This is a genomic window from Mesorhizobium sp. M0808, from assembly GCF_040320025.1.
GTDB lineage: Bacteria > Pseudomonadota > Alphaproteobacteria > Rhizobiales > Rhizobiaceae > Mesorhizobium.
The window spans coordinates 455,180-512,137 of record NZ_JAMYOX010000002.1; the positions used below are offsets into that span (position 1 = coordinate 455,180).

At 62.1% G+C, this 56,958-nt stretch carries 50 protein-coding genes and 1 pseudogene (2 of these 51 only partly in view); 27 read left to right on the forward strand and 24 right to left on the reverse strand.

Annotated features, from left to right (window positions below; genetic code table 11):
• Together fabB and fabA are read right to left on the reverse strand one after the other, a co-directional pair.
• Window positions 1–807: the 5' portion of a beta-ketoacyl-ACP synthase I gene (gene fabB / locus NKI25_RS05180; protein WP_352826895.1), read on the reverse strand. It extends 414 nt beyond the left edge of the window; only the first 807 of its 1,221 coding nucleotides appear in the window; it begins with the start codon at window positions 805–807; the stop codon falls past the left edge of the window.
• 123 nt (window positions 808–930) lie between these two features.
• Window positions 931–1,449 (reverse strand): 3-hydroxyacyl-[acyl-carrier-protein] dehydratase FabA, encoded by a 519-nt coding sequence (fabA, locus tag NKI25_RS05185; protein ID WP_023676912.1) that lies wholly within the window; start codon window positions 1,447–1,449, stop codon window positions 931–933.
• Between the two features lie 240 nt (window positions 1,450–1,689).
• Between fabA and irrA the strand changes: the two genes are divergently transcribed.
• Window positions 1,690–2,121: an iron response transcriptional regulator IrrA gene (irrA, locus tag NKI25_RS05190; protein WP_023676913.1), complete on the forward strand. Its 432-nt coding sequence runs from the start codon at window positions 1,690–1,692 to the stop codon at window positions 2,119–2,121.
• 10 nt (window positions 2,122–2,131) lie between these two features.
• Window positions 2,132–2,491 carry a DUF4260 domain-containing protein gene (locus NKI25_RS05195; RefSeq protein WP_023676914.1) on the forward strand — a complete coding sequence of 120 codons (360 nt, stop codon included), beginning with the start codon at window positions 2,132–2,134 and terminating at the stop codon, window positions 2,489–2,491.
• A gap of 81 nt (window positions 2,492–2,572) precedes the next feature.
• On the opposite strand, the gene NKI25_RS05200 is transcribed toward NKI25_RS05195, so the two are convergent.
• Window positions 2,573–3,130, reverse strand: a complete 558-nt coding sequence (locus tag NKI25_RS05200; protein WP_023676915.1) for an SH3 domain-containing protein — start codon at window positions 3,128–3,130, stop codon at window positions 2,573–2,575.
• Between the two features lie 157 nt (window positions 3,131–3,287).
• Here NKI25_RS05200 and NKI25_RS05205 point away from each other — a divergent pair, with 157 nt between their 5' ends.
• Window positions 3,288–4,289: a 2-hydroxyacid dehydrogenase gene (locus tag NKI25_RS05205; RefSeq protein ID WP_352589090.1), complete on the forward strand. Its 1,002-nt coding sequence runs from the start codon at window positions 3,288–3,290 to the stop codon at window positions 4,287–4,289.
• A 64-nt stretch (window positions 4,290–4,353) separates the two neighbouring features.
• On the opposite strand, the gene NKI25_RS05210 is transcribed toward NKI25_RS05205, so the two are convergent.
• The 9 genes from NKI25_RS05210 to NKI25_RS05250 form a co-directional block, all read right to left on the reverse strand.
• Window positions 4,354–4,842, reverse strand: coding sequence for a GNAT family N-acetyltransferase (locus tag NKI25_RS05210; RefSeq protein ID WP_352589093.1), 489 nt, complete (start codon window positions 4,840–4,842; stop codon window positions 4,354–4,356).
• Entirely contained in the window at window positions 4,839–5,600 is a 762-nt protein-coding gene (locus NKI25_RS05215) for a molybdopterin-synthase adenylyltransferase MoeB (RefSeq protein ID WP_352635752.1), read from the reverse strand. The genes NKI25_RS05210 and NKI25_RS05215 overlap by 4 nt, the downstream gene beginning before the upstream one ends.
• Before the next feature lie 76 nt (window positions 5,601–5,676).
• Window positions 5,677–6,825, reverse strand: coding sequence for a DNA replication/repair protein RecF (gene recF, locus NKI25_RS05220; RefSeq protein WP_352576939.1), 1,149 nt, complete (start codon window positions 6,823–6,825; stop codon window positions 5,677–5,679).
• Between the two features lie 26 nt (window positions 6,826–6,851).
• Window positions 6,852–7,970, reverse strand: coding sequence for a DNA polymerase III subunit beta (gene dnaN / locus NKI25_RS05225; RefSeq protein WP_023676920.1), 1,119 nt, complete (start codon window positions 7,968–7,970; stop codon window positions 6,852–6,854).
• 199 nt (window positions 7,971–8,169) lie between these two features.
• The gene (gene dnaA / locus NKI25_RS05230; protein ID WP_023676921.1) at window positions 8,170–9,642 is read right to left on the reverse strand and encodes a chromosomal replication initiator protein DnaA; all 1,473 of its coding nucleotides are present in this window, start codon (window positions 9,640–9,642) and stop codon (window positions 8,170–8,172) included.
• A gap of 914 nt (window positions 9,643–10,556) precedes the next feature.
• Entirely contained in the window at window positions 10,557–10,823 is a 267-nt protein-coding gene (gene rpsT, locus NKI25_RS05235; protein WP_023676922.1) for a 30S ribosomal protein S20, read from the reverse strand.
• A 160-nt stretch (window positions 10,824–10,983) separates the two neighbouring features.
• Window positions 10,984–11,757, reverse strand: coding sequence for an enoyl-CoA hydratase (locus NKI25_RS05240; protein ID WP_023676923.1), 774 nt, complete (start codon window positions 11,755–11,757; stop codon window positions 10,984–10,986).
• Between the two features lie 24 nt (window positions 11,758–11,781).
• Window positions 11,782–12,672: a bifunctional DNA-formamidopyrimidine glycosylase/DNA-(apurinic or apyrimidinic site) lyase gene (gene mutM, locus NKI25_RS05245; RefSeq protein ID WP_352448614.1), complete on the reverse strand. Its 891-nt coding sequence runs from the start codon at window positions 12,670–12,672 to the stop codon at window positions 11,782–11,784.
• Window positions 12,665–13,906, reverse strand: coding sequence for a phosphopentomutase (locus tag NKI25_RS05250; RefSeq protein WP_352826897.1), 1,242 nt, complete (start codon window positions 13,904–13,906; stop codon window positions 12,665–12,667). The genes mutM and NKI25_RS05250 overlap by 8 nt, the downstream gene beginning before the upstream one ends.
• Before the next feature lie 159 nt (window positions 13,907–14,065).
• Here NKI25_RS05250 and NKI25_RS36435 point away from each other — a divergent pair.
• Window positions 14,066–14,194 (forward strand): annotated as a pseudogene (locus NKI25_RS36435) (phosphate/phosphite/phosphonate ABC transporter substrate-binding protein); the annotation flags it as partial.
• A gap of 102 nt (window positions 14,195–14,296) precedes the next feature.
• Here the strand turns inward: NKI25_RS36435 and NKI25_RS05255 are convergent.
• From NKI25_RS05255 to NKI25_RS05265, 3 genes are all read right to left on the reverse strand, one after another.
• Entirely contained in the window at window positions 14,297–14,917 is a 621-nt protein-coding gene (locus NKI25_RS05255; RefSeq protein ID WP_023676926.1) for a TadE/TadG family type IV pilus assembly protein, read from the reverse strand.
• A 30-nt stretch (window positions 14,918–14,947) separates the two neighbouring features.
• Window positions 14,948–15,508, reverse strand: a complete 561-nt coding sequence (locus NKI25_RS05260; protein ID WP_352455127.1) for a TadE/TadG family type IV pilus assembly protein — start codon at window positions 15,506–15,508, stop codon at window positions 14,948–14,950.
• Window positions 15,509–15,660: 152 nt separating this feature from the next.
• On the reverse strand, window positions 15,661–16,083 hold the full coding sequence (locus tag NKI25_RS05265) for a pilus assembly protein N-terminal domain-containing protein (RefSeq protein WP_352455128.1): 423 nt from the start codon (window positions 16,081–16,083) through the stop codon (window positions 15,661–15,663).
• Window positions 16,084–16,426: 343 nt separating this feature from the next.
• Here NKI25_RS05265 and NKI25_RS05270 point away from each other — a divergent pair, with 343 nt between their 5' ends.
• The 9 genes from NKI25_RS05270 to NKI25_RS05310 all read left to right on the forward strand — a co-directional run bounded on the left by NKI25_RS05270 (window position 16,427) and on the right by NKI25_RS05310 (window position 25,490).
• On the forward strand, window positions 16,427–16,597 hold the full coding sequence (locus tag NKI25_RS05270; RefSeq protein WP_023676929.1) for a Flp family type IVb pilin: 171 nt from the start codon (window positions 16,427–16,429) through the stop codon (window positions 16,595–16,597).
• A 148-nt stretch (window positions 16,598–16,745) separates the two neighbouring features.
• Window positions 16,746–17,264: an A24 family peptidase gene (locus NKI25_RS05275; RefSeq protein ID WP_023676930.1), complete on the forward strand. Its 519-nt coding sequence runs from the start codon at window positions 16,746–16,748 to the stop codon at window positions 17,262–17,264.
• A gap of 189 nt (window positions 17,265–17,453) precedes the next feature.
• Window positions 17,454–18,269 (forward strand): Flp pilus assembly protein CpaB, encoded by an 816-nt coding sequence (gene cpaB / locus NKI25_RS05280; RefSeq protein ID WP_023676931.1) that lies wholly within the window; start codon window positions 17,454–17,456, stop codon window positions 18,267–18,269.
• Window positions 18,266–19,795, forward strand: coding sequence for a type II and III secretion system protein family protein (locus NKI25_RS05285; protein WP_352589099.1), 1,530 nt, complete (start codon window positions 18,266–18,268; stop codon window positions 19,793–19,795). The genes cpaB and NKI25_RS05285 overlap by 4 nt, the downstream gene beginning before the upstream one ends.
• Before the next feature lie 14 nt (window positions 19,796–19,809).
• Window positions 19,810–20,544: a CpaD family pilus assembly protein gene (locus NKI25_RS05290; protein WP_352589101.1), complete on the forward strand. Its 735-nt coding sequence runs from the start codon at window positions 19,810–19,812 to the stop codon at window positions 20,542–20,544.
• 55 nt (window positions 20,545–20,599) lie between these two features.
• Window positions 20,600–21,883, forward strand: coding sequence for a CpaE/TadZ family protein (locus tag NKI25_RS05295; RefSeq protein WP_352621909.1), 1,284 nt, complete (start codon window positions 20,600–20,602; stop codon window positions 21,881–21,883).
• A gap of 29 nt (window positions 21,884–21,912) precedes the next feature.
• Window positions 21,913–23,421 (forward strand): TadA family conjugal transfer-associated ATPase, encoded by a 1,509-nt coding sequence (locus NKI25_RS05300; protein WP_352998221.1) that lies wholly within the window; start codon window positions 21,913–21,915, stop codon window positions 23,419–23,421.
• 29 nt (window positions 23,422–23,450) lie between these two features.
• Window positions 23,451–24,464, forward strand: a complete 1,014-nt coding sequence (locus NKI25_RS05305) for a type II secretion system F family protein (protein WP_023676935.1) — start codon at window positions 23,451–23,453, stop codon at window positions 24,462–24,464.
• 9 nt (window positions 24,465–24,473) lie between these two features.
• Entirely contained in the window at window positions 24,474–25,490 is a 1,017-nt protein-coding gene (locus tag NKI25_RS05310; protein WP_023676936.1) for a type II secretion system F family protein, read from the forward strand.
• A 116-nt stretch (window positions 25,491–25,606) separates the two neighbouring features.
• On the opposite strand, the gene NKI25_RS05315 is transcribed toward NKI25_RS05310, so the two are convergent.
• Window positions 25,607–26,428 carry a tetratricopeptide repeat protein gene (locus tag NKI25_RS05315; RefSeq protein WP_023676937.1) on the reverse strand — a complete coding sequence of 274 codons (822 nt, stop codon included), beginning with the start codon at window positions 26,426–26,428 and terminating at the stop codon, window positions 25,607–25,609.
• Window positions 26,429–26,550: 122 nt separating this feature from the next.
• Between NKI25_RS05315 and NKI25_RS05320 the strand changes: the two genes are divergently transcribed.
• The 5 genes from NKI25_RS05320 to pdeM all read left to right on the forward strand — a co-directional run bounded on the left by NKI25_RS05320 (window position 26,551) and on the right by pdeM (window position 32,512).
• Window positions 26,551–27,915, forward strand: coding sequence for a leucyl aminopeptidase family protein (locus NKI25_RS05320; RefSeq protein WP_023676938.1), 1,365 nt, complete (start codon window positions 26,551–26,553; stop codon window positions 27,913–27,915).
• Window positions 27,916–27,984: 69 nt separating this feature from the next.
• Complete coding sequence (locus NKI25_RS05325) at window positions 27,985–28,335, forward strand: MarR family winged helix-turn-helix transcriptional regulator (protein WP_023676939.1); 351 nt, start codon at window positions 27,985–27,987, stop codon at window positions 28,333–28,335.
• Window positions 28,298–29,209, forward strand: coding sequence for a C40 family peptidase (locus NKI25_RS05330; RefSeq protein WP_084641121.1), 912 nt, complete (start codon window positions 28,298–28,300; stop codon window positions 29,207–29,209). The genes NKI25_RS05325 and NKI25_RS05330 overlap by 38 nt, the downstream gene beginning before the upstream one ends.
• A 67-nt stretch (window positions 29,210–29,276) precedes the next feature.
• A complete protein-coding gene (locus NKI25_RS05335) occupies window positions 29,277–31,799 on the forward strand; it encodes a ligase-associated DNA damage response DEXH box helicase (protein ID WP_352998222.1) in 2,523 nt (840 codons plus the stop codon).
• A complete protein-coding gene (pdeM, locus tag NKI25_RS05340) occupies window positions 31,796–32,512 on the forward strand; it encodes a ligase-associated DNA damage response endonuclease PdeM (RefSeq protein ID WP_023676942.1) in 717 nt (238 codons plus the stop codon). The genes NKI25_RS05335 and pdeM overlap by 4 nt, the downstream gene beginning before the upstream one ends.
• A gap of 2 nt (window positions 32,513–32,514) precedes the next feature.
• Here the strand turns inward: pdeM and NKI25_RS05345 are convergent, their stop codons facing one another.
• The 3 genes from NKI25_RS05345 to NKI25_RS05355 are packed head-to-tail and all read right to left on the reverse strand — an operon-like array spanning window position 32,515 to window position 37,123.
• Window positions 32,515–33,450, reverse strand: coding sequence for a dimethyl sulfoxide reductase anchor subunit family protein (locus tag NKI25_RS05345; protein ID WP_023676943.1), 936 nt, complete (start codon window positions 33,448–33,450; stop codon window positions 32,515–32,517).
• A gap of 11 nt (window positions 33,451–33,461) precedes the next feature.
• Window positions 33,462–34,196 (reverse strand): 4Fe-4S dicluster domain-containing protein, encoded by a 735-nt coding sequence (locus tag NKI25_RS05350; protein ID WP_023676944.1) that lies wholly within the window; start codon window positions 34,194–34,196, stop codon window positions 33,462–33,464.
• A complete protein-coding gene (locus tag NKI25_RS05355; protein ID WP_352998223.1) occupies window positions 34,193–37,123 on the reverse strand; it encodes a molybdopterin oxidoreductase family protein in 2,931 nt (976 codons plus the stop codon). The genes NKI25_RS05350 and NKI25_RS05355 overlap by 4 nt, the downstream gene beginning before the upstream one ends.
• Before the next feature lie 279 nt (window positions 37,124–37,402).
• Between NKI25_RS05355 and NKI25_RS05360 the strand changes: the two genes are divergently transcribed.
• On the forward strand, window positions 37,403–38,305 hold the full coding sequence (locus tag NKI25_RS05360) for a LysR substrate-binding domain-containing protein (protein ID WP_023676946.1): 903 nt from the start codon (window positions 37,403–37,405) through the stop codon (window positions 38,303–38,305).
• Window positions 38,306–38,310: 5 nt separating this feature from the next.
• On the opposite strand, the gene NKI25_RS05365 is transcribed toward NKI25_RS05360, so the two are convergent.
• The 4 genes from NKI25_RS05365 to NKI25_RS05380 all read right to left on the reverse strand — a co-directional run bounded on the left by NKI25_RS05365 (window position 38,311) and on the right by NKI25_RS05380 (window position 45,443).
• A complete protein-coding gene (locus NKI25_RS05365) occupies window positions 38,311–39,567 on the reverse strand; it encodes an Hsp70 family protein (protein ID WP_352998224.1) in 1,257 nt (418 codons plus the stop codon).
• 108 nt (window positions 39,568–39,675) lie between these two features.
• A complete protein-coding gene (locus NKI25_RS05370; RefSeq protein WP_352589111.1) occupies window positions 39,676–40,467 on the reverse strand; it encodes a TIGR02186 family protein in 792 nt (263 codons plus the stop codon).
• Window positions 40,467–41,390 (reverse strand): sulfite exporter TauE/SafE family protein, encoded by a 924-nt coding sequence (locus NKI25_RS05375; RefSeq protein ID WP_023676949.1) that lies wholly within the window; start codon window positions 41,388–41,390, stop codon window positions 40,467–40,469. Before NKI25_RS05375 ends, NKI25_RS05370 begins: the two co-directional genes overlap by 1 nt.
• Window positions 41,391–41,582: 192 nt before the next feature.
• Entirely contained in the window at window positions 41,583–45,443 is a 3,861-nt protein-coding gene (locus tag NKI25_RS05380; protein WP_352646410.1) for a peptidoglycan-binding protein, read from the reverse strand.
• Window positions 45,444–45,995: 552 nt separating this feature from the next.
• Between NKI25_RS05380 and NKI25_RS05385 the strand changes: the two genes are divergently transcribed.
• The 7 genes from NKI25_RS05385 (at window position 45,996) to NKI25_RS05415 (ending at window position 54,949) form a co-directional block, all read left to right on the forward strand.
• A complete protein-coding gene (locus NKI25_RS05385) occupies window positions 45,996–46,457 on the forward strand; it encodes a MerR family transcriptional regulator (RefSeq protein WP_023677331.1) in 462 nt (153 codons plus the stop codon).
• Window positions 46,458–46,694: 237 nt separating this feature from the next.
• Window positions 46,695–48,491, forward strand: a complete 1,797-nt coding sequence (locus NKI25_RS05390) for an acyl-CoA dehydrogenase (RefSeq protein ID WP_352826905.1) — start codon at window positions 46,695–46,697, stop codon at window positions 48,489–48,491.
• A 238-nt stretch (window positions 48,492–48,729) separates the two neighbouring features.
• Complete coding sequence (locus NKI25_RS05395; RefSeq protein ID WP_352826906.1) at window positions 48,730–49,899, forward strand: acyl-CoA dehydrogenase family protein; 1,170 nt, start codon at window positions 48,730–48,732, stop codon at window positions 49,897–49,899.
• 31 nt (window positions 49,900–49,930) lie between these two features.
• A complete protein-coding gene (locus NKI25_RS05400; protein ID WP_352589120.1) occupies window positions 49,931–51,139 on the forward strand; it encodes an acetyl-CoA C-acetyltransferase in 1,209 nt (402 codons plus the stop codon).
• A gap of 12 nt (window positions 51,140–51,151) precedes the next feature.
• Complete coding sequence (locus NKI25_RS05405; RefSeq protein WP_352589123.1) at window positions 51,152–53,371, forward strand: 3-hydroxyacyl-CoA dehydrogenase NAD-binding domain-containing protein; 2,220 nt, start codon at window positions 51,152–51,154, stop codon at window positions 53,369–53,371.
• An 82-nt stretch (window positions 53,372–53,453) separates the two neighbouring features.
• A complete protein-coding gene (locus NKI25_RS05410) occupies window positions 53,454–54,098 on the forward strand; it encodes a S24 family peptidase (protein ID WP_352998225.1) in 645 nt (214 codons plus the stop codon).
• A gap of 11 nt (window positions 54,099–54,109) precedes the next feature.
• Window positions 54,110–54,949 (forward strand): thermonuclease family protein, encoded by an 840-nt coding sequence (locus tag NKI25_RS05415; protein ID WP_023677337.1) that lies wholly within the window; start codon window positions 54,110–54,112, stop codon window positions 54,947–54,949.
• Here NKI25_RS05415 and NKI25_RS05420 read toward each other — a convergent pair.
• Window positions 54,912–56,567, reverse strand: coding sequence for a lysine--tRNA ligase (locus tag NKI25_RS05420; RefSeq protein WP_352621875.1), 1,656 nt, complete (start codon window positions 56,565–56,567; stop codon window positions 54,912–54,914). The genes NKI25_RS05415 and NKI25_RS05420 overlap by 38 nt on opposite strands.
• A 246-nt stretch (window positions 56,568–56,813) precedes the next feature.
• Between NKI25_RS05420 and NKI25_RS05425 the strand changes: the two genes are divergently transcribed.
• On the forward strand, window positions 56,814–56,958 hold the 5' portion of the coding sequence (locus tag NKI25_RS05425) for a tellurite resistance TerB family protein (RefSeq protein ID WP_023677339.1). 266 nt of this gene lie beyond the right edge of the window; only the first 145 of its 411 coding nucleotides appear in the window; it begins with the start codon at window positions 56,814–56,816; the stop codon falls past the right edge of the window.

The following is a 56,958-nucleotide window of genomic DNA, read 5'->3' on the forward strand; positions in this document are numbered from 1 at the left end:
CACCATGTCGTAGCCGTCCGATGTCGCGCCATAGCCGACGATCTCGGCATAGATCTTGGCGCCGCGTGCCTTGGCATGCTCGAGCTCTTCAAGAATCAGCACGCCGGCGCCGCCGGCAATGACGAAACCGTCGCGATCGACGTCGTAGGCGCGTGAGGCGACCGATGCTCTGTCGTTGAACTTGGACGACATGGCGCCCATGGCATCGAAGAGATCCGACATCGTCCAGTCGAGATCCTCATGGCCGCCGGCGAAGACGATGTCCTGCTTGCCCCACTGGATCAGCTCGTAGCCATTGCCGATGCAATGCGCAGACGTCGAGCAGGCTGATGAGATCGAATAGTTGACGCCGTGGATCTTGAACCAGGTGGCAAGCGTCGCCGACGCGGTCGACGACATCGCTTTTGGCACCGCGAACGGTCCGATCCGCTTGGGGCTGCCGTTTTTGATCGTGGTCTCGGCCGCCTCGACGATTGCACGGGTCGACGGTCCGCCGGAGCCCATCACGATGCCGGTGCGCTCGTTGGTGATGTCGGCCTCGTCGAGGCCGGCGTCTGCGATCGCCTGGTCCATTGCGACATGGTTCCAGGCAGCACCCTGCGACAGGAAGCGCATGGCGCGACGGTCGATCATGCCCGATGGGTCCAGCGTCGGCGCACCCCACACCCGGCAACGGAAGCCATGCTCGGCGAAAGAGTCGGAGAAGCTGATGCCGGACCTGGCATCGTGCAGCGAGGTCTGCACCTCGTTGGCATTGTTGCCTATCGACGACACGATGCCGAGACCTGTGACTACGACCCGTCTCATTCGCAACTCCTTCCAGCGCGGACCCCGAACCTGAAATCAATTTCCGGAATGGAACCATGCGCAAAATTAAAAGTGCTACAGCGTTCATCAGACGTCCAAGACGTCGTACTGTAGGGTCTTCGTTCAGACGGCGGCCGATTGCTTGGACAGACCGACCTTCAGATCCGTTGCCGCGTATATGGGCTCGCCATCTGCCTTCAGCCAGCCATCGGCGATGCCAAGCACAAGCCGACCGCGCATCACTCGCTTGAAGTCGACGCCATACTCCACCTTCTTGACCGAAGGCGTGACCATGCCTTTGAACCTCACCTCACCGGTCGACAGCGCCATCCCCTTGCCGGGTTCACCGAGCCATCCGAGATAGAACCCCGTCAACTGCCACATGGCGTCCAGGCCTAGGCATCCTGGCATGATCGGATTACCGATGAAATGGCAGGCGAAAAACCACAAATCCGGCTTGATATCGAATTCCGCGCGGATGAAACCCTTGTCGAACGCACCGCCGGTCTCGCTGATCTCGGTGATGCGGTCGAACATCAGCATCGGCGGATAGGGCAGCTGCGCATTTCCCGGTCCGAACAGCTCGCCGCGGGCGCAGGCAAGCAATTCCTCGTAACCGTAGCTGGATTTCGAACCCGCCATCAATCTCGTCCCCGTGATCGTCCCGGGCGATAGGCGCCCTTGTCGGTGGTTTCCTAACACAATCTGTTTCAGGCCGGAAACCGGCGCTTGCGCTTAACCTGCCCGTCTGCCCGGGTCAATGCGCGCTATTGATCGCATTCGGTCGACAGAATATATGTCAGGACACGTCCAGTTTCGGCAGATGCTCAATTTCTGCCATTTTGGACCTGTCTGAGGCGGAACTGTGAGCGCGACGGATAGATGGATCTGGGTTGCCGGAAGGATAATGTCGCTGTGGACAAGCGGGTTCGCGAGGCCGGTCTGAGGCCGACACGCCAGCGCATCGCGCTGGCAGATCTGCTTTTCGCCAAGGGCGACCGCCATCTTTCGGCCGAGGAACTGCACGAGGAGGCGCTTGCCGCCGGCGTGCCGGTGTCTCTGGCCACCGTCTACAATGCTCTGCACCAGTTTACCCAGGCCGGTCTTCTCCGCATCCTTGCCGTCGAGGGATCGAAGACTTATTTCGACACCAACACCTCCGATCACCATCATTTCTATATCGAGGGCGAAAACAGGATCTTCGATATCGACAGCGGCCCGGTGACGGTTTCCAACCTGCCGGAACCGCCGGAGGGCATGGAGATCGCCAATGTCGATATCGTGGTGAGACTGCGTCCGAAACGCTGCGACTGACCGGCGCCTTATGAAATTCCTGGATTTGACGCTCCGGCTCGAATGGGTCGCCGTCGCGGTGGCGGCTCTTGTCTTCTATGCAATCGCCGGTGTTTCCTGGTGGCTGTTTGCCGTGCTCATTCTGGCGCCCGACCTGTCGATGCTGGGTTACATGGCCGGGCCGCGCGTCGGGGCCGTCGCCTACAACGCCTTGCACATACTGATCTTGCCCGTTCTGCTGGCGCTTGTCGGCAGCGTCTTTGACAATGCAATGGCGATAGCTGTCGCGCTGATCTGGATCGCCCACATCGCCATCGACCGCGCTCTGGGCTATGGTTTGAAGCTGTCAAGCAGTTTCCAGGATACCCATCTCGGCCGCATCGGCCGCTAAACCATCCCCGAACCGAAGATCAGCGAAACAAATGCCGGATCCGGTGCTTGCAGCGCTGGCCCGACCTCCGGTTCGGAAAAGTCAGTTCTTGACCTTTTCGCCGGGATAGGCACCCCAGACCAGCGACTGCGCGAGCCAGCCGGTATGGCCGTCGAAGGTCATTTCGCACCACTGGCCATCGCAGGACTTGATCGTGCCCATTACCCCCGGTTCGAGGATCGCGATGACGCCTGCATCTTTTGCCGGGTCGTCAAGGAGGTTGACGCGAGCGTCCTTGCCGCGCTGCCAGGGGGCGACGATCGCCGTGCGACGGCCCGAAAGCAGCGACTGATTGATCCAGCCTTCCGAGCCGTCGGCATCACGCACACGGCGCCACGTATCGAACTCCTGGATGATCTCCATCGGCAGGCCTGGCTTCATATACATCCAGTCGACGGAATAATTGACGCCCGGCCCAACGCGCGAGTTGACGCGGCCGGATTTCAGGCTGACGAAGCGCGGCAGCGGCAAGCCGCTTGGTCCGAGCGTGACGCTCTGGGCGGGTGCGGCGGCACTTTGCGCCATCACCAGTGGGCTATGGATGAGAGCGCCGAGGAATGCTGCACTGAGGGTCAGGCGGAGCGACGCGAAACCAGACACTTTCGTTCCTTTCGGCGCCCGCCAATCGGCCTTCGCGCCCATTTTTCTTTGTCTTCGGCGGAACCGCTTGTTACATGGATGACCGGTACCGCGATCGGCTCTCAGTTTCGCCGTTCTTGGTTAAAGAGGTCTCAACGAGATCGGGTTCGAGGAAACAATGGCAGGCAAAAAGAAGCCCCTCGTCGTCATCACGCGCAAGTTGCCCGACCTAGTCGAGACCCGCATGCGCGAGTTGTTCGACGCCCGCTTGAATGTGGAGGACAGGCCGATGACGCAGCCGGAACTGGTGGCGGCGGTCAAGGAGGCCGACGTGCTGGTGCCGACTGTGACCGACAATATCGACGCGGCGCTGATTGCCCAGGCCGGCGACAACCTCAAGCTGATCGCCAACTTCGGCAATGGCGTCGACAAGATCGACGTTGCGGCAGCGGCCAAGAAAGGCATCACCGTCACCAACACGCCGAACGTGCTGACCGAAGATACGGCCGACATGACCATGGCGCTGCTGCTGGCCGTACCGCGACGGCTGGCCGAAGGCGCCAACGTGCTGACCGGCGACAAGAAATGGGCGGGATGGTCGCCGACCTGGATGCTCGGCCGTCGCATCTGGGGCAAACGGCTCGGCATTGTCGGCATGGGTCGCATCGGCACTGCCGTCGCCAGGCGCGCCAAGGCGTTTGGCCTCTCGATCCACTACCACAACCGCCACCGCGTGCTGCCGGCAATCGAGGACGAGTTGGAAGCCACGTATTGGGAAAGCCTCGACCAGATGCTTGCCCGTATGGACATTATCTCGGTCAATTGCCCATCGACACCGGCAACTTTCCATCTGCTTTCGGCACGGCGGCTGGCGCTTCTGCAACCGTCCGCTTACATAGTCAACACCGCGCGCGGAGATATCATCGATGAGGAATCGCTGATCAAGCTCATCCATGACGGCAAGATCGCCGGCGCCGGCCTCGACGTCTACGAGCACGAGCCGGCGCTGAACAGCAAGCTGCTGAAGCTTGCCCACAAAGGCAAGGTCGTGCTGTTGCCGCATATGGGTTCGGCGACGCTCGAAGGCCGTATCGACATGGGCGAGAAGGTGATCATCAATATCCGCGCCTTCTTCGATGGTCATCGCCCGCCCGACCGCGTGCTGCCGTTGAGGGCGTGACCTGCCGTCACGCCGGCACGGTCTTGCCGCGGCAACCGCGCGTTCGTCGTTGGATAGCTTTGGCTTACGAAAACGCCTTGCGCATGGTGATTGAGGTCGGCCGGTCGTAGCCCTTGTGCGCTGTCCGTTCGGTTTCACGAAAACCGAGGCGGGCAAAGGCTGCGTGATTTCCGGTCAGCTCGATCCGGGTCTGGAGCTCGATGGCGGTCCTGTTGTGGCTGCGGGCAAGATCTTCGACGGCCTGCATCAGCTGTTTTCCAATGCCTTGTCCCTGAAGAACCGGCTCGACCGCGAGCTTTCCAACATAGAGCTCGTCTGCGCGCTTCAGGATGAAGACGCAACCGACGATCTCGTTTTCCTTCAGCGCCAGGAATGCTGTCTCCTCCAGCGCTCTAGCCCTGAGATTTTCAACGGTGAGCCGATGCGCCGAGGACGGCGGGTCAATAACCCCGTCCATAAAGGCGAAGGCCCGCATGACCAGCGCCAGCACCTCGTCCCAACAGTCGAAATCGGCCGCAAGCTGCACGATGGAAACGTCGGCAGGCAGGCTCACGGGCTGGTTCGCTTGTAGCGGATCGTGTCGAAGCGTGCCGCCAGCGCATCGTAGAGCAGCAGTCGTCCGACCAGCGGCTCGCCAATCCCGGTGATCAGCTTGATCGCTTCCATGGCTTGCAGCGTGCCGATGACCCCGGTCAGCGCGCCGACAATGCCGGCCACCGCGCAGGATGGCACCAGTCCCGGCGGCGGCGCCTCGGGAAAGAGATCGCGGTAGCTTGGGTTCAACTTGCCGTCCGGGCCGGTTTCGAATGGCTTCAGTACGGTGACCGAGCCGTCGAAGCGGCCAACGGCGGCATGCACGAGCGGCCGGCTTTCCGCGGCGCAGGCGTCGGCCACCGCGTAGCGTGTCTCGAAATTGTCGGAGCCGTCAACGACGATGTCATAACGGGCAATGAGGGTAGGGGCGTTGTCCAGGGTCAGCCTGAAATTGTGCTCTTCCACGACGACGTTTGGATTGATGCGGATGATCGCCGCTCTGGCGCTGTCGGTTTTCGCCACCCCGACATCGCCCGTGGCGTGGATCACTTGTCGTTGCAGGTTGGAAAGCGAAACGATGTCGTCGTCGACGATACCGAGAGTGCCAATCCCTGCGGCGGCGAGATATTCGAGCACCGGCGCTCCCAATCCGCCGGCGCCAATGACGAGCACCCGCGCCCGCTTCAGCCGCTGCTGGCCCGCGCCGCCGATCTCGGGCAGCACGATGTGGCGGGCGTAGCGTTCGAGCTCTTCATCGGTGAGGGCGGCTGTGATCATCGCCGGACCATATAACGGAGGAAAAAACTTGTCAGGCGTCAATGCATGCAGCTCAGAAATGCGCCATGGACGAAATTCAAATGGTCGGCCTGACCGTGCCGTGATCGACGGTCAGGAATTGCGCGCGTCCCTTGAGGCTGTCAAACAACGCGGCATCGGTCCCGGTCATGAAGGCCTGGCAGTTTAGTTCCTCCAGGATCGAGAACAAGGCCGCCCGTCGACCGCCGTCGAGATGGGCGGCGATCTCGTCGAGCAGCAGGATCGGTGTCATGCCCGACATCTCGCCGGTTAGCCGCGCATGCGACAAGACAATGCCGACCAGCAGCGCCTTCTGCTCGCCGGTCGAACAGAGCTCGGCCGGCATCGCCTTGGGCCGGTGGCGCACCACGAGGTCGGAACGGTGCGGGCCGTCGAGCGTGCGTCCGGCGGTGCGGTCGCGGTCGCGCCCCTGGGCAAGCGCACGACGGAACCGTTCCTCTACGTCGACGGCCGGCAAAATACCGAGTTCGCCTTCCAGTTCGCCAGAGATGCCGATGTCGGCTTGCGGAAACGGTCCGTCGCCGGGCAGCCGGTCGATCATGGCGGCGAGCAGGCGCACCAGTTCGGCACGCGCCGCGGCAATTGCCACGCCGGTCTCGGCCATTTGCATCTCGATCGCATCGAACCAGGCACCGTCGCGTGAACCGTCGGCGAGCAGTCTGTTGCGGCCGCGCATTGCCTTTTCGTAGTCAAGCGCGCGCTGGCCGTGGCCAGGATCGATCGCCAGCACCAGCCGGTCTAGGAAGCGCCGGCGGTCGGCAGCCGGCCCGGGGAACAGGCCGTCCATGGCCGGTGTCAGCCAGACCACGCGCAGCCATTCCAGCATGTCTTCGGCTGAGCGTGCCGTCGCGCCGTTGATCCGCACCCGCCGGCCGGCTTCGCCGTCGCTGCCCGATATTCCGGTACCGATCTCGACCTGGCCTTCCGGCCCGTCAAGCCGGGCATGCAGCGCAAAGCCACCGTCGCCGCCTTCGCGCGCCACCTCGGAATAGGGTGCGCGGCGCAGGCCGCGGCCCGGCGTGAGCAGCGAGATCGCTTCAAGCAGATTGGTCTTGCCGGCGCCATTGTCGCCGGAGAAAACCACAGCACCGGGATCAAGGTCGATTGCCAACGCCGCATAGTTGCGGAAATTCGTAAGTGTGAGCTTACTTATGTACGTCTGCTGCGGTTTTGCAGATCTGGTCACGACAGCAAGATGGCCCCGTTCGGGCCCTACACCCGCATCGGCATCAGCACGTAGAGCGCGGTCTCGTCGGCCATGTCGTGGATCAGCGTCGGGGAACCGGCATCCGCCAGCATGAACTTCGCCTCCGTGCCGGTCAGTTGCGCGGCAACGTCGAGCAGGTATTTGGCGTTGAAGCCGATTTCGATCGGATCGGACGAATAGTCGGCCGCCAGTTCCTCGGTGGCACTGCCCGAATCCGGGTTGTTGACCGCAAGCGTGACCTGCCCTTCGGCGATCGAAAGCTTCACCGCCCGGCCGCGTTCGGACGAAATGGTCGAAACGCGATCGACGGCAGCGGCGAAACTCTGGCGATCGATAATCAGCTTCTTGTCGTTGCCGGTCGGAATGACGCGCTGGTAGTCCGGGAAAGTGCCGTCGATCAGCTTGGAGGTCAAGATAACGCTGCCGATGGTGAAACGGATCTTGGTGTCGGACAACTCGGTGGTGACTGCAACATCGGGATCGTCGACCAGCTTTTGCAGCTCGCTGACCGTCTTTCGCGGGATTATGACGCCAGGCATGCCCTCAGAGCCTGCCGGCGCATCGATCTCGGCGCGCGCCAGCCGGTGGCCGTCGGTCGCGACAGAGCGCAGCTTCAGCTTGCCGCCGGCCTCGTGCGTGTGCAGATAAATGCCGTTCAGATAATAGCGCGTCTCCTCGGTCGAGATGGCGAACTGGGTCTTTTCAATGAGGCCCTTTAGTCCGACGGAATCGAGCCGGAAAATATGCGAGAACGACCCGGCTGAAAGCTCGGGAAAGTCGGACTGCGGCAGGCATTGCAGGCGGAAGCTCGAGCGCCCCGACGTCACCGTCATGGCGTTGCCGTCTTCGTCGGTCTTCAGCGCCACCTCCGCGCCGTCGGCAAGCTTGCGCACGATGTCGTAGAGCAGATGTGCCGGGACCGTCGTCGCCCCGCCACGTTCGACCTTTGCCGGCGTTGCTTCGGTCACCTCCAGGTCGAGGTCGGTCGCCTTCATTTCAAGGCTGGCCCCCTCGGCGCTGAGCAGCACGTTCGACAGGATCGGAATGGTATTGCGCCGCTCGACCACGCGGTGAACATGGTTGAGCGACTTCAGGAGATTTGACCGTTCCAGGATAACACGCATGACGAAACAGGCTCGCTTGAATGAATGAACGGGTCTCCGGCAAGCGGCGCCCCGCGAAAGGTCTGAACAGGCTCAGAATCTGCGTAAACTGACAGGAAAAACCCGGCAAACGCAAGCCCGCGCCACCGGTTCGGACCGGCTGCACGGGCTTTCTGGGGATAAAAAGGCCGGAGTCCGCGAGCCGGCGTTTTTCGGGCCGTCAGGCCTGGTCGTTGATCAGCCTTCTCAGCAATTCGAGTTCCTGCGCCAGTGTGTTGTCGGCACCGGAAAGATCCTCGATCTTGCGCACCGCATGCAGCACGGTCGTATGGTCACGACCGCCGAACCGCCGCCCGATCTCCGGCAGCGAGCGCGGCGTCATCACCTTCGACAGATACATGGCGACCTGCCGTGGCTTGACGATGGTGCGTGTGCGCCGGTTGGACAGAAGTTCGGTCTTCGACACGTTGTAGTGGCGCGCGACGATGCGCTGGATGTCCTCGATACGCACCCGCTTGGGTTCGCCCGAACGATAGATGTGGCCAAGGATCTCGTCGATGCGGTCGATGGTGATCTGCGGTTCGAAGGATTGGCGAAACAAAAGCTGGTTGAAGGCACCTTCGAGCTCGCGTCCGCTGCCGGTCACCGTGCGGGCGACGTGGTTGAGGATCTCTTCGGAAATATCGAGCGACGCATCGTCGAGCTTGGCGGTGGCAAGCCTGAGCTTGAGCATACCGATACGCATGGCGAAATCCGGGGCTGACATTTCCAGCGCGACGCCGCCGTTGAGGCGCGAGCGGACGCGTGGCTCCAGCGACTCCAATTCCGACGGCGGCCGGTCGGCAGCGACCACCACTTGCTTGGCGCTGTCGAGCAGCATGTTGATCAAATGGCAGAATTCGTGCTGGATCGACTTGCCCTGCAGGAACTGCATGTCGTCGATGATGAGGAGGTCGATGTCGCGCAGCTGTTCTTTCAGCGTCAGTGCGTTGTTGTCGCGGATCGCGGTGGCGAACCGCCACATGAAATACTCAGCCGTCAGATAGACGACCCGCGATTTCGGATTCTGCTTCAGCGATTCTGCGGCGATCGCCTGCAACAGGTGCGTTTTGCCCAGCCCGACCGTCGCGTGAAGAAAGAGCGGATTGAAACGCACCGCGCTCGACTGCGATTCCGCGACCGCCTTGGCGGCGGCAAAAGCCACTCGGTTCGATGGTCCTTCGATGAAGGAGGTGAAAGTATAGCGTGGATCGAGTGGCGAACCGAGAACATTGTGCCGGAACTCGGTTTCTGCCGGCATCCCCGGGCGGGGTACCGGGACCCGTTCGACCCTACTGGGGCTCGCCGTGCCCGCAGAGAGCGCGGTTTGCGTCTGCCTGGTCATCTTGCGCGCCGGGGCCACTTCTGGCTCGACGCTGTTGCGGCCCTGCCGTGTGGCGGTGCGAACCACGATCTCGATCTTGAGGATCTCCGGATCCTCGTGCTTCCACAACTCGGTGATGAGATCGAGATAGTGGCCGTTGATCCATGAACGCAGGAATGCGGTTGGCACTGAGATGCGGACAATGCCCTTAGAGGATTCAGCGACCTTCATGCGCCCGAACCAGCTCGAATAGACCTCGGTTCCCAGACGCGCCTTCAACTGGGCCTTGACCCGATCGAACTTCTGTTCAGCTTCATTGGAAGCCGCCATGTCGTTCCTTCCGATTAACGTTCCAGGAAATGGGAGGTCGCCTGTAAGCTCCCTTTCGATGCCGCCGCTCTGCATGATCGAGTTCCTTGTCTCTTGTACCTGTTTTCCGCCGGGGATGCGCCTCCTGCATCCATGTTTCCGGCGACCGTGTCTTCGCTGCGACACCATCGCCGCCGCCGGCTGATGAATCGCCTCGTTGTCGGTCCGGCGCCGAAGAGCCGATCCGCTTTGGTCATGTCAGGGCAACAAAATGCCGTCCGGCGAAAAACCGCCGGCGCACCGTCGACCTGCCATGTACAATTACGCCAGTCCCCTACCGTATCGAAAAGACAAACCAACCCCGTCCGCGGAGTTGAATCCGCGGTGTAAACTCTGCCAATTTGAGCTGGCCGGTTTCAGGCTGGTCAAGGGCCAAGGGCCCGTCCCTTCGATGGACAGACATTACCGAAATCGCTGTGGATAGGGCAAGGCCACCCCTAACGGATTTTTAAGGAATCTGACTAGCAAGGGACGTTTCGAACGCCATGCTGCAACAGTTGATTTTGACAAAGCCATTGTGATTCAAACCCTTTTCCGGCGAATATGAAAAAGGCCACACAACGCGAAATTTTCTGAAATAATTCACTTGACAGCCAATTGTCGCCTATCGGCCGCAGCTGATGTGAACAAGCTGTGGATCACCATCGGTAAGCTTCTGAAAAGAAAAGGTAATCTGTGACGCTCGGAAATTTTCGTATTGGCGGTTTCGGAGGCTCCGAATATGAGCGGGCATGTATATGCCGGCAAAGCATTTCGAACTTTGAAATGCTCGCGGAGCGCCATTTTGCGGGCTTTCTTTTAAGTACTTGCCGGCAAACGAAAAAACCCGGCGCGATTGGCCGGGTTTGAAGAAGCGCAGTTCAGGAATGGATATATCAGGCTGACAGCACCTTGACCCGTTGGGCCAACCGCGACACCTTGCGCGATGCCGTGTTCTTGTGCACCACGCCCTTGGTCGCGGCGCGCATCAATTCCGGCTCGGCCACCTTGAAGGCAGCCTGTGCGGCCGCCTTGTCGCCAGCCGCGAGCGCCTCTTCGACCTGGCGGATGTAGGTCCGGACGCGGGAGCGGCGGTTCTTGTTGATCGCTGCGCGACGGGCGATCTTGCGCGTTGCCTTTTTGGCCGAGGATGTATTGGCCATGGTGCCTCTCTTCTGATCTGGTGGGCGCTTGCGGGATACCGCAGGGCGCAAAAAACAAACGGGCAGCCACAGGGCCGCCTCGATTGGTGCGGCTTATAGTTCAGCTTTTCCGGCGCGTCAACGCTGCAGCGCTTTCTTTTTGACCGGCGCCTTCGTCATCTCATCGGTTCGTGAAATTCGGCTTCCGCTTGCCGGTGAAGGCCGCCATGCCTTCCTTCTGGTCATCCAGCGCAAACAGCGAATGAAACAGCCGGCGCTCGAACCGCAGACCCTCGGTGAGCGTCGTCTCATAGGCGCGGTTGACGGCCTCCTTTGCCATCATCACCGACGGCAAGGAAAAACCAGCGATCTTGGACGCTGCCTTAAGCGCTTCCTCGATCAACTCGCCGGCTGGCACCACGCGCGAGACAAGGCCGGAACGCTCGGCCTCGGCTGCGTCCATCATTCGACCCGTCAGGCACATATCCATCGCCTTTGACTTGCCGACAAAGCGGGTCAGGCGCTGCGATCCGCCCATGCCGGGCATGACGCCCAGCGTGATCTCGGGTTGGCCAAACTTGGCGGTGTCGGCGGCGATGATGAAGTCGCACATCATCGCCAGTTCGCAGCCGCCCCCCAGCGCATAGCCCGCCACCGCCGCGATGATCGGCTTTCGTGCCCGCGTAAATTCTTCCCAGCCGACGAAGAAATCCTGCAGATAGGCATCCACATAGGAGATGGACTGCATTTCCTTGATATCGGCACCTGCCGCGAAAGCCTTTTCCGAACCAGTGATGACCATGGCGCCGATGTCGGCATTGGCGCCCATGCTATTCACCGACGCGACCAGTTCCGCCAGCACTTGTGAATTCAGCGCGTTGAGCGCCTGCGGCCGGTTCAGCGTAATCAGCCCGACCTTGCCGCGGGTTTCGACGATGATGGTTTCATAGCCCATGCTTTGCTCCTCCTCGCTTCTGGTTCAAGCCTGACAGGCCCGGCAGTGGAAAGTCGAACGACCGCTTTGCACGATACGCTCGATGTGGCCGCCACAACCAGGCTTGGAGCAGGCTTCCCCCTCGCGATCGTAAACCGCGAAGGAATGCTGGAAGTAGCCCAGCGATCCATCGGTCTGCATATAATCGCGCAACGACGAGCCGCCGGCGGCGATCGCATCGGCGACGACCGAGCGGATTGCTTCGGCCAGGCGTTCGCTCTGCTCTTTGGCTTTCTTGCCGGCTCTCGCGAGGGTGCCCGCTTCGCGCAGCGGCGACAGGCCGGCCCGCCAAAGCGCTTCCGAGACGTAGATATTGCCTAGCCCGGCAATCAGCCTCTGGTCCAGAAGTGCCGCTTTCAGCGGTGACTTGCGACCTTTCAGCAACGAAGCGAGCAGCGCGCCGTCCAGTGCGTTGCCTGTAGGCTCGACGCCTAATCCCGCCAGCATCGGATGCATGTCGGGCTCGCCTTCCGAAAACAGCATGAACCCGAAGCGGCGCGGGTCGTTGAAGATCACGCGAGAGCGGACGCCGGCAGGGGATGCGATGTCGAAGACGACGTGATCGTGAGCAGTGTTTTTCGAACGTTCGTGGTGGAACGCGCCGGGCGTTGCGCTCTCGTCGGCCGTTTCGATGCGAAACGAACCCGACATGCCGAGATGGCAGATCAGAACCGGGCCGTTGTCCATGTGCATTGTCAGATATTTGGCACGGCGGCCGAGCGCCGCAATCGTCTTGCCGGTCAGCCGCTCCGAAAATCTCTCGGGGAACGGAAACCGCAAATCCGGCCGGCGTGCCTCGACACCGACAATGCGGGCACCTTCAAGGGCCGGCTGCAGACCGCGCCTGACTGTCTCTACCTCCGGCAGCTCAGGCATGGCCACCTATCGTGGCATGGAAGGAGGTGCCGTGACGGCCGCGCGCCAGCCCGAGATGTTCGGCCACGGTTTCGCCGATGTCGGCAAATGTTGTCCTCAGTCCGATCTCTGCGCCTTTGAAACCCGGCCGTGTCCCGATAATCGGAATACGCTCGCGCGTGTGGTCGGTGCCGCGCCACGTCGGATCGTTGCCGTGATCGGCGGTCAAAATGAGCAGATCGCCTGGCCTCAGCCGTGCGAATGCCTCGGGCAGGCGCCGGTCGAAAGCTTCGAGTGCGGCGGCATATCCCGCAACGTCGCGCCGATGCCCGAACTCGGTGTCGAAGTCGACAAAGTTCGCGAAGACGAGGTCGCCGTCGCGGGCGTCTTCCATGGCACCAAGCGTTTTGTCGAACATCGCCATGTTGCCGGCAGCCTTGCGGACTTCCGAGATCCCCCGATGGGCGAAAATGTCGCCGATCTTGCCGATCGCGATAACCCGGCTGCCGCGCGCCGTCAGCCGATCGAGCAGCGTCGGTTCCGGCGGCGGTACGGCATAGTCGCGACGATTATGCGTTCGCTCGAACGTGGCGGCGGTTTCACCGATAAACGGCCTCGCGATGACGCGGCCGATATTCAGCGGATCGACGAGCCTGCGCACCACTTTGCAGAACTCGTAAAGCCGTTCCAGGCCGAAATGAACCTCATGCGCGGCGATCTGCAGGACGGAGTCGATCGAGGTGTAGCAGATCGGCTTGCCGGTGCGGATATGGCCTTCGCCGAACCGTTCGATAATCTCGGTGCCCGGAGCATGGCAATTGCCGAGGATGCCAGGCACCTTCCCTTCACGCACCATTGCGTCGGTCAACTCGGCCGGAAAGGCGGGAATCTTGTCTGGGAAGTAACCCCAGTCGAAACGGACCGGCAGGCCGGCTATTTCCCAATGGCCCGATGGCGTGTCCTTGCCGCTCGAAACCTCTTGGGCCGCGCCGTGAAAGGCGGCGGCAAGCGGCGCACTGCCGGCATTCTCGAACCTGAAACCCGTCGCCGTTGCCGCGGCCTGGCCGAGGCCGAGCGCGAGCATGTTTGGTACAAGAAGGGGTCCGGCACGCAGGCCTTCGCGATCGGCGCGGCCTTCTGCGCAGGCCCGCGCGATGTGTGCGAACGTATTAGAGCCGGTGTCGCCATAACGTTCGGCATCGGCCGCGCCGCCGATGCCGAAGGAGTCGAGGACAAAAAGGAAGGCGCGTGCCATCGAAAGGTTCATCATTGCCTGTGTGTTGGCTCAGACATAGGGTTCCGCGCCGCCATTGGCAATTCGGAAACCCAACGGCACGGCTTGGCGTGCTGGTCCCGGAGAGACGAATCGCGGCATGGTCGATCTGCGGATGGAAATGCGCGGCGCGGAGCTCGCATGAGGCTTGCCCTGACGGCATTCGCCGCCGTACTGGCTTTGCTGCTGGATGCGTCTTGCACAAACCTGGCGCGAGCCGATTGGCGCGATGTTATCGGAACGTTCCGTATCGGTATCGTCGCCGAACCGTTGCCGGTCCGAGGGACTATGTGCTGGCTGCAGCCATCGTGCGTCTAGTCTCGGCCCGCGGTCGCAAGCAATAGCAACAGACCGGTTAGCGGGCTTCAGGCGTCAGCAATCGCTGCACGGAATGGTCGGGCTCCTGCGCGGCCGCAGATAATAAGTTTCCGCCATCGATATCGAATTGAAGACCGAGCTCAACCCGAACCGGCTTTGGCCGTCCGCCGACCAGGTGATGATTGGCTTGTAGGCGAGATCGCTTTCGACCCGAATGAGGAACGTGCCTTTGATCTTGAGCGCGCTCGGGACCGTTGTGGTGGAATCCTTGACAGCGTCGACGCTAGAGACGCCATCGACCAGTTTGCGCGACCACACGACCAGGACTTTCGGCGTCGTCTCGTTCGTCACCTGTATCGCCGTGATAATGATCTTCGGTTTCGAGCGGTTGTAGGGCTGGAGCGTGGAACTGCCGATCGCCATGATGGCATCGACATCGGCCGCCTTGACGGTCTGCTGCTGCGTGACGAGGTCCGCTACCATGCTGCCGATGCGGCTGACCTTCTTGCTGGTCTCGATGGCTTGCGAGGCCTCCATTGTCATAAAGTACATGATCAACAGGACAGGCACGATGAGGGCAAACTCGACAGCCGCAATACCGCGGCGGTCCGAGCAAAGCCGGACTGCTCTTGTACAAATCCCTGCGATGCCCAGCTGTGCCCCCGCACGAATCATGGCTTTGCCCTTTTCAAGCGACTACGTGGTTCAGTTGTCGAACGGCTCGTTCTGCCAAGTGATCGAAGCAAAATGCAGCGTTTTGCCGTCCTTCAGGTTGGCCATCGATTTGGCCATGAAGTCGGTCATCACCGGCCATTTGTAAAAAACACGCAGCATGTTTCTCGACTCCGCCAGGCCAGGTGCGACGGTGAAGGTCTGTGTGCTCGTGCCCTTGGTCAGCACGACATCGCCATCCTGAATCTTGAAACCGGCCAGCGCCGCATCGGCGAAGGTCGGATATTCCCGCAAGTCCACCAGCAATCCGGGACAGGTCTTGGCGACCATGATCTCCAATTTGGTGCAGATCATATCCCGCAGCTTGGTCCCGGACACATCGGCCGGTCTTAGTTGGCCGGTACGCAGCTGGCGCGCGATGTCGTCGGTGGCGTTTGCCATCACTTCCTGTGCGGCAAAAGAAATGCAGCTCTCCAGGATGGCGAAGACAAGAAGCGCGAAAGGAATTGCAAGCATGGCGAATTCGATCGCCGTGCTTCCGCGGCGGTCGCCCAAAAACCGTCTTGGAGAACCTGCTCGTCCTGCCTTGTTCATGTCCTCTGCCCGCCGATGCCGCTTCTGTATCGGTCCCACCCTTAGTCGGAACCGATTGAAGTCCGGTTGGAATGACCGTTAAATTCAACGGGAAGGCCTTAACCCGGCGATAACCGAAGCACGTTCCCGCCAAAGGCGGACACGTCGGCTAGCTAATGCCCGGCGCTCATTTCGGCTTCAGAGGCCTTCTCGGCATCGCTCTTATACGAGCTTTCGCAATATGGCGCGCAGGACATGGTCTGTACTTCGGAACGCCGATAGATGCGCACCGACGACGCTGCCTGGCGCACGACGGTTATTTGCTCATCGACGATCGGGTTACCCTCCTGGTCGAGGACGACGAGATTGGTGACGCCAAATCCCTTGCCGGTCAGTACGATCGTCGATGCGTCCTGCACGGAGGCGTCGGCGATCGCCGGATTGCCGACGACAATCGTATCGGCGGCGCGCGACAATTTGATGATCTTTGCCTGGTTCATCGTCACCTCGATGCCGGCGCCGGCCTTGGCTGGAAAGGCGAAAGCCGCTGCGGCAAAAAGCACGGCAACTGGAAATGATGATCTCGGCCCGGCCATTGAGGCGCCCCCTGGCAAACTGTTCAACGGAACATGAACGAGATTGGTGAACCAACCGTTAAGCGGCTGGAGTTCAGGATCAAGCCGGAACCGGCATTGGGCCTAGCCGGCACGGCTGGAACGTCTTTGCCGAATTGCGCCTTTTGCGCCTTTTGTCAGCCCGGGCGCCTAGCGGCGGGTATTTTAGTTCTGGGTTAACCACGCAATCTCGTCGAAGCGGGAAAGGAATCGGTAAGCCTGTTTATTAAGCCGATTGAAACAGCTTCTCCTTAGATTCGCAGTATCCGATCAGCCACCAAGAGAAGTTGACGGAAGTGCTGTAACAATTGGAGTAGGAGCTCGAATGTCTAACCTCATCGCACGTTTTGTGAAGGACGAATCCGGCGCGACCGCTATCGAATACGGTCTGATCGCCGCTCTTATCGCACTCGCCATCATGGTCGGCGCCGGCCAGCTCGGCAACTCGCTGAACGCCAAGTTCACCGCCATCTCCACTAAGGTGAACGGTAGCTGACCGTAACGGGTTCGGTTGTTCTGAAATAAGGGCCGCCGCACTGGCGGCCCTTATTTAGTCCTGGTATGATTTGAAATTTAGGCCTCATCAGTCGTTAATCGAATAGGATTAGGCTGGGGCCAGATGCAATTGGGTCATAGGCGCGCCGATGCTTGAAGCCGTGATCTTCGTCGTGTTTCCGTTCTGCATGCTTTTTGCCGCGATCTCCGACATGCTTTCGATGACGATCGCCAATCGCGTGCCGGTGTTGCTTGTGGTTGTCTTCGCCTTGGTTGCGCCTTTGACCGGCATGGACTGGGCCACCTATGGCTGGCATTTCGCCGCCGCCGGCCTGGTTCTCGCGGTGACGTTCGGCCTGTTCGCGCTGGGCGGCATGGGCGGCGGCGACGCCAAGCTTCTGGCTGCCACTGCCATGTGGATGGGACTGAACATCCATCTCATCGAATACCTCGTCGCCTCGACATTCATCGGCGGCCTGCTGACGCTAGCCATCCTCGCCTATCGAAAATCGCCGCTTGCCGCCGTCACAAGCCACAATCCGTTCCTGCGCCATTTCGCCGATGAGGCGACCGGCGTTCCGTACGGCATTGCGCTTGGCATTGGCGGTCTGCTCACCTATTCCGACTCGCCGTTGATGGCCTGGGCACTTACCAGGCTGGCGGGCTGAATTTCGCTTTACGCCATTGGCGCCGAGCAGGCGAGTTGGCCACGTTTTCCTTCGGGCCGGGCTTGTCGGTCCAATTTATGTAAACGTTAAATTAATCACGATCGTAAGTATAACATTAACCTTGTTTTGACGATTGCCGCTGCAAAGTCCCGCTTGGCTACGTGGTTTGCCAAGGCGAGGTTCGGACAGATGCCAGCATCCCGATTGATTATTCTGAGCGTGGCGATAGCCGCGGCCGGTGGTGCAGGCTATGTCGCGAAGAACATGGTCGTGGCTCCGCCGCCTCCGGTTGTCGATTCCGGTCCTCAGGCGCCGGCGATCGCGCTGCAGGATGTGCTTGTTCTTTCCGGCGACGTTCCGATGGGCAGTCCGCTTGAAAACAACATTTCCTGGGAGTCATGGCCGTCCGCAGGCATCAACGCAAATTTCATCACCCGCGCCGCCGAGCCTGAAGCGCTGGACAAGCTGAAGGGCGCCGTCGCTCGCGTGGCGCTCTACGCCGGCGAGCCGCTGCGGCGCTCGAAGCTGATCGGTGAAGGGCAAAGCTTCATGTCGTCGATCCTGCCCTCCGGCATGCGGGCCGTTGCCACAAGCATCTCGGCCGACACCTCGGCCGGTGGCTTTATTCTTCCCAACGATTTCGTCGACGTCATCATGACCCGCAGAGCCGATCCCGCCAATGGCGGTGGTCCGGGCTTCACGACCGAAACTATCCTGAAGAACATTCGCGTCCTGGCGATCGACCAGACCATTCAGGAGGACGAGGAAGGTAAGAAGACCAGGGTTGGCCAGACCGCCACCCTGGAACTGACGCCGCAGCAGTCCGAGATCATCACCGTCGCACAGCAGATGGCGGATCGCCTGACATTGGCGCTGCGCTCGATCAAGGACAGTCAGGACAAGAATGTGGGCGAAGCCGATTACCTGGTTTCCGGCAATGGCCGGCGCGGAACCGTGCGGTTGATCAAGTCGGGCGAAGTTTCCGAAGTGGGGGCGAGGAAATGAGGCTAAAAACCAAATTGCCGGTCACGCTGGCTGCGGCGATCGGCCTGCTTTTCCTTGGAACGAATGCATATGGCGTTCTCTGTGCCAGCGCAGCAGGCGACAACGCCAGGGTCACGGCTTCGACCGCCACCCAGCGGGTCAAGCTCGGACTGAACAAATCGGTGGTCATCGACCTGCCGAGCGATGCCTACGATATTCTCGTCGCCAACCCAGCTGTAGCCGACGCGGTGACCCGCACTGCCAGGCGCATCTATCTGTTCGGAAAGGCGGTCGGCGAGACCAACATCTTCGTCTTTGGCCCGAATGGCGAGCAGATCGTCAGCCTTGATCTGGCGGTCGAACGCGATGTTGCCGGGCTGGAGGACTATATCAGGCGCTTCATCCCGTCATCGACCGTCAAAGTCGAACTCCTGAACGACAATGTCGTTCTGACCGGAACCGTGGACACGCCCCTGGATGCCAAGCGGGCGGAACAGCTGGCCACCATCTTCGTGTCGGGCGGTGAAGCGACCACGGGACAATATTCGCAGACTGCCGCCGGCGGTTCGGCCGAGGCTGGCGTCGCCATTGACAACCCGGATGCCGAGCGTCGCGTCAGCCAGATCGTCAACCTGCTGCAGATCATCGGCGACGACCAGGTCACGCTGAAGGTGACGGTTGCGGAAGTCAGCCGCTCGGTGATGAAGCAGCTCGGCGTCAATATGATGGGCAGCGGCAGCAGCAACGGCATCAGCTGGGGTGCGGTAAGCGACAATTTCACCGGTTTGGGCAAGTCGCTGTCGAACTCGGGCCTCGCCATCGGCAGCTCGACGCTGCAGGCCTACATCAACGCCATGGAACAGTCAGGCGTCATGAAAACCCTGGCCGAGCCAACACTGACAGCGGTATCCGGCGAGAAGGCGACCTTCAAGGTCGGCGGTGAATACAATATGGTGACCAGCGTTTCCCAAGCCGTATCCAACGATAACCAGACAGGTCTGAAGACCTATTCAATCGAGAAGATCGAATATGGCATTGGCCTGGAATTCCAGCCGGTGGTGCTGTCTCCCGGCCGCATCAGCCTGAAGGTCAGGACCTCGGTCTCCGAGCCGACAACGGAGGGATCAGTATCTTTGTCCGAAGGCGTAACAAGCCCCGGCATGAACGCCCTGTCGCTCCGCAAGCGCTTGGCCGACACAACAGTGGAACTGCCTTCGGGCGGCTCGATGATGATTGCCGGCCTTGTCCGCGATGATCTCAGGCAAGCCGTCAACGGCTTGCCCGGTCTGACAAAGATTCCAGTGCTTGGCGCGCTGTTCCGCAGCAGGGATTTCGTTCGCAACGAGACCGAGCTCGTCATCATCATTACGCCGTATCTGGTGAAGCCGGTGGCGCGCAACGATCTTGCCAAGCCGGATGACAATTTCAACGCCGCCAGCGATGGTGCCGGCATTTTCCTTGGCCGCGTCAACCGTGTCTACGGCACCATGCAGACCGACAAGCCCAACGGCCGTTACCACGGCGTTGTCGGCTTCATCTACAAGTAAGCGGGGAAGCGGTCATGTCTAAGGCAGCATCGAAGGCACGGGCGATCACCGCGACGCGGTCGGTCCATTCGCGAATCTGGCGGCCGGCCGTTCCCATTATGGCGATCGCGGTGGCGGCATTGCTGGCCGGCTGCGCCAATCGCGACAGCGTCACGGTGGGTGCCATACCGGACGATTATCGCACCACCCATCCGATCGTCATAGCCGAGAAGATACAGAAGATCGACCTTCCGGTCGGCGCCGGCGACCGTGGCATGACCAGATCCCAGCGCGACACGCTCCTGGGCTTCCTGGACGGATACGACAGGAGCGCGGCTCCGGTGCTGACGATCGAGATTCCGAGCGGTTCGGCCAACGAAATCGCGGCGGCCGCCGCCGGCCGCGATTTCGCCAGGCTTGCCATGGCCAGCGGCATCAGCCGGAAGCGGATCGCCATGCGGTCCTATCAATCCGGTTCGGTCGAAGCGTCCGCCCCGGTCCGTGTCGCCTACGTCTCGGTGAAGGCTCAGACGGATAAATGCGGGCGCTGGCCCGAAGACCTGCTGGAGACTTCGGAAAACAAGCACTATGCCGATTTCGGCTGTTCGTACCAAAACAACCTTGCCGCCCAGATGGCCAATCCGGTCGATCTGATCGGACCGCGCAAACAGACACCCATCGACGCGGCAAATCGGAGCGCGGTGATCGACGTCTATCGTGACAGAGGTATTTCGGACGAATTCCTCGGCAATTCGGAAGTCGAATATTAACGAGTGTTGAGGCTCAACAAACCCTAAGCCGCGCAAGTCACGGAAAGTGATGACAATGAGCAATCTTGCCTACGACACAGAGGTACCGGGCGGCGAAACCTCGGAGCAGGATATTGCCGCGATGCAGGCGTTGCGGCCGATCCCGCGCATTTCGATCCAGGCATTTTGCGAGACCGAAGGCGTAGCCAATCCGGTCGAGCGCGCCGGCGAGGATCGCCGCATGGCCAAGGCCCATCTGAAAGTGCATATGGGGGGCATCCCTACCGCTATCGAATTCTATCAGTCGGCGCCGACACCGAACCTGATCCTGCTTGAATCGCGCAGCGAGCCGAAGCTGTTGCTGGAACAACTCGCCCAGCTCTCCGAGCATTGTGACCCGACCTCCAAGGTGGTGGTTGTCGGCCACTACAACGATGTCGGCTTGTACCGCGAACTCATCCGTTCGGGCATTTCCGAGTATGTCATCGCGCCCGTATCGATGGCCGACATCGTCAGCGTGGTGTCTTCGATCTTCGTTGATCCGGAAGCTGAGCCGATCGGCCGCTCGATTGCCTTCATCGGCGCCAAAGGCGGCGTCGGCTCCTCGACCATAGCCCATAATGTGGCCTGGGCCATGTCGTCCCTTTTCAAATCCGAAGTGGTTGTCGCCGATCTCGACCTCGCCTTCGGAACGGCCAATATCAATTTCGACCAGGATCCGGCGCAAGGCATTGCCGAGGCAGTCTTCTCGCCGGAACGCGTCGACGAGGTCTATCTCGACCGGCTGCTCGCCCAATGCGCCGAGCACCTGTCGCTGCTTGCGGCCCCTTCGACGCTGGAGCGGGTCTACGATTTCGATCCCGACGCCTTCACCCAGCTTATCGACATAGCCCAGCGTAGCGCGCCGCTCCTCGTGCTCGATGTTCCCCACGTGTGGGCCGGCTGGACCAAGAACACGCTGGTCAAGGCCGACGAGATCGTCATCACGGCGACGCCCGAACTGGCCAATCTGCGCAACACGAAGAACCTGGTCGACATGCTGAAGCGGCTTCGTCCGAACGATCCCGCGCCAAAGCTTGTGATCAACCAGGCCGGTGTGCCGAAACGTCCTGAGATTACGCCGTCCGACTTCTCCGAATCGCTCGGCCTTTCGCCGATGTCGGTCATCCCGTTCGAGCCGCTTTTGTTCGGAAATGCTGCCAACAACGGACGTATGCTCGGTGAGATGGATGCCAAGAGTCCGGTTGTCGCCACGATCAACGAGATCGCCCATGTGCTGACAGGGCGCAGCGAAATCAAAGTGAAGAAAAAGGCTGGCCTCGGCAATCTGATCGGCAAGCTTTCGCGCAACAAGAAGTGATGCCTCAGCGGTGGAATTGGTAAGCGATCATGTTTGGTAAAAGAGGCAGCGACGACGGCAACCGGACCATTCCGGAATTCCGTCAGCCAGCACTCGCACCTGCTGCGCCGGCGGCCGCGAACCCTGTGGAAGCGGCTGTAACTGCCAGGTCGGCGGCGCTGCCGCCATCCGGCGCGCCTGCCGCGCCGGCGGTTCGCCGTGCGGTCGAGCCGCCGCCATTGGCCCCGGAGCCGAAAAGTATCCAGCGCCAAAAGAGCGAAACCTACTACGACACCAAAAGCCAGGTCTTCGCCGCACTCATCGATACGATAGATCTGTCGCAGCTCGCCAAACTCGATCCCGAAAGCGCGCGCGAGGAAATCCGCGACATTGTCAACGACATCATCGCGATCAAGAATTTCGCGATGTCCATCGCCGAGCAGGAAGAGCTTCTCGAGGATATCTGCAACGACGTTTTGGGCTACGGGCCGCTGGAGCCACTGCTTGCCCGCGACGATATTGCCGACATCATGGTCAATGGCTCCAAGAACGTCTACATCGAAGTCAACGGCAAGGTCGAGCAGACCGGCATCCGTTTCCGCGACAACCAGCAGCTCCTCAACATCTGCCAGCGTATCGTCAGCCAGGTTGGCCGCCGCGTCGATGAATCAAGCCCGATCTGCGATGCGCGTCTTCCTGATGGCTCCCGTGTCAACGTCATCGCACCGCCCCTGGCTATCGACGGCACCGCACTTACCATCCGCAAGTTCAAGAAGGACAAGCTGACGCTCGACCAGCTGGTCAAGTTCGGCTCGATTTCTCCGCAAGGGGCCGAGATTCTCAAGATCATCGGGCGTGTCCGCTGCAACATTGTCATCTCGGGCGGTACCGGCTCAGGCAAGACGACGCTGCTCAATTGCCTGACCAACTATATCGACCGCGAAGAACGCGTCATCACCTGCGAGGACTCAGCTGAGCTGCAATTGCAGCAGCCGCATGTGGTGCGTCTCGAAACCCGTCCGCCCAACCTCGAAGGCGAGGGCGAAGTGACCATGCGCGACCTGGTCAAGAACTGTCTGCGCATGCGCCCCGAACGTATTATCGTCGGCGAAGTGCGCGGACCCGAAGTGTTCGACCTGCTGCAGGCGATGAACACCGGCCATGACGGCTCGATGGGAACGATCCACTCGAACAGCCCGCGCGAATGCCTCAACCGTATAGAGTCGATGATCGCCATGGGCGGCTATACGCTGCCGCAAAAAACCGTGCGCGAAATCGTCGTCGGCTCCGTCGACGTGATCATACAGGCTGCACGCCTGCGCGACGGATCGCGGCGTATCACCCACATCACCGAGGTGATCGGCATGGAAGGTGACGTCATCATCACCCAGGACATCGTTCTCTATAACATCAAGGGCGAGGACGCGAACGGCAGGCTGCTGGGCGAGCACGTGTCGACTGGGATCGGCCGTCCGCATTTCTGGGAGCGCGCCCGCTACTACGGTGAGGAGCAGCGCCTCGCGGTTGCGCTCGAGGCGATGGAGAAACGCGCTGATTGATCCGTCTGGAAGCGTGGGGGCCAGGGTCGATGTTCGGAATTGACGGCACCGTATTGGCATTCGTTGTGCTCGCCGGCTTCAGCGCCGGCGCTGTGGCCTATGCTTTCCTGTTCAACCGGATCAGCACCGAGAAGCAGGTCGGCAAGCGGCTTGAATCGATCAAGACCGCCGAGACGGATCGATCCGTCGTCAAGGCGTCGCGCGATCGCGTGGCGGAAGCGGCCAAGCGTCGCAAGTCCGTCCAGGATTCGCTGAAGGATCTCGATCAAAAGCAAAAGTCCAATCAGAGCCTGGTCAAGAAACCACCGCTGAAGATCCAAATCCGTCAGGCCGGCATGAAGATCTCGCTCGAGCGCTTCTATGTCTACTCGGCGGTCTGCGGCGTCGTCTTGACGGCTCTTGTTTATTTCATCGGCGCACCGCTGCTGGTCTTGCCGGCTGCGCTGCTGGTCGGCGTCTTGGGTCTGCCCCGCTGGTTCGTCTCGTTTCGCCGCGCGCACCGCGTCAAGGCGTTCCTCAACGAATTTCCGAACGCGCTCGATATCATCGTGCGTGCGGTAAAATCCGGCCTGCCGCTGAACGACGCCGTGCGCCTGATCGCCAACGAATCCCCCGAGCCGGTCAAGACCGAGTTCCGCCGCATAGTCGATTCGCAGCAAATGGGTTTGTCGATCCCCGACGCGGCCATGCGCATGCCAGAAACGATGCCGTGCACCGAGGCGAGCTTCTTCGGCATCGTCATCCAGATCCAGTCTCAGGCCGGCGGCAATCTTTCCGAAGCGCTGGGCAATCTTTCGCGCGTGCTTCGCGACCGCAAGAAAATGAAAGCCAAGGTCCAGGCATTGTCCATGGAAGCCAAGGCATCCGCCGTGATCATCGGCGCGTTGCCTTTCGTCGTCGCCTTTCTCGTCTATTTGACGAGCCCGAACTACATCATGCCCCTCTTCATCACCAGCACCGGCCATCTGATCCTCGGTTGTTCCGGCATCTGGATGTCGATGGGCGTCCTGGTAATGCGCAAGATGATGAATTTCGAAGTCTAGGACTGGCGTATGACCGATCACGTCATCAGAACTCTCACCGACCCGTCCCTGCTGATCGCACTGCTGGTCGGCATCGCGGTGTTTGCGACCGTCTTCACGCTGCTGCCCGCTTTTGGCGGGAACCAGCTCAAGGCGCGCATGAAATCCGTAGCGCTGGAGCGCGATGAGCTGCGCGCCAAGCAGCGCGCGCGGCTGGCAGTCGAAGCCGACCGCCGCCGCAAGGGCCTGCGCGAAGAACAGTCGGTCGGCATGCGCAATATTGTCGATCGCCTGGATCTCAGGCGTGCGCTGGCGGATGAAGGTACCTTGCAGAAATTGAAAGTGGCAGGTTTTCGCGGGCAAAATCCGCTGACGCGCTTCCTTTTCTTCCGTCTCGTCCTGCCCTTCATCGGCTTTGCATTGGCGGCGATGTATCTGTTCGTGCTCGGCGGATTGCCCGAGCAGCCGCTTTTCGTGAAGCTGTTCGTGTGCATCGTGGTAGCCTATGCGGGATTCTACGCGCCGGTGCTCTACGTCAACAACCGCGCTACCAAGCGCAAGCAATCGATTCAGATGGCGTGGCCGGACGCGCTCGACCTGTTGCTGATATGCGTCGAGTCCGGCATGTCGGTGGAAGCGGCGCTTCGCAAGGTCGCCGATGAGATCGGCGCGCAATCGGTGGCATTGGCGGAAGAATTCATCCTGACAAACGCCGAGCTTTCCTATCTGCAGGAGCGCAAGCAGGCCTATGAGAACCTTGCAAGCCGAACTGGCCTGGAATCCGTCAGGTCGGTGTCCCAGGCGTTGGTTCAGGCCGAGCGCTACGGCACGCCCGTGGCGCATGCGTTGCGGGTGCTTGCCAGTGAGAGCCGCGACATGCGCATGAATGCCGCCGAGAAGAAGGCGGCCGCGCTGCCGCCGAAGCTCACCGTGCCGATGATCCTGTTCTTCCTGCCGGTGCTGTTCGCCATCATTCTGGGTCCCGCCGGCATCCAGGTGAGCCAGCGCGGCATCTTTGGCGACCAGCCGAAATCCAGCAGCGAGTAGCGCCAGCGGCGTTGCCAGAAACGCTGATACGATTCAGAGCCACGCTGCCGGTGCAGCGCGGCTCTTTGCGTTAGACATGTTGCGGAATTCGCGCGCCGGTTCGGCGCTCGAAGCGGTCAGTTGGTGGCGGGCTTTGCCTTGTCCTGGTCCTTGAGCTGGCTCCAGGCATTCTGCTGCGCCAGCATCTGGCGAAGGTAAGCGACGTTAGCCTGCGCCTGATCCTGCGACAGCTCTTGCGAGGCGATCTTCTCAGCCTCGTCGAAACGGCCTTGCAGACCGACGACCAGCGCAAGGTTCTGGCGGACGCGGCTATCTGCATTCGGCTGCTGGGCGGCTGAGCGCATATAGGTTTCGGCCGTGCGCAAATCACCTTCCAGCACGTACGACATGCCGAGATTGGAAAGGATCGACGGTTCGTTCGGCCTGAGGTCAAGCGCCTTGCGATAGCCTTGGCGCGCCTCGTCCTTCTGGCCGAGCTGGTCGAGAATAGCAGCTTCCGCCGATACCAGTTTCCAGTCAGGATATTCGGGCGTCTGGGCGCGGCGCACGGCATCGAGAGCCGGTTCGAACTGTCCGTTGGCGGCAAGCGCCTTGCCATAGGCGGCGAGCACGTCGCGGTCCTTCGGCAGGGCGATCGCCAGCTTGCGCATCACCGCAAGCGATTGGTCTGCGTCGCCGTCCATCTGCAGCGCCGCGGCATAATTTGTCGCGATCCGCTTGTCGCTGGGGTTTTTCGAATAGGACTGGCCGAGCGCCATCGTAGCGTTGTGCAGTTCGCCCGCCGACATTGTTTCCAGCGGCTTGCCGCTTGGACGAGAAATCGAGCCAGTCGTCAATTTGCTGGTTCCGCAGCCGGCGACGCCTGCGGCAAGCGCCATCATCAACGCCGTGCTGATCAGCCTATTTGCGCTGGCGTTCATCCTGCGGTTGGTCGGCATCGGCACCAGGGCTCCGTTCATGCGCGTGACCATTTGCGAGGTCATCTTTCCTCCCGCAGAAATATTCTGTTAACCCTAACGGAGAGTTAAGAAACGCCGACTCGGAAGCCGGAGGCCAGCGAATGCCTGTCGAACTCGTCGAGAAAGAATTGAGCAATGCGCTGCCGGTCCATCTGGTGGCGAAGGATGCTCTGGCGGCGGCGGGCCTTGCGCCATCGTCGGTCGCCTGGGCCAAGGCCAACGGCTTTTCCGGCGAGGCCGGCAGGACGCTGATCGTGCCTGGCGACAACGGCGCGATTGCCGGAGCCCTGTTCGGCACCGGTGATGGCGAGGGCGCACTGGCCATCGGCGCACTAGCGAGAGCCTTGCCCGAAGGCGAGTGGCATTTTGCGTCCGCACCGGCCAAGCCGGAGCTTACGGCACTCGCCGTAGCGCTCGGCGGCTATGTCTTCACCCGCTACGGCAAGAAGCCAGGCAAGACGCTTCGCCTCGCGCTGCCGGCAGGCACCGACATTGCCCGCATCCGCCGCATCGCCAATGGAGTTTTCCTGGCGCGCGATCTGGTCAACACGCCGACCAGCGATATGGGCCCCGATCAGCTGGAAAAAGCCGCCCGAACCTTGGCCGCGACGCACAAGGCCGAATTATCGGTGACCAAAGGCGACGATCTTCTTACCGCCAACTTTCCGATGATCCACGCCGTCGGTCGGGCTTCTGCCGACGCGCCGCGCCTGATCGACATGATTTGGGGGCCGAACAATGCCCCCAGGATAACGCTGGTCGGCAAGGGCGTCTGCTTCGATACAGGCGGTCTCGACATCAAGCCGTCCTCGGGCATGCTTTTGATGAAGAAGGACATGGGCGGCGCTGCCAACGTGCTGGGCCTCGCTTCCATGATCATGGCCACCGGGCTGAAGGTCCGGCTTCGCGTGCTCATCCCGGCTGTCGAGAATTCGATAGCCGGCAACGCCTTCCGGCCAGGCGACGTGCTGGTGAGCCGCAAGGGCATCACCGTCGAAATCGGCAACACCGACGCCGAAGGACGGCTGGTGCTCGCCGATGCCTTGGCCTTGGCCGACGACGAAGAGCCGCAGATGCTGGTCGATATGGCGACGCTGACAGGCGCTGCCCGTGTTGCGCTCGGTCCCGACCTGCCGCCGTTCTACACCGGTGACGAGGCGCTTGCATCCGAGCTGGCGGACGCCTCCGTTGCGGTCGAGGATCCGCTATGGCGCATGCCGTTGTGGAAGCCCTATGACGCCAAGCTGGCGTCGAAGGTGGCCAACATCAACAACGTCACGTCGGACGGTTTCGCCGGCTCGATCACCGCGGCGCTTTTCCTGAAGCGCTTCGTGGAAAAGACCGCCGGCTGGGCGCATGTCGACATCTTCGCCTGGAACCCGTTCGACCGCCCGCACGGCCTTGCCGGTGGCGAAGCGCAAGGCATCCGGGCGCTGGAGCAGGTCATTTCGAACCGCTACGGCTGATTCTCGGGCATAGCCGACGAAGGTATTGACTGAAACGGAACCGAAACAATTTTCCGTCATGCTGGACGGATGTCGATTATCATGCGTCCAAGCCAGGCCTTGCGACTATGGCAACAGGTGGTGTTATCCGAGGTGCGTGACGACGCGCCCGATCTCACTATGCGCCAGACGGCGATCCTGTTCACCATCTATCTCGATCCGCCGCCGCACACGGTGCGGGGGTTAGCCGCCCGACTCAACGTCACCAAGCCGGTGATCACCCGTGCGCTCGATACGATGGGGGCGCTGAAACTGGTGTCGCGCCACCGCGACGAGCTCGACAAGCGCAACGTGCTGGTCAGGCGCACGGTCGAAGGCGCGCTCTTTGTCGAGCGCTTTGGCGATGTTATCATTGCCAGAGCCCAAGAGTTGCCCATTTGAACGAGTTGCCGATTTGACCGCCAGGGATGCCCGCCTCCATGCCTTCCGCTCCGATCTCGCCGACGCCAGGCTGACAGGCGAGGTCGCCGCCGACCGTTTCGTCGCCGGCCGGCCGGCTCGCATATCAGCCTCCGCGGCCGATGTCCGCAAGGCTCCGCGCCCGGATGCCGGCGTCGATACCCAGCTTCTGTTCGGCGAAGACGTCCTCGTCTTCGAGGACGTTGAGGGCTGGGCCTGGATACAGGCCGAGCGCGACGGCTATGTCGGCTATGTCGCCGACACTGTGCTGGGCGGTCGGGACCATGCACCCACGCATGTTGTCTCGGTGCCGCGCACTTTCCTCTATCCGGGACCGGATTTGCGGTTCCCGGTGAGCGGGGAGCTCTCGATGGGGTCAGCGGTAACAGTGAAAGGCGCGGCTGAAACACGCCGCACGTACTATGCTCTGCTGCCATCCGGCGAGGCGGTCATATCTGACCATCTCAGGCCTGTCGCCGAGGTTGCCCCCGACTACGTCGCGGTCGCCGAGGCGTTTCTCGGCACGCCCTATCTATGGGGCGGCGTTTCCGGCTTCGGCATCGATTGTTCCGGTCTCGTGCAACTTGCAATGCACATGGCTGGCAGGCAAGTGCTGCGCGACACCGACATGCAGGCGGCGACCGTCGGTGAACCGCTCGACCTCGGGCCGGATTTTGCCGGGTTGCGGCGCGGCGACCTGGTCTTCTGGAAAGGCCACGTCGCGATCATGACGGATCCGGAGACCATGATCCACGCCAACGGCCACACCATGCTGGTGTCGCGTGAAGGACTGAGGGAGGCGGTCGCCCGTATCGGCTATCTCTATGGCGGACCGACCGGGTTTCGCCGGCCGTAACGCGAATCGATCACCTTTTGTTCTGATTCTGCTTGGCGATTGCGCGCCGCCGCGCTACGTCTGGCGCGTGACAGAGCAGCCGCGCCTTGCCGAACAGAATGCCGCCGTCGTCCTGCCCGAGCCATTTGTCAAATGGTTTGAAGAAAAGGGCTGGTCGCCGCGCGCCCACCAGATCGATTTGCTGGCCAAAGCCCAGGGCGGCCGGTCGGTATTACTAATCGCCCCGACCGGCGCCGGCAAGACGCTGGCCGGGTTCTTGCCATCGCTGACCGAACTGGCCGGCCGGCCGAGGAGAAGGCCGGGGCAGGCGCATCGAGGCATCCACACACTCTACATCTCGCCGCTGAAGGCGCTGGCCGTCGACATCGAGCGCAATCTCGGCAAACCCGTCGCAGAAATCGGGCTGCCGGTCTCCGTCGAGACGCGCACCGGCGACACGCCCGCACACAAGCGCCAGCGGCAGAAGCTGGCGCCGCCCGACATTCTCCTGACCACGCCCGAGCAATTGGCGCTGCTGATTGCCGCGCCCGATGCCAGGCGCTTCTTCGAGGACCTGCGCTATGTCGTGCTCGACGAATTGCATTCGCTGGTGACCTCGAAGCGCGGGCATCTCCTGTCGCTCGGGCTGGCCCGGCTGCGCTCGTTTATGCCCGCCCTGCAGACGATAGGCCTGTCGGCGACGGTCGCCGAGCCTGACGAATTGCGGCGCTGGCTGGTCAGCCAGAATCCACCGGGGCCGATGGCCGAACTGATCGTCGTCACTGGCGGCGCCAAGCCCGACATCTCCATTCTCGATTCGGAGGAGCGCGTGCCGTGGGCGGGACATTCGGCCCGCTACGCAACGCCGGAAATCTACAACGAGATCAAGCGCCACAAGACAACCCTGCTGTTCGTCAACACGCGCAGCCAGGCGGAGTTGCTGTTCCAGGAGTTGTGGCGGGTCAACGAGGAGACCTTGCCGATCGCGCTGCATCACGGCTCCCTCGACGTCGCGCAGCGCCGGCGTGTCGAAAAGGCAATGGGCGAGAACGCCCTGCGCGCCATCGTCGCCACGTCGACGCTCGACCTCGGCATCGACTGGGGCGATGTCGACCTGGTCGTCCATGTCGGCGCGCCGAAAGGTGCCAGCCGGCTGGCGCAGCGCATCGGCCGTGCCAACCACCGTATGGACGAGCCGTCCAAGGCGATCCTGATACCGGCCAACCGCTTCGAGGTGCTGGAATGCAGGGCGGCGCTCGACGCCAATTATCTCGGTGCCCAGGATACGCCGCCGCTGGTCGATGGCGGGCTCGACGTCCTGGCGCAGCACGTGCTGGGCTGTGCCTGCGGTGCGCCGTTCCATGCCGATGCGCTGTTCGAGGAGGTGCGGACGGCAGCACCCTATGCCGATCTCGATCGCCCGACATTCGATCGCGTCATCGATTTCGTCGCCACTGGCGGCTATGCGCTAAAGAACTACGAGCGCTATGCCCGCATCCGGTTGAACAAGGACGGACTGTGGCGGGTCTCAAATCCTCGCGTCGCCCAGCAATACCGGCTCAACGTCGGCACCATCATCGAAGTGCCGGCGCTCAACGTCCGCTACGTCCAGGCCGGCAGCAGAGGCGCGGCTTCGCGTGGCGGCCGGGTTCTGGGCAAGATCGAGGAGGCGTTCCTCGAAACGCTGACGCATGGCGACACCTTCATGTTCGCCGGCAAGGTGCTGCGCTTCGAAGGTATCCGCGAGAATGAGTGCTTTGTCTCGAATGCACCCGGCAGCGACGCCAAGGTGCCGTATTACGGTGGTGGCAAATTCCCGCTTTCGACGTACCTGGCCGAACAGGTCCGCGCCATGCTGGACGATCCGCAGCGCTGGAAGAAGCTGCCGGAGCAGGTCGCCGACTGGCTACGCTTCCAGGCCGACAAGTCGGTGCTGCCGAAACGCGACGATCTGCTGATCGAGACCTTTCAGCGCGGCAACCGCCACTATCTGGTGGCCTATCCGTTCGAGGGCAGGCTGGCGCACCAGACGCTCGGCATGCTGCTCACCCGCCGCCTCGACAGGGGGGGAGCCAAGCCGCTCGGCTTCGTCGCCACCGACTATGCGCTTGCCATATGGTCGCTGGCCGATATGGGCCATATGTTCAGGGCGAAGAAACCGTCGCTGGCTGCGCTATTCGATCAGGACATGCTGGGCGACGACCTCGAAGCCTGGCTCGCCGGCAGTTGGTTGTTGAAGCGCACCTTTCGCAATTGCGCGCTGATCTCGGGATTGATCGAGAAACGCCACCCGGGGCAGGAGAAGAGCGGCCGCCAGGTAACCGTGTCGACGGATCTCATCTACGACGTGCTGCGCAGCCACGAGCCCGACCATATCCTTTTGCAGGCGACGCGTGCCGATGCCGCGACCGGTCTCTTGGATGTCAGCAGACTTGCCGAGATGCTCTCGCGCGTCCAAGGTCGAATCATGCATAAGAACCTCGAGCAGATATCGCCGCTCGCCGTGCCGATCATGCTCGAGATCGGCAAAATGCCGGTGCACGGCGAGGCCGATGACACGCTGCTGATGGATGCAGCCACGCTGGTCGAGGAGGCCATGGGGACGAAATGACTGTCGCGCTGGCCATGGCTGCGCCTCTGGCGGATGCGGGCGCTGTCCGTATCGCCGGCGAACGCGCGATCTGCGACCGTCGCGGCGTGCTCTATTTTCCCGAATTCCGGCTTCTGACCGTATCCGACCTGCATCTGGAAAAAGGCTCATCACTGGCCAGGCGCGGCACGCTGGTCCCACCTTACGACACCGGTGCGACGTTGCTCCGGCTACAGGCGGTGATCGCCGATTATCAGCCTGCGATCGTTATCAGCCTGGGCGACAGTTTTCACGATGGCGGCGGCGCCGCACGTATGCACGCGAGCTTTCGCCAAAGGCTGGAAGGGCTGATGGTCGGGCGCGACTGGTTCTGGGTCGCCGGCAATCATGATCCAGAAGCGCCGGCCGACTTGCCAGGCGAGACCGTGCGCGAGCTGGCCATAGGCTCGCTACTCTTCCGGCACGAGCCTTCGGCGGTGAGAGTGGAAGGCGAGATATCAGGCCACCTGCATCCTTGCGCCCGCATCGTGCAGCAAGGCCGTTCGGTGCGGCGTCGTTGCTTTGCCGGCGATGGCGGCCGCATGATCATGCCGGCTTTCGGCGCCTATACCGGCTCGCTCAACGTGCTCGATCGCGCCTATGCCGGGCTGTTCCGCCGCGAAACGCTGATGGCCTATATGCTTGGCACAGAGCGCATTTTCGCGATTTCCCACGCGATGCTCAGGCCGGGCTGAACCTACCTGCCGTAGTACAAAGTGACCGTGTGCTTGGCCTCGGCGAAGAACAGCCAGCGCTCGACCAGCATTCCGGCGAGTTGGGCGATTGCGGCGAGTATCGACAGTGCTGCCGCATAGGGCCACGGCAAGGCGAACGCCGCGACCAGCAGCAACGCGGGCAAAGCAAAGGCCAGCACCTGCGTGATCTGGCGGAGTTTAGCGCTGTGCTTGCGCGCAATGCGAAAGCCCATCTCCTTGAGCAGATAGTTTTCCTCGGTATGCGGCCATTCCAGCGACCGCACCGTGCCGCCGGAAAGCCCGGTTGCGGTGTTGGCATTGGTCGGGATCTCCAGCCTGTCATTGTATCGCCAGGTCGCCAGCTTCAAACCCCAGCCGAGCGCGGTCAGCAACAGGGCAGCCGCCAGAAGCATATTCGAGCCTGCGGCAAATCCCTGCAGCAGGGCGTTGAGCAGTACGCTGCCGGTCATCGCCGAAAAGACCAGGTAGGCGGGCAGGGTGAAGCGGCTGTGCCACTGGGCAATCGGCTTCAACGACGCGTAGATCATGCCGGTGGTGCAGACGGTTGCGACCGCGCCGATGGCAGCGAGCAGCCCGGCGACAGCCGCCCAGCCGCTCGTACGGCCGAGGACCACCCAGCCAATACCGAACAACCCCGCCGGCACGAAGGTGGCGACCGAGGCAACACCTTCGCGCGACAGCCATGAGCTACGCCATTGCGAGAAGGCACGCCAGGCGCGTTCGGGCCGGCCGAGATGGCCGGCCGACGACAGCAGGCCTGTCGAGATCAGGCCAAGCGCCAGCCCCATGCCGGTGAGGCCAAGCCAGAAATCGGGCGGGATAAAGCCCTGTCCGGCGAGCACGCCAAGCAGCGCGAGCAGGCCGTAACCGGCGCCCGTGGCCGTGGTGAAAAAGACGACGGAGAAGGCTGGATGCATGAAGGCACGGGTCAGTTCGAAAGCATGCGGTCGACCCAGCCGAGGAAGCCGCCTTCAGCCTGCACCGCTTCAAGCGCTGGCGCCGGCACCGATGCGGCGCGGGTGGTGTGGGCACGTGGCGGCAGATATTTGTTGGTCGGCTTATAGCCCATTTCCGGCATCAGATCGACACCGCCGCGCTCGGCCACCAGTTGCGAGATAGCGGATGCCGGATCGCCCAGATCGCCAAAATGCCGCGCGCTGGTCGGGCAAGCAGCGACGCAGGCGGGCACGCGATCTTCTTCCGCCAGATTGTCGTTGTAGATGCGGTCGACGCACAACGTGCATTTCTTCATCACGCCGACATTGGTGTCGAATTCGCGCGCTCCGTAGGGACAGGCCCAGCTGCACAGTTTGCAGCCGATGCATTTGTCCTCGTCGACCAGCACGATGCCATCCGACGCCCGCTTGTAGGAGGCGCCGGTCGGGCAGACCGTGACGCACGCCGGCGTCTCGCAGTGCAGGCAGGAGCGTGGGAAATTGACCGTGCGCCCACCCATCTCGGTCATGTGCTCATAACTGTGCACGCGGTTGAACCAGACGCCGTCGACATTGCCGCCATAGGGGTCGATGTCGGTCAGCGGCGCCATGTGGCCGCCGGTGTTCCATTCCTTGCAGGCGGTAACGCAGGCCTGGCAGCCGACGCAGGTGTCGAGATCGATGACAAGGCCGAGCTTCTTGTCGGTGTGGGTGGGAAGGCAAGTCATTTGGCAGCTTCTCTTTCCCGACGGAATTCGGCGCCGAAACTAAGCTTATCGGGCGGGGGTTCAAAATGCGGCGGCTGTCGGAACCGCTCGAACTGCGGTTCGGTGAAGCCTGCTTCCTCGTCTGCGCATTTGACGATGCGCACGCGCAGGTCGAACCATGCCGCCTGGCCGGTGACAGGATCGGAATTCGAATAGTGTTTGCCATTCGCATCGGCAGAGGTCTGGTCGCCGATGATGTGGTTGAGTAGAAAGCCGCGATTGGATTCGGCCGCCTCATCCTTCAGCCCCCAGCTGCCGCGACGCTTGCCGATCGCATTCCAGGTCCACACCGTATTGGCGTTGACGCCGTCGACCAGCTTGATCTGTCCTTTGACCTTGCCGTTGATGCTCTCGATCCACACCCAGTCATCATCGACAAGCCCGAGGCTGGCGGCGGTCCGATTGTGCACGAACAGCCGGTTCTGGCTGGTGATCTGCCTTAGCCACGCATTCTGCCCGCCCCAGGAATGGTACATGTGCATCGGCCGCTGCGTCAGCGCGTGGAGCGGATAGGCTTGGCTATCGACGGCAGCCTCTTCGAAGGGCGCGTACCAGAACGGCAGCGGATCCATATAGGTCTCGATACGGCTGCGCTCCGCCTCCGGCGGCAGCACCCCGCCATGGCCGCGCGCCGCAAGGCGAAAGCGCTGCATCGGCTCCGAATAGAGTTGGAAGACGATCGGCTCGGCCTTCGGCATGAAGCCCATGCTCTCAGCGAATTCGAGATACGAGCGGTTGGCCATCTTGTAGTAGCGCTGATCGGCGGCGAAATCCTGGTGCCAGAAGCCGCCATTATCGATGTAGCGCTGCAACTGGTCGGGATTGACCTCGCCCTTGCCGACCGAGGCCCCGTCCTTGCCGCGCCAGCCGGCGAGCGGACCGACACCTGGCGTGCGCTCGTGATTGACGATGTAGTCGGCATAGTCGCGGTATTTGGCGGAGCCGTCGTCATGAACGAAGCCCGGCAGACCGAGCCGCGCGCCGAGTTCGATCAGAACCGTCTGGAACGGCCTGACGTCGCGATCCGGCTCGACAACGGGATGGCGGATAGCGTCGCCCGGACCGTCGGCGTGGCTGATCGGCCGGTCGAGCAGACTGATACAGTCATGACGCTCGAGATAGGTCGTGTCCGGCAGCACCAGATCGGCAAAAGGTACGGTCTCGGAATAATAAGCGTCGGAATAGATGATGAACGGGATCTTGTGCTCACCTGACGCATCGATATCGGTCAGCATTGCCATCGTCTCGACGGTGTTCATCGACGAGTTCCAAGCCATGTTGGACATGTACATGAACAGAGTGTCAATCGTGTAGGGATCCCCGGCCCAGGCGTTGCGGATAACCGTGTGCATGAGCCCATGGGCGGCCAGCGGCGCGTCCCAGGAGTATGCCTTGTCGATACGGATCGGTTTGCCGCCTCCGTCGATCAGCAGGTCTTCCGGCCCGCAGACGAAGCCGAGCGGCATGCCTTCGAGTGGTGTCATCGGCTTCACATTCTTGCCGGCGGGCTTTGGACCCGGCGGCGCGGACCGCGGATAAGGCGGTTTGAAGCGGAAGCCGCCCGGCACGTCCACCGTGCCGAGAAGCACCTGAAGCAGATGAATGGCGCGGCAAGTGTGAAATCCGTTCGAATGGGCCGAGATGCCGCGCATCGCATGCATCGACACCGGCCGACCCTTGATGGTCTCGTGCCGGCGGCCGGCCCAGTCCGTCCAGGCCACCGGCAGTTCGATTTGCTGTTCGAAGGCGACATGAGCGAGTTCTGCGGCAATGCGTCGGATGGTGCCGGCGGAGATGCCGCACCGGTCAGTGACGGCGTCCGGTGAATAGCTCTCGTCCAGATAACGGTCGGCGACGAGTTGGAAGACCGGCACGCAGCGGCGGCCGTCGACGAGAACGCTGCCGGTCAATGCGGGCTTCGCGTCGGCATCGCTGGCATTGACAGGCGTCTTCGCCACCCTGTCCCAAGCCAGCGGATTGCCGTCGCCATTGCGCATGAACAGCCCGTCATCGACAGCTCCAGGCTCCTGAACGACCAGGATGTGGGCATTGGTGTACCGCAAGAGGTACTCGAGATCGATGCGGCCAGCCTTCAGCAATTCATGGATGAGGGCGAATACGAACAGGCCGTCGGTGCCGGGCCGGATGCCGATCCAGTCGTCGGCAATTGCATTATAGCCGGTGCGGCAGGGATTGATTGAAACCACCTTGGCGCCGCGCGCCTTGAGCTTGCCGAGTCCGATCTTGATCGGATTGGAATCATGGTCTTCGGCAACCCCGAACAGCAGGAAATATTTGGTGTTGTCCCAGTCGGGCTCGCCGAACTCCCAGAACGAGCCGCCAATCGTGTAGAGGCCGCCGGCTGCCATGTTCACCGAGCAGAAACCGCCATGGGCGGCGAAGTTCGGCGTGCCGAACTGGCTCGCCCACCAGCCGGTCAGCGATTGCGACTGGTCGCGCCCGGTGAAGAAGGCGAGTTTCTTCGGATCGGTCTGGCGGATGTTCGAAAGCCGTTCTGTCGCGATCGACAAAGCTTCCTCCCACTCGATCTCGCGGAACTCGCCCGAGCCGCGCAGTCCGGTGCGCAGCAATGGTTTCGTCAGCCGGGCCGGGCTGTAATGCTGCATGATGCCGGCGCTGCCTTTGCCGCACAGCACGCCGCGATTGACCGGATGATCCTTGTTGCCGTTGATGTACCGAACCTTGCCGTCCTTGATATGGACGTCGATGCCGCAGCGGCAGGCGCACATATAGCAGGTGGTCTTGGCGATGCTGTCGGAGACATCAGGCGAAGTATCGACGCCGTCGCGTTCAGCGGGCGCGCGCGTATCGGCAAGCGGCCGTTGTGATGGTGCCGAATTGGCTCCGCGCAGCAGGTTGTTGGTCATGATCCGGTGATGCTCTTGCGCTCCGCGAACTTGGCTCTCGTCTTCGGGCCTGGGCCGCGCATGTAATGCTCTTCCGGCCGATAGCGTTCACCCAAGAGCCGCCGCCGCAGGCTGCGGGTCCAGTGCGCAAACACGGATTTGAACCGCCCCACCAATTCTACCCTCGACTGCTCTGGCGCGACTTTTTTCCAATTTCGGGCCAAAATTTAGAACAAAGCGACCGATCCGTCTAACAACTTGCTCTTGTAATTCCAATCGGATTTGCTTCTTAGTATCGGAATGACCCTGGACCAGTTGCGGATCTTCGTCGCCGTCGCCGAACGGGCGCACATGACCAAAGCGGCCGAGTTGCTGGGCATCTCACAGTCGGCCGCATCCGCCGCGATCCGCTCGCTCGAACAGCAGCATGGCGTCCAGTTGTTCAACCGCGTCGGCCGCAACATCGAGCTCGCCGAGACCGGACGCCGATTCTTGCCCGAAGCCAAGGCGGTCCTCGAGCGGGCTGCGGCGGCCCACAATGTGCTGGAGCATGTCTCGCAGACGATATCAGGCAGTCTCTCGATAGCTGCCAGCCAGACCATCGCCAGCTATTGGCTGCCGCGCCGGCTCGCCTCTTTCCACGAAGCCTATCCTGCCGTCAGGCTGAGTGTGAGCATTGGCAACACCAGGCAGGTCGAGACCAATGTACTTGATGGCGCAGCCGATTTTGGCCTGGTCGAGGGGCGCACCGAATCCGACATTTTGCGGCGTGCCAAGGTCGATATCGATCGCATGATGCTGGTCGTGGCGCGCTCGCACCCTGAGATCGCGGAAGTTTCGCCTGGACATCCCGACCTTGGCGGGCTTCGCTGGATCATTCGCGAAGGCGGGTCGGGCACACGCGAGGCGCTGGAGGACCTTGCCCGACGCGACGGGGTTTCGTTCGCGGACCTGCAGATATTCCTGGTATTGCCGAGCAATGAGGCTATTCGCCAGGCGGTCGAGGCCGGCGCCGGCGCCAGCATCATCTCGGAACTCGTCGTCGCCCGCGCGGTCGCCGAAGGCAGCCTGCGTTCTGTGCCGGTCGATCTGCCGAAGCGCGAATTTGCCATGATCACGCATCGCGACCGGCAGCCAAGCCTGGCCCAGATGGCGCTCAAGGCGCATCTTGGCGGCAAAGCTGAGAGATCCGCGCCGCTTTAAGCCGATCAGCCGAACTTCCGCTGCGCGTCGAGCGCCAGTCCAAGCCCGACCGAGCCGAACACATCGCCTTCGATTACCGACGCCTGCGGCACCAGCGCCAGGATCTGCTGCCTGGCCAGCGGGATCGCGGTCGATCCGCCGGTCAGGAACACCACGGTGATGTCCGAGGCCTTCACCTGTGCGTCGCGGATGGTCTGCTCGACCGTAGCCGCAACACGCTCAATGTCCCTGACTATGGTGGCTTCGAGACCCTTGCGCGTGATTTCTGCCGTGAACCTCACCTCGGGCAGCGCGACCTCGAGATCGGCCGACGATCGGTCCGTCAGCTCGATCTTGGCCTTTTCGACCAGCGCCGCCAGCGCATGGCCGTAACGATGCTCGACGATGTGGATGAAGCGCTCGACCAGGTCCGGGCGCTCCGCCTCGTAGCGGATCTGGCGCAGATGCGTCATCGCCCTCGCTGTGTAGACCAGGTTGATGCGCTGCCATGTCGCCAGCTCGATGAAGTAGCTCGCCGGCAGATTGCGCTTGCCGTCCTTGGTTGGCGTCAAATAACCGAGCTGCGGCATTACATGGGCGATGCTCAGCAGCCGGTCGAAATCGGTGCCGCCGATGTGGATGCCGCGGCTGGCCAGTATGTCGTCCTTGCGGTCGAGCGAGCGGGCGCGCTCGGGCGAGACCCGCACGATCGAGAAGTCGGACGTGCCGCCGCCCATGTCGACGATCAGCGCCAGTTCCTCGCGCGTCACCTTCTGTTCGTAATCGAGTGCCGCCGCGATCGGCTCGAATTGGAAGGCGATATGTTTGAAGCCTTGGGCGCGAGCGGCGTTTTCGAGTTGGTGCTCCGCCTTCGCATCGGCCTCGGCATCGTCGTCGACGAACTGCACGGGCCGTCCCAGCACGACGCTGTCGACCGCGTCATGGGCTTCTTCTTCCAGCTTCTTTTTCAGGTGGCCGACAAATAGGCCGACAATTTCCATGAAGCCGATCGAGCGCACCTTGATGCGCGTCTTTTCGTGAGCGAGCGAGCTGCCGAGCACGCTCTTCAGCGAGCGCATCAGGCGGCCTTCGATACTGTCCGTATAGTTGGCAATGGCGCGTCGCCCGAAATAGGTGAGGTTGTCCTCGAAATTGAAGAATACCGCACTGGGCAGCGTGACCTGGCCGTCTTCCAACGCCACCAGCCGCGGCTGCCCGTTCCTGACCACGCTCACGGTGGAATTCGAAGTGCCGAAGTCGATCCCGGCAAATGCTGGTCGCATCGTGCGTTCCTGTAGTTCTGATTTGGGGAGCAGCAGCTCGTATCCGGTCGGGCCGGGGGTCGCGGTCTAACCCATACCCTCGGAAAGGGAAACCACTTTTACGAGAGTTCAGTCTTTCCTGAACACCAGTCTTCCGAGCCAGCCGGTCAGCATGGCCAGCGATACGGCAAAGACACCATAGAGGAAGGAATAGTCGTGCGCGACGCGGAAGATCGACTGTTCGAAACCGGACTTGCGGATTTCGAGCTGGGCGGAGCTTTCCTTGATGAACAAGCCGCTCTTGAACAGGAAGGCGCGGGCCTTATGGGTGCCGACCGGAACGTTTGGGGCGAGCCTGACGGTGGCGCGGAACAGGTTCTGCGACAGAAACTGCACACCGCCGACATTCTCGCTGTAGAGGCCGGTCGCCGCCTTGCGTTCGCGCAGCGCGGCGGTGAACTCCTCGATTGTCGCCGGGCTGTCCTCCGCGTCGGCGGGCTGCAAATAGAGGTTGGAGGCGCCAAGCGACAGCTGCTTGTAGCTGTTCGGATCGGTGACGTCCTGCAGCGGCCGCGTCGTCGCCACCGAATAGGAGACAGGTACGTTTTTGAAGGTCTCCGACTCCAGATTGACCCAGACGCCGAGCACCCGGTCCTTGCGGCGCACGACGACCGGCCGAGCCGGGCCTTCCAGCACGACGATCACGTCGTAGCGCCCTTGCCGCGCGACAAGCGGATCGGCATTTTCCAGCGAGCCGAAAATGGTCAGGTCGGCGCCGGAAAAGCCGGCGGTAATCGAGACATTGTCGGTGGAAAGGCCGATCTGGATGTTTTCGGTTAGTGGCGCCTGCGCCTTCGCCGATGGCGCAGCAGCCAGCAGCGACAGCAAGGCGGCGGCCGCGAGCGTCCTTAGGCCGGCCATCAGCTCAGGCCCACGCCGGACAGAGAATAGAGATTGGGCGGCGTGACGAAAAGATCGATGGCAAGCCGGATGGCTACCGCCAGCACGAGCAGCGCCAGCAGCGCCCTGAGTTGCTCGCCCCGCAGCCTCTGACCAGCCTTGGCGCCATATTGCGCGCCGGCGACGCCGCCTGCCATCAACAGGAAGGCGAGCATGACGTCGACCGTCTGGTTGGTGGTGGCGTGGACCAGCGTGGTGTAAGCCGAGGTGAAGATGATCTGGAACAGCGAGGTGCCGATGACGACGTTGGTCGGCACCTTCAAAAGGTAGATCAGGGCCGGCACCATGATGAAGCCGCCGCCGACGCCCATGATCGAGGACAGGAAGCCAATCGCCGCGCCCAGCCCAAGCACCGGAATGACGCTGACGAAGAGCTTCGAGGCCCTGAACCGCATCTTCAGCGGCAGGCGGTGGATCCAATTATGCTGGCCGGATTTCTTCAACACCGGTGCGGCGCCGCTGCGAGTGGCGCGCAGCGCATTGACGCTCTCGACCAGCATCAGTCCGCCGACGGTGCCGAGCAGCACGACGTAGAGCAGCGAGATGAACAGGTCGAGCTGGCCGAGCCGGCGCAGGAGCGCAAAGACATAGATACCACCGGTCGAGCCGACGATGCCGCCGGCTAAAAGCACGCCGCCGAGCTTGAAATCGAGCGTGCCGCGCTTCATGTGCGACAGGGCGCCGGAGAAGGAGGAAGCGATGACCTGGTTGGCGCCGGTGGCGACCGCGATTGCCGGCGGTATGTTGTAGAAGATCAGCAGCGGCGTAATGAGAAAGCCGCCGCCCACGCCGAACATGCCCGACAGGAAACCCACCGCCGCACCCATGGCCAGCAGCACGAAGATGTTGACGGAAATTTCCGCGATCGGGAGATAGATGCCCACCCGTCAGTCTCGATCAGTTTGCCTCCTGGCGAATGCAACCGTTGCGGGCATTTTTGCGTCAGAAGGCTATCTCGTTCTTGCGCCGGCCGGGCCGTGAAGTCAAACTTCGCAGCACCGCCGAAACAAAAAACAACTCAATCAGTTAACAGGCAAATCTGTGGCAAAGGCGTCGCGGAAACGACGCATCCGCCGTTATTTACGCGCAAGCAGCGCCTTGACCAGCTTTTCGTCGATCGCGCCGGTTGCCTTCATATCGTTGTCGGCCTGGAAGGCCATGATCGCGTTCTTGGTTTTCTGGCCCATCATGCCGTCGGGATTGCCGGCCTCGTAGCCGTTCTTGTTGAGAATGCGCTGGATGTTCTGGACCGCTTTCTTCATGTCGATGCCGGCGGTCGTCTGCGGTGTGCCGTCCTGCCACGATTCAGGAACGTCGGCCGAATTGGCGGCTGGATCGAGCGGCTTGGCCTTCCACAGTTCAGCCGCGGCCCGCGCACGCTCCAGCTGGTCGGGCCTCAGCGCCTTGGCGATCTCGTCGCGCTTGGCCGCCGCATCCTTGTCGCCGGTCTTGGCGACGAGTGCGAACCATTTGTAGCTCTCCTCGAGGTTCTGCTTCATGCCGACGCCCTTCGCCGCGAGGATGCCGAGATTGAACTGGCTATCCTTGACACCGAGATCCGCCGCCGCCTGGAACCAGCGCGCTGCCGATTCATTGTCGGTCACGCCATCCGTCGCCATCGCAAACAGCACGGCAAGATTGTGCATCGCGCTGGCATTGCCCTGCGCTGCGGCAAGCTGGTACCAGGTTTTCGCTTTCTTGATGTCGCGTGCGACGCCGACGCCCTTCTCGTAGAAATTGCCGATGCGGTATTCTGCCGGTACGAAACCGAGTTCGGCAGCTTTCTCATACCATTTGGCCGCCGCCGCCATGTCTTCTTTGACGCCGCGAGACTCGGCGTAGCGCGAGCCGATCTCGAACAGCGCCTTGGCGTCGCCGCCGGCCGCTGCATCGCGCAGGGCGGCCGGACCCGCATCGGCCGGAACGTCGATCTTGGCAACGCCTGCCGCGGCAGCATCCGCCGGCGGCACCGTGCCGGTCGTGTCCTGCGTCGCAGTGGTGGCTATAGCAGGCGCGGCAGCCATTGGCTCGGCGTCGCTGGCCGTCGCCGCTGCCGGCGCGGGCACTGCGGCCGCGGTGTCTTGCGCCGCCAGGTCAGCAGGCGCCGCGGAAGCCGAGGGCGCCGTCGATGTCTCGGCTGCCGGTGTAGCGGGGCCGGTTTGCGCCGCCGTGTCGTCCTTGGTCATCGATGCGGATGGCTCTGCCTGCCTGACGGTGGGCGACGGCGCGCTCTCCTGTGTTGTCGTCTGCGCGTCCGCCTTCGGCTCGCTGGCAACGCTGGCCAAAGCGGTTTCCACCGGCTGTACGGCCACGGCCGGTGCCGCCTCATTGTTGGTGACTTCGACCGGGTCGGAGAAGAAGGCTTTGCCCAGTTGCAGGCCGGCAAGCGCCAGCATGATGGCGATTGCCCCCATCAGGATCGGCTTGCGCCGCGCCTTGAGCAGGTCGCCGATCCTGAGTGCCTTGACCGGGCCTTTCATCGTCGACTGGCGCTTGAGGGCGTCCGCCTCGGCGGCCGCCGCTTGCGCAGCCCGTCTGGCTGCCGCGATGAAGTCCGATTTCGCCGCCTCAGCGCCGCCTTCCCGGGTCGGCTGCCCGCGCTCGTCGCGCACGCGCTTCATGATGGCGCTGAGGTCGGGTGCGCCGGAGCCGGGTTCCAGTGGCCGGTTGGCGAGCTTGGGGTCGAGGGGCTCGTCGAGATCGACGCTCGGTATCTCGGCGCTCTGCGCCGAGCCTGCAAGCGGCGGCATCTCGGCGTCCTTCTTGCCCTTCAAGGCGCGCGCCAGCCCGCCTAACATCGATTTCCTGCCGCCGCCTTGCTCGGTTTTTTCACGCGTCGTGTCTGAACCGAGAGCCGCCAGGGCTGCTGCGGCGGCGGCCTCGGCTGGCGTACGCGGACCTGGCTCGTCGCGCACGAGCGCCGCGGCGCGGCCGTCGAGATCGGCCATGCTGCCCGTCAACGGCAGCGGCTGGTCGAGGTCCATCGACGGTGCGTCCTGCACCGAGATCTTGGATGGCCGGCCGAAACGCTTGCTCAACTCCGCGCTTGCCGGTTCGCCCGTCTCCAATGAACCAAGCCTGTCAACGATCTTGAGCAGCGTATCGTGGATAGCCTCGAACGTTCTCGAATTGCGCTCGTCCGAACGGCGCGTCAGTGCCTCGAGCGTCTTCAGGTCCTGGGCGAGGCCGGTAACGGCCGCCGTGTTGGCGCTTGATCCGGCCAGTGAGCGGACGGCGCTCTCAGCCGCCTCGCGCGCCGCGCCGAGGATGGAATCGCGGGTTCCGGCCAGCGACTTCTCGATTTCGTTGAGACGCGGGCTGATGTCGTCGAATTCCGGCAGCGGCGTGCCGGGCTTGGAAAGATGCGCCGTCAGGCCGGCGACCTGCGCTTCAAGGCTGCGGATCAACGCCGGGTCGATGCTGGCGACCTGCGCCGCGGACGAATCCAGCCGGCTTGAGATGTCTTCGAGCCGGCTCTCCAGGCCACGGATCGCCGCCTCGTTGGCGGGATCTGGAACGCGCGTCTCAATCCGCTTGGCCAGCGCGGTGAAGCGGGCGTCGATAGCATCCATAATGCCGGCGCTATCGACCTGCGGCATGCGCTGGTCCAGCCTGTCGGCGACCTCGTCCAACCGGCGCTCAAGGTCGCGAAACAGCATGTTGCCTTGTTCGATTGCGTCGCCCTGGCGACGTTCCATCATGCTGGACAGCACGTCGAAGCGCTGCTCGAGCCCCTGGAAGATGTAGTCGGCGTCGGGCATGGCAGGCGCGTGGTCGATCTTGTCGGCAATAAGCGCGACTTGCCTGGCAAGGCGCTCCATCGCCTGTTCCGGCAGATTGGCTCGGCCGGCCAGTTCATCCACGCGGCTCGACAATGTGTTGAGACGGTCGATGACCTCCCGACCCGGACGATCCTGCGACACTTCTTCGATTTGCTGGGCCAGTGAATCGATCCGCTTCTCGATGCGTTCGAAGGGCTCGGGGTCGAACGAATTGGCTTGCGCGGCAACCGTCGAGGCGACGATCGCGCGGGAAATCTCGTCGAGCCGCTCGTCGATCTGACTGAATGTGTCGCCGCCGCGATTGTCCTGCTGGCGGGCGAAATGGTCGACCGCTCCGGCAAGCGTGCGGACCTTTTCCTCGAGCGAGCGCAGCGACAGCGATTCCGGCAGATTGCTGACGGCATTGCTGATCTGTTCGAGCCGCTCCGTCAGCGCCGACAGGCCGGGTGCATCGGAACGCTTGCGCTGATCGGCCTCGACGCGATCCTCGAAAGCGTTCCAGCGGCGGTCGAAATCGTCCCAGCGGCGTCCGACCGCCTGCACGCTCTCCTCGCGCGCCAGCGTATCGAGCGCGGCTTTGACCTGCTCAAGCTCGAGCCGCAGCATATTGACGCTTCTGTCGTCGCTTTTTTCGGCCAGTGTCTGGATGGCGCCGGAAAGCCGCTCGAATTCGACGCTGAGTTCGGCGCTGCCTTTGCCGCCGCCATTTGACTGGAAGGCTCGCCCAATATTCTTGCGCAGTACCTCGAACTCGCGTTGCAGGCCGGAGGTCATCTGCTGGCGCAAGTCTTCGCGCAGGCCGCGCAATTCCCCGGCGATCTTGCCGGCTAGGGCGACGCTGTCCTCCTGGCCGCGTACCCGGTCGATATCGCGGGCGATCGCCTGGTAATTCTGGTCGAAAGCCGCTGCTGGACCTTTCGGCCGCTGCGCGCGTGGATCCTCATACCGGCGCTGCTGGCCATAGGGTTGGGCGCTGGGATAGCGTGGTTCTGCCGCTGGTCGGCGCGGATCGGGGTGGCTTGCCGTCTCCTCGCGCGTCCGCTCCAGCCGCTGCTCCAGAGTTTCCAGGGAGCGGTTGAGCTCTTCAAGCGTCGTGTGCGGCCGGCGTTGCCTGCCGGCGTTGAGTGTATCGAGGTAGGACCGCTTGCTGTTCATCAATACGCCCGTTTCAGAATTGCTGGCTTTCACCAGGTTCCCAAAGTCCTGCCGGGACGAAGGCGACTGCTTGGCTTGTTGCAGTGGAAGACGAGCTTCCCGGGTCTCATCCGCGCTCCGAAAAACCGTGAAAAATTCAGTACAGGATAGACACGGGTAACCGACATGCGCACATTTCGCCCCAACGTGGTAAACAACGCGTTAACCAAGCTTAAGAAGTTGCAACTTTGTCGGCTGGCCGCCGACGGCGCCGGGTGTCTTTTTTGGACGCGCAAAAGACGTTGTAGAATTTTGATCAGCCGCATGATCGCTCCCGAAATCGGCAACGACCTTTTAGGTTGTCCGCTGGTGCTGCGGCATAAAGTTGCAAGACCAGAACGCTCTTGCGTGGTGAGGCGGCTATCGATATAGAATTGACGTAAACGTAAATGAGCGGATTACGCCGTTTGCGATTTGTTTGTTGAAACCACGAGTGGAAGCACGCCCCCGCTTTCACTCAGGCGACGCAAGGTCCGCGACCGCGACGCCACCAGACGGGGAAAGCCAGTGACCATGAAACTTATTTCGCCCGGCCAAGCCGCGGCCAACACCAACGATATGTCGAGCGAAGCCGGTGAAGAGCTTGTCCGCATCGGCGAAATGGCCAAGAAATACGGAGTGACGCTGCGTACGCTGCGTTTCTATGAGGACAAGGGTCTGCTCAACCCGCAGCGCGACGGCTCGACCCGTCTCTATACACGCCGCGACAGGGCCCGGCTGAAGCTGATCCTGCTTGGCCGCAAGGTCGGGTTCTCGCTGCGCGACGTCAAGCAGATGATGGACCTCTATGATCCGAACGGCTCCAACACCAAGCAATTGCGGCTGGCGCTCGACAAGTCGGAGAAGCAGCTTGCCCGTCTGCAGAAGCAGCGGGCGCTGATCGACGACGCCATCAGCGAACTGAGTGCTTCGATGTCGACCGTCCGGCAAATGCTGATCGAGCGCTCGACGCCGCAGGCCAGCGTAGCGAGCTAAACTAAGCTTTCGATTTGTGACGAATAAGAGCCGCGTGGCTTTCGCTGCGCGGTTCTTCGTCGTTTGCCGTGCTTTGTCGTTTGTCGTCCTGGCGCGCGGGGGAAAATTTGACGCACCGCCGAATTGACGTTTACGCAAACGTCAATATTTGTTATCTCGACCACAACGTTGGTCCGTCTGCCATCCTCATATGCTGGGGCTGATTTCGGGGCCAAGACCGCATGGTGGAGGAAACGCATGCCGATCTACAGAGCGCCGGTCCGGGACACGCTGTTCGTGCTGAACGAAGTGCTGGGATATCGGCGTTATTCCAATCTTCCCGGATTTTCCGACGCGACGCCGGATGTGCTCGAGGCCATCCTTGCCGAGGGCGCGAAGCTCGCCGAAAACGTGATGCAGCCGCTGAACCGCGTTGGCGACGTGGAAGGCTGCATGCGCCATGACGACGGTTCGGTAACGACGCCGAAAGGCTTCAAGGAAGCTTTCGACCAGTATCGCGAAGGCGGCTGGATGGGGCTCGCGGCACCTGTCGAGTTTGGCGGGCAAGGCTTGCCCTACGCGGTGCACACTGCGGTTGCCGAATACATGGTGTCGGCCAATATGTCGCTGATGATGTATGCCGGCCTGACGCAAGGCGCGATCGCTGCGATCATCACCCATGGCACCAAAGAGCAGAAGGCAACATGGTTGCCGAAGCTGGTCGAGGGCGCCTGGACCGGCACCATGAACCTGACCGAGCCACACTGCGGAACCGATCTTGGCTTGCTGCGCACCAAGGCCGTCCCAAATGGCGACGGCACCTACAGGATCTCCGGTCAGAAGATCTTCATCTCGGCCGGCGAGCATGACATGTCGGACAATATCGTCCACCTCGTGCTGGCCCGTATCGAGGGCGCGCCGGATGGCGTGAAGGGCATCTCGCTGTTCATCGTGCCGAAGCTCAAGCTCGATGCCTCAGGCAATCCGGGCGAGAAGAACACCGTCTCCTGTGGCTCGATCGAGGAGAAGATGGGTATCCATGGCAACTCGACCTGCGTCATGAATTACGACGACGCTGAAGGCACGCTGCTCGGCGAGGCCAATGGCGGGCTGAAAGCAATGTTCACCATGATGAATGAGGCGCGGCTTGGCGTCGCCCTGCAGGGACTTTCGCTATCTGAGGTTGCCTACCAGAATGCGGTTTCCTACGCCAAGGATCGTTTGCAGGGCCGCTCGCTGTCAGGGCCGAAGGCGCCGGACAGGAAGGCCGATCCGATCATCGTCCATCCGGACATCCGCCGCAGCCTGATGACCATGAAGGCTTTCAACGAGGCCGGCCGCGCGCTGGCGCTGTGGACGGCGATCAAGTCCGACATCGCTCACCGCTCCGGTGACGACAAAGATCGCCAGGTCGCAGACGACTACACCGGCCTGATGACGCCGGTGGTCAAAGGCGTGCTCACCGACAAGGGGTTCGATCATGCGGTAATGGCGCAGCAGGTCTTCGGCGGCCACGGCTATATAGAAGAGCACGGCATGAGCCAGTTCGTCCGCGATGCGCGCATCGCCATGATCTATGAGGGTGCCAACGGCATCCAGGCGCTCGACCTCGTCGGCCGCAAGCTGGCCTTGAATGGCGGCCGCGCGGTCCAGGCTTTCTTTAAGGAAGTCGGAGAGTTCTGCGAGGAAAACCGCACCGACGAGACGATGGCGCCCTTCACCAAGGCGCTGAAGAAGGGCCTCAACGATCTGCAGACGGCGACGATGTGGCTGGTGCAGAACGGCATGGCCAAGCCCGATAACGCCGGTGCCGCCTCGACCGATTACATGCATCTCTTCGGCCTGGTGGTGCTGGGCTATATGTGGGCGCAGATGGCCAGGGTGGCCGCAGCGAAATTGGCGAATGGCGCCGACGGCGCTTCGTCTTTCTACGACAACAAGCTGGTGACGGCGCGCTTCTTCTTAGAGCGGATCATGCCGGAGACGTCGGCGCATCTTGCCCGCATTTCCAGCGGTGCCGACACATTGATGGCACTGCCGGCGGAAGCGTTCTAGCTTCGGCATTCCTCTCCCCCTCGAGGGGAGGGTGGCCCGAAGGGCCGGGAAGGGTCCTGCGTGCAGTGCGCCGACCTTCATTCTGATGCATGCCTTGGAGGAAAATGATCGCAATGCCGTGGCACATGGCGCAGGTTGTAAAAGATAAGGTCGAGCAAGTCATCGGCGACCCCACCCGGCCGCTTCGCGGCCACCCTCCCCTCGAGGGGGAGGGGAACGTCGGCGCGAGGGAGAAACCATGACCCACCCCGCCGAAATCCTTGGCCTTCCCAAGCCCGCCTGGGCGGCGGACGAGGTCGGCATGCTTTACGACATGGCGCACCGCTTCATGTCGGAAGAGATCGCGCCGCGTTACGACGAGTTCGAGAAGAACGAAATGGTCGACCGCGAGAGCTGGCTGAAGGCGGGTGCTGCCGGCCTGCTCTGCGCCTCTATGCCGGAGGAATATGGCGGATCGGGCGGCACCTTCGCGCATGAGAGCGCCATCATCGAGGCGATCGGCCATGTCGGCGTCGACGGGTTCGGCATTGGCCTGCACAATTCGATCGTTGCCCCCTATATCCTCCACTACGGCTCGGAGGAGCAGAAGAAGAAGTGGCTGCAGAGGCTGGCGACCGGCGAGCTGATCGGCGCCATCGCCATGACCGAGCCGGGTGCGGGCTCCGACCTTCAAGGCGTCAAGACGCGCGCGGAAAAGGACGGCAACCGGTACAAGCTCAACGGCTCGAAGACCTTTATCACCAACGGCCAGCTCGCCAATTTCATCATCGTCGTTGCCAAGACCGATCCTGAGAAGGGCGCCAAGGGCATCTCGCTGATCGTCGTCGAGACCGACGAGGTGGAGGGTTTCGAGCGCGGCCGCAACCTCGACAAGATAGGCCTCAAGGCCAACGACACGTCGGAACTGTTCTTCAACGACGTACGTGTGCCGACCTCGAACCTGCTCGGCAACGAGGAAGGCCAGGGCTTCGTCCAGTTGATGCAACAATTGCCGCAGGAGCGGCTGCAGATCGGCACCACTGCTATCGCCATGGTCGAGCGGGCCCTGGCGCTTACCATCGACTACGTCAAGGAGCGCAAGGCCTTCGGCAAGCCCATCATCGAATTCCAGAACACCCAGTTCAAGCTTGCCGAATTGAAGACCGAGGCGACCATCGGCCGCGTCTTCTATAATGACTGCGTTGCCCGCCACATTAACGGCGGCCTCGACCCGGTGACCGCGTCTATGGCCAAATACTGGCTGTCGGACCTGCAAGGAAAAGTCGTCGACGAATGCCTTCAATTGCATGGCGGCTATGGCTACATGAATGAATATCCGATTGCGCGCATGTTCCGCGACGCCCGCGTCCAGCGCATCTACGGCGGCACCAACGAGATCATGAAATTGCTGATCGGGCGCTCGCTCTGAGCGAGTTTCAGCAAACCCAAGGAGCAGGAAAATGGCCGAAGCTTATGTCTATGATGCCGTGCGCACGCCGCGCGGCAGGGGCAAGAAGGATGGCTCGCTGCATGAAGTGCCGGCGGTGCGGCTCGGCGCCAAGGTGCTCGAGGCCATCCGCGACCGCAACGGGCTGGACACCGGCACCGTCGACGACATCATCTTCGGTTGTGTCGATCCGGTTGGCGAGGCGGGTGCGGTCATTCCACGTGCCGCCGCTTTCGAGGCCGGCTACGACACCAAGGCGCCTGGCATGCAGATATCGCGCTTCTGCGCCTCGGGCCTCGACGCCATCAATTTCGGCGCCGCCAAGATCGCGCAGGGCGCCGACGAGATCGTCATTGCCGGTGGCGTCGAATCGATGTCGCGCGTCGGCATGGGCGCCTCCGGCGGCGCCTGGTTCATGGACCCATCGGTCGGCCTGCCCGGCTGGTTCGTGCCGCAAGGAATCTCGGCCGACCTGATCGCCACCAAATACGGCTTTTCGCGCGACGACGTCGATGCCTACGCGGTCGAAAGCCAGAAGCGTGCCGCCAAGGCGTGGGGCGAGGGCCGCTTCAAGAATTCGGTGATCTCGGTCAAGGACCAGAACGGCCTGACCATCCTCGACCATGACGAACATATGCGGCCCTCGACCGACATGCAGTCGCTGGCCGCGCTCAACCCGTCCTTCGTCATGCCCGGCGAAATGGGCGGCTTCGACGCCGTCGCCGTGCAGAAGCATCCCGAGGTGGAACAGGTCAACCACGTCCACCATGCCGGCAATTCCTCCGGCATCGTCGATGGCGCGGCGGCCGTGCTGCTCGGCTCGAAAAAGGCGGGAAAGACGCTCGGCCTCAAGCCGCGCGCACGCATCCGTGCGTTCGCCAACATCGGCTCGGAACCGGTGCTGATGCTGACCGGCCCCGTCGACGTCACCGAGAAGCTGTTGAAGCGGGCGAAGATGAAGCTGTCGGACATCGACCTGTTCGAGCTCAACGAGGCCTTCGCTTCGGTGGTGCTGCGCTACATGCAGGCTTTCGACATTCCGCATGACCGGATCAACGTCAATGGTGGGGCCATCGCCATGGGCCATCCGCTCGGCGCCACCGGTGCGATGATCTTCGGTACGGTGCTGGACGAATTGGAACGCCGCGACCTCAACACCGCGCTGGTGACGCTTTGCATCGGCGCCGGCATGGGCACTGCAACGATCATCGAACGCGTCTGACGGAGAGAGATGATGAGCTACACCAATTTCACCCTCGACATCGACGCCGACGGCATTGCGCTGGTCACCTGGGACATGCCGGACCGTTCGATGAACGTCTTCACCGAGGAGGTGATGCTCGAACTGAATACCATCGTCGACAAAGTGGCGAGCGATGCAGCGATAAAGGGCGCGGTGATCACCTCCGGCAAGGATACATTCTCGGGCGGCGCCGACATCACCATGCTGCAGAAGATGCTGGCGACCTTCGCCGCCGACAAGGCGAAGGACCCGGAGAAGGCGACCAAGGCGCTGTTCGACAATGCGGGCACCATGAACGGCCTGTTCCGTAAGCTGGAAACTTCGGGAAAGCCATGGGTTTCGGCGATCAACGGCACATGCATGGGTGGCGCGTTCGAATTGTCGCTCGCCTGCCATGGCCGTGTCGCGGCCGATTCAGACAAAGTGAGGATGGCGCTTCCCGAAGTGAAGATCGGCATTTTTCCGGGCGCCGGCGGCACCCAGCGCGTGCCACGGCTGACCGACCAGCAGCAGGCGCTGCAAATGCTGACGTCCGGCCAGACGCTGTCGCCTCAGAAGGCCAAGTCGATGGGCCTGATCCATGAGATTGCCGAGCCGGACAAGCTGGTCGAAACCGCCAAGGCGATGATCAGGAACGGCTTGAAACCGGTGGCGCCATGGGATGAAAAGGGCTTCAAGCTGCCCGGCGCCCCGATCTATTCGGTGGCCGGTGCCAATCTGTGGCCGCCGGCCATCGCCATTCTGCGCCGAGAGACCTATGGCAATTATCCCGCCGCTGCCGCCATCCTGAAATGCGTCTATGAGGGCCTGTTGGTGCCGTTCGACACCGCCTTGCGGATCGAGCAACGCTATTTCACCGAGATCATGCAGACCAGGGAAGCGGCAGCGATGATCCGTTCGCTGTTCGTGTCGCTGCAGGAACTGAACAAGGGCGCGCGCCGCCCGGCCGGTGTGCCGGAAACGAAGTTCAAGAAGATCGGCGTACTCGGCGCCGGCTTCATGGGCGCTGGCATTGCCTATGTGACGGCCAAGGCCGGCATTCCGGTGGTGCTGCTCGACCGCGACATGGAGTCCGCCGCCAAGGGCAAGGCGCATTCCGACAACCTGATCTCGGATCAGGTAAAGAAGGGCCGTGCCAAGCCGCAGGACAAATATCAGTTGCTGTCGCTAATCACGCCGACGGCCGACTATGCGGATCTCGCCGGCTGCGATCTTGTGGTCGAGGCGGTATTTGAGGATTCGGCCGTAAAGAAGGGTGCCACCGAACAGGCCGAGGCTGTGCTCAAGCCGTCGGCGATCTTCGCCTCGAATACGTCGACCATACCGATTACATCGCTGGCCAGGAATTCGGCGCGGCCGAAGAATTTCATCGGCATCCATTTCTTCTCGCCGGTCGACAAGATGATGCTGGTCGAGATCATCCTCGGCAAGAAGACCGGCGACAAGGCGCTGGCAACCGCGATCGACTTTGTCCGTGCCATCAAGAAAACGCCGATTGTCGTCAACGATACGCGCGGCTTCTATGTTAATCGCTGCGTGCTGCGCTACATGTCGGAGGCCTACAAGATGCTGATCGAAGGTGTTCCGGCGCCAATGATCGAGAACGCGGCCAAGGCCGCCGGCATGCCGGTCGGTCCTTTGGCGTTGACCGACGAGACGGCGATCGACCTTGCCCAGAAGATCATGAAGCAGACCATGCGCGACCTCGGCGACAAGGCGGTCGATCCGAAGCAGATGGCGCTGATCAACACGATGGTCGACACGCATGGTCGCTTGGGCCGCAAGAACGGCAAGGGCTTCTATGACTATCCGGCAAAACCGGCCAAGAAGAAGCTGTGGCCAGGCCTCAGGGATCTCTACCCGCAGCTGGCGCCGGAGCAGGTCGATTATGAGGAACTGAAGCAGCGGCTGCTGGTCACCATCGCGCTTGAGGCGGTACGGGTGATGGAAGAGGGCATCGTTACCGACCCACGCGAGGCCGATGTCGGCTCGATCCTGGCCTTCGGCTTCGCGCCCTATACAGGCGGTGCACTGTCCTACATCGACGGCATCGGCGCGAAGAAATTCGTCAAACTCGCCAAGCGCCTGCAGAAGAAATACGGCACCGAGTTCAAGGCGCCGAAGCTGCTGCTTGATATGGCCGAGAAGGGCGAGACCTTCTACGAGCGCTTCGATCCCTATACCAGGGACGAGGCCAAGGAGGCAGCCTGACGCCGTCTTCGGCGGTGGACAAGATGGCGGCCAAGGGGTAAAACAGGGAAGGTATTTTTTCCTGTTTCGAAGGAAGAGCAAGGTGCTCTCGCACGACCGCGTTTGGGCCGCCATCGACGCTCTTGCCGAGCGTTATTCGCTTTCGGCCTCTGGGCTGGCCAGGCGCGCTGGCCTCGACTCGACCGCCTTCAACAAATCGAAGCGGCTGTCCTCAGATGGACGGCCGCGCTGGCCGTCGACCGAATCGCTGGCCAAGATCATCGAGGCGACCGGCGCCTCGCTGGATGAATTTGCGGGGCTGGTCGAGGGTCGGGGTAATTCCGGCGCACTACCCGTGCAGAGATCGTCGGTGCCGCTGCTCGGCTTCGCCCAGGCGGGCGCCGGTGGCTTCTTCGACGACGCCGGGTTTCCAGCGGGGCAGGGATGGGACCTGATCGAGCTTCCGGCACGGGCAACCGAAACCTCCTATGCCTTGAAGGTCCAGGGCGATTCCATGCTGCCGCTCTATCGCAATGGCGATGTCCTGATCGTCGAGCCAGGGGCTACCATACGAAAGGGTGATCGCGTCGTCGTCAAGACCAAAGCCGGCGAGGTGATGGCCAAGGTGCTCGACCGCCAGACACCGAGGTCGATCGCGCTGGTCTCCCTCAATCCCGATCACCCGGACCGCGACATCCCCATGCGCGATGTCGAATGGGTGGCGCGGATTGTCTGGGCAAGCCAGTAGGCGCGGGGCCGGTGCGTCTGCCTCACCTTGCCTTGGCTGTTCTGGCGATCCCGGCGATGGCCACGGCAATTGTCGCCGGCGGCCGCGCCGTCCAGAGCGAAAGCGGCGGCCCCTGGGAGCAAATCCAGGTCGGCGCTGAACCGCAGCCCGCCGCGCCGGCTACGTCGGCCATCCCGAAACCAGTGCCGGCCAAGCAGGCGGCGCATTCGAGGGCAATCGATCCAGAAATCGTGGTGCCGCCGCAGCTCGGTTCCAACGAGCTTGAACGGATAGAGCCGCGCGCCCCGTTGAGCGATCTGGCATTGGCCGGACCGCCCAAGCCGCCAAAAACGAAAATGCCCGACGACTGGAAAGGCACGAAACTATTCCAGCCCGTCGCGTCGGCCGCCGGGGTCATCGAAGCAAAGGGCTATTCGATTGCGGTTTCCGGTATCGACATCGTCAAGCAGGAGGAGACTTGCACCGACGGCGGCGAGTCCTGGAATTGCGGCATTCGGGCGCGAACGGCCTTCCGCGCCTTTCTCCGCAGTCGTGCGGTGGTCTGTGCCGTGCCGCCCGAAGGCGGTCCTGATCTGATCGCCGCCGAGTGCCGGATCGGCAATCAGGATATCGGCCAATGGCTGGTCGAAAATGGCTGGGCGCGCGCCGCCAAGGGCGGCCCTTACGTAGAAGCCGGCGAGAAGGCGCGTGCAGCAAAAAAAGGCGTCTTCGGGCCGCCGCCGAGCGTTTCAGGCCTGCCGCCGCTCCCGGCTGCTGCGTCGCGATCCGCGCCTGTAGCGCCTAGCTCGATCCTGGAGGAGCAAGACGGCGTCCTCATGCCGCCAGCTGACCAGCCAGCGCCCGCTGAATGAGCTCGCGCGTTTCGGCGATGCCGTAGAGCGCGGCGAAGGAGCCGAAGCGCGGCCCGCGTTCCTGACCTATCAGCACCTGATAGATCATCTGGAAGAAGGCGACGGAGACACCGGGTCCGCCCTCCGGGCTCTGCTTGGAATGATCCTGGTAGCGCTCGATCTTGCGCGCAACATTGAGGGCAGCGTTCTGGATTGCCTCGCTGTCGGCATCAGCCGGCAGCGCGGCGAGCGCTTCCGAAAGCTTGGTCAGCGCCTCGCGCTCGACCGCGTCGGCAGCACGGTACACTTTCGCCGGCTTCACGAAATCGTCGAAATAGCGGATGGCATATTCGGCCAGCCGGTCGAGCTCGGGATGGGTTGTCGGCGTCACACCCGGCGCGTGGCGCGAAATGAAACCCCACAGCACGTCCCTGTTCTGCGCATTCGAGGCGCTGACCAGGTTGAGCAGCAGCGAGAACGGAACCGGCAGGTCGACTGCCGGGGGATTGCCGTCATGCATGTGCCAGACCGGATTGCCCAGCCGCTCCTTCCAGTCCTGCCTCTGATAGGCAGAGAGGAACGTGTAATATTCGTCTACCGCCTTCGGGATGACGTCGAAATAAAGCTTCTTCGCGGTTCGCGGGCGCTGGAACATATAAAGGCTAAGGCTCTCGGTCGGCGCGTAAGTCAGCCACTCGTCGATGGTCAGCCCATTGCCCTTCGACTTCGAGATCTTCTGGCCGTTCTCATCGAGGAACAGCTCATAATTGAAGCCCTCGGGTGCCGGAGCATCGAGCGCGCGGCAAATCTGCCCGGCGAGCTTGACGGAATCGATCAGATCCTTGCCGGACATCTCGTAATCGACGCCGAGTGCTGCCCAGCGCATCGCCCAATCTGGCTTCCATTGCAGCTTGGCATGACCGCCGGTCACCGGCGTCTCGAAGCGCTCGCCGGTGTCCGGGTCGCGCCACACGATGGTGCCGGCGTCGAGCTTGCGCTCGTCGATCGCGACTTGCATGACGATGCCGGTCTTGGGATGGATCGGCAGGAAGGGCGAATAGCTCAGCGCCCGCTCCTCGCGCAGCGACGGCAGCATAATTGCCATCACCTTATCGAAGCGCTCGAGCATCTTGAGCAGCGTCGCGTCGAAGCGGCCGGAAGTATAATAGTCGGTCGAGGAAGCGAATTCGTAATCGAAGCCGAAACGGTCGAGGAAAGCGCGCAGCCGTGCGTTATTGGCGGCGCCGAAGGACGGATACTCATTGGAGAACGGGTCCGGTATCCTGGTCAGCGGCTTGCCGAGATAGGCGCGCAGCATGTCCTTGTTAGGCACATTGTCCGGCACCTTGCGCAATCCGTCCATGTCGTCGGAGAAGCACAGCAGCCGCGTCTTGACCTTGTCTTCAGTCAGCACGCGGAAGGCGTGGCGCACCATAGATGTGCGCGCCACCTCGCCGAACGTGCCGATGTGCGGCAGGCCGGACGGGCCGTAGCCGGTCTCGAACAGCACCGTTTCCGGGTAGCCGCTGCTCGCGTAGCGGGCGACGATCTTTTTCGCTTCCTCGAATGGCCACGCCTTGCTTTCGGCGGCGGCGGCGAGGACTTCCGGGCTGAGATCGATCGGCTGTTGTTCGGCCATGATGCTATTCCTGCAACTTTGCCAGCATCCATGCCGGCAGCCGCATGCTCTAGACCATGATCCCGAAAAGTGGAACCCGGTTTTCGGGCAGCACCGTGATCAGGCAAGAAGATTAAGAGCCCCCGTCCCGATAGTCAGGATGGATCAAGTTCCAAGGCGTGATCGGAGCGCCAACGATCGCGGCTGTTTTTCCTTGCGGCGCCGGTCCCTCGTTCCTAACTTCGGGACCATCTCAAGGAGTTGTAAATGCCATTGTCGCCACACGAAGCCATGATCTACCTGATGGTCATCACCTCGGCATCAGACCGCGACATGACCGACGTCGAACTGGCGCGGATCGGCGACGTCGTTCGGTCCTGGCCGGTGTTTGAGGATTTCAACCAGGAGCGGC

Excerpts from the sequence above, each read along its gene's own strand:
- fabA (WP_023676912.1), bottom strand. The coding sequence starts at position 1,449 with ATGGCGGGTTCGAAATCCAGCTACGGTTACGAGGAATTGCTTGCCTGC.
- irrA (WP_023676913.1), top strand. The coding sequence starts at position 1,690 with ATGGATCTGGGTTGCCGGAAGGATAATGTCGCTGTGGACAAGCGGGTT.
- NKI25_RS05195 (WP_023676914.1), top strand. The coding sequence starts at position 2,132 with ATGAAATTCCTGGATTTGACGCTCCGGCTCGAATGGGTCGCCGTCGCG.
- NKI25_RS05205 (WP_352589090.1), top strand. The coding sequence starts at position 3,288 with ATGGCAGGCAAAAAGAAGCCCCTCGTCGTCATCACGCGCAAGTTGCCC.
- NKI25_RS05215 (WP_352635752.1), bottom strand. The coding sequence starts at position 5,600 with ATGATCACAGCCGCCCTCACCGATGAAGAGCTCGAACGCTACGCCCGC.
- dnaN (WP_023676920.1), bottom strand. The coding sequence starts at position 7,970 with ATGCGTGTTATCCTGGAACGGTCAAATCTCCTGAAGTCGCTCAACCAT.
- dnaA (WP_023676921.1), bottom strand. The coding sequence starts at position 9,642 with ATGGCGGCTTCCAATGAAGCTGAACAGAAGTTCGATCGGGTCAAGGCC.
- rpsT (WP_023676922.1), bottom strand. The coding sequence starts at position 10,823 with ATGGCCAATACATCCTCGGCCAAAAAGGCAACGCGCAAGATCGCCCGT.
- NKI25_RS05240 (WP_023676923.1), bottom strand. The coding sequence starts at position 11,757 with ATGGGCTATGAAACCATCATCGTCGAAACCCGCGGCAAGGTCGGGCTG.
- mutM (WP_352448614.1), bottom strand. The coding sequence starts at position 12,672 with ATGCCTGAGCTGCCGGAGGTAGAGACAGTCAGGCGCGGTCTGCAGCCG.
- NKI25_RS05250 (WP_352826897.1), bottom strand. The coding sequence starts at position 13,906 with ATGGCACGCGCCTTCCTTTTTGTCCTCGACTCCTTCGGCATCGGCGGC.
- NKI25_RS05255 (WP_023676926.1), bottom strand. The coding sequence starts at position 14,917 with ATGATTCGTGCGGGGGCACAGCTGGGCATCGCAGGGATTTGTACAAGA.
- NKI25_RS05260 (WP_352455127.1), bottom strand. The coding sequence starts at position 15,508 with ATGAACAAGGCAGGACGAGCAGGTTCTCCAAGACGGTTTTTGGGCGAC.
- NKI25_RS05265 (WP_352455128.1), bottom strand. The coding sequence starts at position 16,083 with ATGGCCGGGCCGAGATCATCATTTCCAGTTGCCGTGCTTTTTGCCGCA.
- NKI25_RS05270 (WP_023676929.1), top strand. The coding sequence starts at position 16,427 with ATGTCTAACCTCATCGCACGTTTTGTGAAGGACGAATCCGGCGCGACC.
- NKI25_RS05275 (WP_023676930.1), top strand. The coding sequence starts at position 16,746 with ATGCTTGAAGCCGTGATCTTCGTCGTGTTTCCGTTCTGCATGCTTTTT.
- cpaB (WP_023676931.1), top strand. The coding sequence starts at position 17,454 with ATGCCAGCATCCCGATTGATTATTCTGAGCGTGGCGATAGCCGCGGCC.
- NKI25_RS05285 (WP_352589099.1), top strand. The coding sequence starts at position 18,266 with ATGAGGCTAAAAACCAAATTGCCGGTCACGCTGGCTGCGGCGATCGGC.
- NKI25_RS05290 (WP_352589101.1), top strand. The coding sequence starts at position 19,810 with ATGTCTAAGGCAGCATCGAAGGCACGGGCGATCACCGCGACGCGGTCG.
- NKI25_RS05295 (WP_352621909.1), top strand. The coding sequence starts at position 20,600 with ATGAGCAATCTTGCCTACGACACAGAGGTACCGGGCGGCGAAACCTCG.
- NKI25_RS05300 (WP_352998221.1), top strand. The coding sequence starts at position 21,913 with ATGTTTGGTAAAAGAGGCAGCGACGACGGCAACCGGACCATTCCGGAA.
- NKI25_RS05305 (WP_023676935.1), top strand. The coding sequence starts at position 23,451 with ATGTTCGGAATTGACGGCACCGTATTGGCATTCGTTGTGCTCGCCGGC.
- NKI25_RS05310 (WP_023676936.1), top strand. The coding sequence starts at position 24,474 with ATGACCGATCACGTCATCAGAACTCTCACCGACCCGTCCCTGCTGATC.
- NKI25_RS05315 (WP_023676937.1), bottom strand. The coding sequence starts at position 26,428 with ATGCCGACCAACCGCAGGATGAACGCCAGCGCAAATAGGCTGATCAGC.
- NKI25_RS05320 (WP_023676938.1), top strand. The coding sequence starts at position 26,551 with ATGCCTGTCGAACTCGTCGAGAAAGAATTGAGCAATGCGCTGCCGGTC.
- NKI25_RS05325 (WP_023676939.1), top strand. The coding sequence starts at position 27,985 with ATGTCGATTATCATGCGTCCAAGCCAGGCCTTGCGACTATGGCAACAG.
- NKI25_RS05330 (WP_084641121.1), top strand. The coding sequence starts at position 28,298 with ATGTTATCATTGCCAGAGCCCAAGAGTTGCCCATTTGAACGAGTTGCC.
- pdeM (WP_023676942.1), top strand. The coding sequence starts at position 31,796 with ATGACTGTCGCGCTGGCCATGGCTGCGCCTCTGGCGGATGCGGGCGCT.
- NKI25_RS05345 (WP_023676943.1), bottom strand. The coding sequence starts at position 33,450 with ATGCATCCAGCCTTCTCCGTCGTCTTTTTCACCACGGCCACGGGCGCC.
- NKI25_RS05350 (WP_023676944.1), bottom strand. The coding sequence starts at position 34,196 with ATGACTTGCCTTCCCACCCACACCGACAAGAAGCTCGGCCTTGTCATC.
- NKI25_RS05355 (WP_352998223.1), bottom strand. The coding sequence starts at position 37,123 with ATGACCAACAACCTGCTGCGCGGAGCCAATTCGGCACCATCACAACGG.
- NKI25_RS05360 (WP_023676946.1), top strand. The coding sequence starts at position 37,403 with ATGACCCTGGACCAGTTGCGGATCTTCGTCGCCGTCGCCGAACGGGCG.
- NKI25_RS05365 (WP_352998224.1), bottom strand. The coding sequence starts at position 39,567 with ATGCGACCAGCATTTGCCGGGATCGACTTCGGCACTTCGAATTCCACC.
- NKI25_RS05370 (WP_352589111.1), bottom strand. The coding sequence starts at position 40,467 with ATGGCCGGCCTAAGGACGCTCGCGGCCGCCGCCTTGCTGTCGCTGCTG.
- NKI25_RS05380 (WP_352646410.1), bottom strand. The coding sequence starts at position 45,443 with ATGAACAGCAAGCGGTCCTACCTCGATACACTCAACGCCGGCAGGCAA.
- NKI25_RS05385 (WP_023677331.1), top strand. The coding sequence starts at position 45,996 with ATGAAACTTATTTCGCCCGGCCAAGCCGCGGCCAACACCAACGATATG.
- NKI25_RS05390 (WP_352826905.1), top strand. The coding sequence starts at position 46,695 with ATGCCGATCTACAGAGCGCCGGTCCGGGACACGCTGTTCGTGCTGAAC.
- NKI25_RS05395 (WP_352826906.1), top strand. The coding sequence starts at position 48,730 with ATGACCCACCCCGCCGAAATCCTTGGCCTTCCCAAGCCCGCCTGGGCG.
- NKI25_RS05400 (WP_352589120.1), top strand. The coding sequence starts at position 49,931 with ATGGCCGAAGCTTATGTCTATGATGCCGTGCGCACGCCGCGCGGCAGG.
- NKI25_RS05405 (WP_352589123.1), top strand. The coding sequence starts at position 51,152 with ATGAGCTACACCAATTTCACCCTCGACATCGACGCCGACGGCATTGCG.
- NKI25_RS05420 (WP_352621875.1), bottom strand. The coding sequence starts at position 56,567 with ATGGCCGAACAACAGCCGATCGATCTCAGCCCGGAAGTCCTCGCCGCC.